The sequence below is a fragment of the Priestia sp. AB genome (assembly GCF_028369225.1).
GTDB classification, from domain to species: Bacteria; Bacillota; Bacilli; order Bacillales; family Bacillaceae_H; genus Priestia; species Priestia megaterium.
The window spans coordinates 57,165-114,835 of the sequence record NZ_JAQMYN010000007.1; the positions used below are offsets into that span (position 1 = coordinate 57,165).

The following is a 57,671-nucleotide window of genomic DNA, read 5'->3' on the forward strand; positions in this document are numbered from 1 at the left end:
ATTGTTCTAATTCAAGTAATCCTTTATCATCAAGTTTACCAGCTTGATGAGCTCCTACGCCTTCAAATACTGAAGAAAGAGAAATCTTACGACCGTCGCTCGTTACGCCAGCCTTCATTGGTCCGCCGCTAACAAAAACTGTCGGAATATTCAGACGCAATGAAGCCATTAACATCCCAGGCGTGATTTTATCACAGTTTGGAATACATACCATTCCATCAAACCAGTGAGCAGATACTACCGTTTCAACTGAGTCAGCAATGATTTCACGACTTGGTAATGAATAACGCATACCGATATGTCCCATCGCAATACCGTCATCTACACCGATAGTGTTCATTTCAAAAGGTACGCCACCAGCTTCGCGAATCGCATCTTTTACGATTTTACCAAACTCTTGTAAGTGAACATGACCTGGTACAATATCAATATATGAATTGACAACCGCAATAAACGGTTTGCCGAAATCCTCTTCTTTTACACCAGCTGCACGCAGTAGGCTGCGGTGCGGTGCTCTGTCGAATCCTTTTTTGATCATGTTACTTCTTAATTCTGCCACAATAATTCCCTCCGTATTCATCTAACCTATTAAAAACTAAATATTTTTAAATTGTTTAATAATTTTTAATATAAATACTAATTTAACAAATCACACAAAGGTTTGTAAAGGTTTATGACAAAATAATCATTTTTTATTTTAAAATAGTAAAATCACCTGCATAAATTAGTATAATATATACATATATCCCTTATTTTACAGGAAAGCAGAAGGTGGATGCTGAGCATGAAACAATCCTTTTACTACAGAGGTCATCAGGAAAAAGAAATATTTGCACAAAAATGGGATGTTGAAAACAATTCTGCAAAAGGCGTTGTCCAAGTAGCCCATGGGATGGCCGAACATATTGGACGCTACGAATACTTTGCTAATGTATTAACTCAACATGGCTACATCGTATATGGAAATGATCACCGCGGTCACGGTCAAACAGCTTTAAAAGATGAAGAAAAGCGTTTTTTTGCTGAAGAAAATGGTTTTGACACCGTAGTTTACGACATGATTGCTCTGACTAAGCACATTTCAACGGAACACTCCGGCTTACCAATCTTTCTTTTCGGTCACAGCATGGGTTCTTTTTTAACGAGAAGATATATTCAATTGAATACCGAGCACATTCATGGTGTGGTGCTCTCAGGTACTGGCAGCATTCCTTTCCTCTCACTTCAGGGCGGCATATTAGCTGCGACAATAGAGAAAAAAAGAAAAGGATTACGATCTGCTAGTCCATTGCTTGATAAACTTTCTTTTGGGCAGTACAACAAATCCTTTCATCCTGCTCGAACACCTTTTGATTGGTTAAGTCAAGATAATGAGGCTGTAGATTTATATGTAAATGACCCTTACTGCGGAGGAGTTTTCACAGCAGGATTTTTCTATGACTTATTAACAGGAATCAAACAAATCTCTAACTTAGCTAATATAAAGCTAGTCCCATCAAACCTGCCTGTTTATTTAATATCTGGAGAACATGATCCAGTAGGCAGATATACAAAAGGTGTACGCAAAGTATATAACGACTTTAAAAAAGCCGGATTACAGGACGTAAGCTACCGCTTTTTTACACAGTGCCGTCATGAGTTGCTTAATGAACTAAATAAGGATGAAGTGATAGAAGATATACTAAATTGGCTTGACGTGCAAATGAACAAAAAAACGGTTCGTGTTTAGACACGAACCGTTTTTTTTATTAAGCAAATACAGATGTTAATACAGGCACTACTTGTTTTTTACGTGATACAACGCCTTCTAAGACAGCTGTATTGTTTTCAAGCGTTACGTTGTATGCTTCTTCTACTTTCGAAGCAGCAGAACCTAATGCTAATGCAGTAGAGTTGCTGTTTAAAATATCTGTAACAACTAAAAGGAATAATTGTAATCCTTTTTCTTCGATTGTTTTAGTAATCGCTTCTTCCAATTCAACTTTGCGCACTAAAACGTCGTTTACGTCAATTGCATTCACTTGTGCAATTTCAACTTTGCTTGTGCCCATGCTGAATTCTTTAGCATCTAATGAAATTAATTGTGAAGCTGTTTTATCGCCTAAGTCAGCTCCAGCTTTTAGCATTGCTAATCCGTACTCTTCTGCATCTACGCCTGCAATTTCCGCTAATTCTTTAGCAGCTGCAACGTCTTGGTCTGTGCAAGTTGGTGATTTGAATAATAAAGAATCAGAAATGATAGCTGATAGCATAAGACCTGCGATGTTAGATTCGATTTCCACGCCGTTTTCTTTATACATCTTGTTTAAGATCGTTGCCGTACATCCAACTGGCTCTGCACGATAGTATAAAGGATCTGCTGTTTCAAAGTTAGCAATACGGTGATGATCAATTACTTCAAGCACACGAACTTGATCAATATCGTTTGCACTTTGCTGGCGTTCGTTGTGGTCCACTAAAATAACTTCATTTGTTTCCTTAGACACTTCATCAACGAAACGTGGTAGTTCAGCGTTGAACTTTTCAAGAGCAAATTGCGTTTCACCGTTAATATCGCCTAATCGAACTGGCTCAGCTTCTACACCTAATTTATTCTTTAAATCAGCGTATGCAATTGCAGAACAGATTGTATCTGTGTCAGGATTTTTATGTCCAAAAATTAACGTCTTTGCCATCTTAAATCTCTCTCCTTCTTACGTATGTAAATAGCATTCTTGCGTAAAGTTAGTTAATTCGTTCACGCAACATTGCCATTTTAACATAAACTTTTACATTATTTTAATTTTTTTGCGAAAAATGATGTTCATCCGCAGATATTTTGCCATTTTGTATCTTTTTCATAGTAAAAACACCTCTATTTCCGATATAAATAGAGGGTTTTATACGCTCATTATATAAAAGTTAGCGATAAAACACAAGCTCTCTCTCTATCACTTGATAGATAACTTAAACGCAGTATCTTGCCACTTTTGATAAAGAAAAAGTAGAACAGCAATAACCATCATTAGTACAAACAACAAAAAATGATTCATTTCCTTCAGTGTATAAATGTCTAGTTTTTCAAAGATAGAACTCATGACAAGTGCCTGAAATAAATCGAAAGCTGCATTGATAATCATAAACATCCAAAAGCCAGGATAGGTAAAATAAAAAATAAAAAGCGTGCCTATTATAAATATGCCAAAAGGAAAAGGGGTCATGTTAACAAAGAAAAAAAGAGTTTTATTCACTTCCCACCAGTTAAAGCGATCTGCAATTTGAAAAACCATCGTTAACAATACCACTCCGAATAGTGATACAGCCATATACCGCTTTACTCGCTCTTTATCAACTGCAAAAAGCAATAGCCAAGGACCAATAAAAAACACCCACATTACAATTTGCGCTATGAACATTCCGCCTTTCATTTCAAAAAAGAGAATATACATTATTCTGTCCTTATTTATGTAAAACAACCAAAAAAAGCGCCCTATATGAAGGGGTGCTTTTTTGGTTATCGTCGCGGTGTAAAGTTGAAATGTTCATTTACGATAGCTCCTAGCTCTTCAAGAAACTGCTGAGCAGTCATTTCCTCTACGCTTTGGGTATACCAAGCAAGCTGAGATTTTTTATGAACATTGTTGTAATATACATCTCTTGACCAATATGTTTTTGATCGGTATGTATAATTAAAGTGAATGGATAGTTCACTCCCGTCTGGACACTGCAACAACACGCGGTAATGTGGATTACGACGATTTTTATCTAAACTCATTTCTTTGATTTGCGCTAACATTATTCACCTCTAAAGCCATTACTTAATCATTTAAAGGTAAATGCCATACCACGCTATATCCTAGCTCTGCCATCAACTAGAAAATCATATATTTTCCAAAATTCTACACGATATAGGACAAAAGAGGAAGAGATAATTTATTGATGGACGTGTAAAGTTTCATATAAATCTTTTAGTTGCTCAGGGTATTGAGACCTTACGTAATAACCCGTAGGACGGTGCTCGATTAAATGAGAAGCAAACAAATAGCCGATGAGCACGTGCATTTGTTCATCTGAGGTTTCTTGGCTTAATTCTCTTTCGAGTCGTTCAGCTAAGTGTGAAGCCAGCTGTTTAATTTTTTCATCATGTGATAAAAAAAGCATTTTGTTCTCCCCCTTATAAAGAATAAGCTGCGAATTTCAATAAAGACAAAGTATTACTTTTATAAGGATAATTATACTTTTATTTTACAATAAAAGTATATAAATAGTTCTAAATATCCAAAAAATAAATTGTTTCTTTTGGACTATTTGGTAACAAACAAAAAAAGAAGCGGGAGCTGTCCCGCTTCTTTTACGTAAAAAGATATTCGATTACCGAAATTTATTCTACTTCCACTGCCCAGCCGAATGGATCTTCCACTGTACCATTTTGAATACCTGTTAGAGTGTCATACAGTTTTTGTGATACTTCTCCCGTGTTTCCATCGTTGATAACCATTTTCTCGTTATTCCAAAATAGTTCGCCAATTGGAGAAATAACCGCAGCTGTACCTGTTCCAAATGCCTCTTCTAGTTTGCCTGCGGAATAAGCTTGCTTAATTTCTTCCATAGAAATACGGCGCTCAGTTACAGGCATATCCCAGTGTTTTAGCAGCTCAATGATAGATTTACGCGTAATTCCTTCCAAAATGCTTCCGTTCACAGATGGCGTTACTACTTCTCCATCGATTTTGAAGAAAATATTCATGCTTCCTACTTCTTCAATGTATTTGCGTTCAACTCCGTCTAACCACAGTACTTGTGAATAGCCTTTTGAGTCAGAAAGCTGCTGAGCTTTTAAGCTTGAAGCATAGTTTCCGCCTGTTTTAGCCGTCCCTGTCCCTCCGGCTACAGCACGAACAAATTCGCTTTCAACCGCAATTTTTACAGGAGCAATCCCTTCTTTGTAATATGAACCAACTGGAGAAAGAATAATGATAAATTGATAGCGGTCAGATGGCGCTACTCCTAAGTAAGGCTCTGTTGCGATGACAAACGGTCGAATGTATAGTGATGTACCTTCAGCAGTAGGAATCCATTCGCGGTCAATTTTAATCAGCTGCTTTAACGCTTCTAGCGCTAAGTTTTCATCAACATGAGGAATACAAAGACGATCGTTTGATTTATTTAAACGTTTGAAGTTCTCATCTGGTCTAAATAATAATACTTGCTCTTTTTTTGTTACATATGCTTTTAGTCCTTCAAAAACAGACTGCCCATAATGAAAAATCATGGATGCCGGATCTAATGTAATAGGTTGATAAGGGACAATACGAGCATCGTGCCATCCTTGGCCTTCTGTATAATCCATAATGAACATATGGTCCGTAAAGACTTTCCCGAATTGCAATTGATCAGATTGGGGCTTTTCTTTTTTTGTTTGACTTAGTGTTACATCGATTGAATAAGTTGTCATAGTTGTTTCTCCTTGCTCTTTATATTTACGGGTTTTTCGCTTAAACCTCTATATAAGTTACATTGTACAACTTTAGGGAAGAGTGTCACAATAGTTAGAGACGAAAAATTCTAAAAATTTTATAAAAATTATAAAGAAATAGCACCTAATCGAATTAAGTGCTGAATTGAAAAGGTTTTCTTTCTAAAAAAACTATTTCTACATTTTATTTATAACTATTTATAAACCAATTTTCACTCGAAGCTTTTCATCTTGTATTGAAAATTGTTTGATTTTCCCTACTGGAATGACCTTCACTTTATCAATTTCATTGAGATTGATATGAATTTGTTTTTCTTCATACGTAGTAACAGGCGGCTTGTGAAAAATTCGATAGTTGATCCAATTTTGATTAAGAGGTTTCATTTCATGGATTTTGAATAGAAGCGTACGTTCTTTTGCCTCAAGAGGTTCTAGCACAATGGAAAATGGAATTCTCACCAGAAATTTTTTAATAATTCCATTCACGTGAATATAGGAGTCTTGAAATGAAATAGAGAATTGCTGAATTTGATCTTGCTTTGTCATTTGCTTTTGAAAAATTCGCATGAGCATAGAAGCGGATATAGGAACGGTTACCCCGCTTTCAGCCATCTTTTCTTTCATTTTTGCCTGCACATCATCACTAATTACATTGTTTAACTTTCTCTGTACCCAATCCTTCATGATGCACCTCCGCTATGAAGTTATCTTGCTGTTTCCTCTAACGCACGAATTGAAGCTGTTAAATGGTTTGACACGTCGGCAAGGCGATCTTTTGTCAGTTTATCTTCTCCAAGGTAGATAGGTTTTCCAAAGGAGATAACAATAGGAACCTTCGAAAATAGTTCTTTTACATTTGCGGGTCCTTTGTAAACCGCGGGTACAATAGGAACCTTTGCTATACTCGCTATAGTGACTGCTCCTCTTTTTAAGGGAACGTCTTCCTCTGTTCGCGTGCCGCTAGGAAAAATCCCGACGATATGTCCTTCTTTTGCTAATTTAATAGGTGTTTTAATGCTGCTGGGTCCCGGGTTGTTACGATCTACTGGGAATGCGTTGAGTTTTTTTAATACATTACTAGTGAGTATATGATTAAAAAGCTCCTTTTTTGCCATAAAATGAATTTGGTGAGGCAAAATAGCCGCACCAAGCGCTACAACGTCTACCCATCCCTTATGCGAACAAGCGATCACAAAACCTGTGTCTGTTGGTAAAGACTCTTTATTCCTTATGTAAAGCTTACCTCTTCTTTTTAATAAAAATTTACATACGTGAGCCGCAAGATTATACATAAACATTTCCTCTTCCCTCTATTATTTGAAAATATATACAAAAATTATATCACTTACTATTAAGAGTTGGTACCAAAAATTAATGTAACATCTTTTTACAAGATAGCTTACCTGCTTCTCTATATATTGTAAAAAAGTAGATATCGAATCCTTTGTTTTTAGTCAACTTAACTAATGACATCCCTTAAAAAACATTTTACTATTAATATATCATTATAAATGTAATATTTATTGACATTACATGTGATATAATTAAAGGAGGTTTTTAGGTGAATAACCAAAATCGACCGTTTCGGCTAGCTTCATTGGGATTACAGCACGTACTTGCTATGTATGCCGGTGCCATTCTCGTTCCGCTGATGGTGGGGCGCGCATTGAATTTAAATACCCATGACTTATCCTATCTTGTGGCCATTGATTTACTAACATGCGGACTAGCTACGCTGCTGCAGGCATGGACGAACAGGTGGTTTGGTATTGGTCTTCCTGTTGTACTCGGAAGCTCATTTGTAGCGGTGACTCCTATGATTGAAATTGGAACTCAATATGGAATTAGCGCTGTTTACGGAGCGATTATTGCCGGTGGTATTTTCATCGTACTGGCAGCAAGTTTTTTAGGCAAAATTATTAAATTTTTCCCTCCCGTTGTCACCGGAACGGTTGTGACGATGATTGGTTTATCGCTTGTACCATCCGCTGTCCGAAATATGGCAGGAGGGGTGGGAAGCAAAGATTTTGGTTCTCTTTCTAATCTTCTTCTTTCTTTTGGTGTTCTAGCGCTTATTTTAATTTTAAATCGATTTTTCAGCGGTTTTCTTCGTTCTCTTTCTGTGTTGATTGGAATTGTAGCCGGAACAATAGCCGCTGTATTAATGGGAAAAGTTGATTTCACTAATTTTAATGAAGCTTCTTGGCTGCACGTTCCCACTCCTTTTTATTTTGGGATGCCCACTTTTGAAATCGGCCCTATTTTAACAATGATTCTCGTATGCTTGGTCATTATTATTGAGTCTACAGGCGTATTTTTAGCGTTAGGAAAGCTGTGTGATCGGGAATTAACGGAAAAGGATTTTACAAAAGGCTACCGTGCCGAAGGAATCGCCATTGTTCTTGGAGGGCTATTTAATGCTTTCCCTTACAATACATTCGCTCAGAATGTAGGACTGGTTCAATTATCGAAAGTGAAAACAAAAAATGTAGTGGTAGTAGCCGGCTTCATTCTCGTATTACTGGGGCTTGTTCCGAAAATAGCTGCTTTTACAACCATTATTCCCACCCCTGTTTTAGGAGGAGCAATGGTTGTGTTGTTTGGTTTAGTTATTTCATCAGGCATCAAAATGCTAAGTGCTGTTGATTTGTCTAAACAAGAAAATTTGCTGATTATTGCGTGCTCTCTTTCACTCGGCCTTGGTGTAACGGTGGTACCTGATTTATTCGCTCAGCTCCCAAATGCTTTGCGCGTAATTGTAAGTGATGGAGTTATCATGGGAAGTTTGGCTGCCATTTTATTAAATCTCTTTTTTAACGCAGCAATTGAACGAAAAGTACCTTCTGTCTCTTTGGAGAAGACAGATTATTCAGAAATAAAATAAAGGTGGTGTAGTATGAATAACGTATCCGTGCAGTATGTAAATCAGCTTAGCAAGCAGCATTTTGTTTCACTAGTTGGTGATATATTTGAACATTCACCTTGGGTTGCAGAAGAGGCTTATTCTAAAGGCCCTTTCTCTTCCGTTGAACAACTTCACGGCATGATGAAAGAAATTGTAGCGCAAGCATCTGTAGAAAAACAGCTGAAGCTGCTGCAAGCTCATCCAAATCTAGGTGAAAATATTGCCATGACATCTGCTTCTACTGAAGAACAAACCAAAGCAGGCTTACAAAACTTAACGCAAGATGAGTATGAACAGTTTTCTTCTCTCAATGGAACGTATATGGAGAAGTTTCCTTTTCCTTTTATTTTGGCAGTACGAGGCAAACAAAAAGAAGATATCTACGAGGCAATGCAAAGTCGTTTACTAAATACCGAGCAAACAGAGTTTGATACAGCGTTAGAAGAAGTATATAAAATTGCTTTCTTTCGCTTAACTGATAAAATTACTGAAGATAAGGAGACAAAGAAACGAGCATGACTAAAATCACAACGCATATTTTAGATCTTACCCACGGATGTCCGGCTGCTTTTGTCAAAGTTGATTTTTATCATATTCAGTCGGAAAGTAAACGAATAAAAATTTCACAGGGTACTACAAATGAAGACGGGAGGTTAGTAACTCCGCTCTTCTCTTCTGAAGCGTTTGAATCAGGAGATTATGAACTTCTGTTTCATATCGGGGAATATTATAAAAAACAAGAGGTCCAAACAACAAATCCGCCCTTTTTAAATCAAGTTTCTGTTCGAGTCGGATTGTCTTCTGAACAAGAACATTATCACGTCCCTTTGCTTGTGTCACCGTGGGGATACCAAATTTATAGAGGAAGCTAAAAAAAGAAACGGCGTCTTTAAACGTCGTTTCTTTTTTAGTTGAGCAATTTAGACATATAGTACTCATCAATGAACAAACCGCCAATTCGCAGTGAATGTTTTTTTGTTCCTTCAATTTCAAATCCTACTTTGTCATATAAAGAAAGAGCCTTTTCATGCTGTATAGCGACTGTAAGTTCAAGACGATGAATATGGTGTTCTCTCGCCCATTCTTCAAGTGCACCGATTAAAGCTGTCCCAATCCCTTGATTTTGAAACGTCTTTCGAATACCTAATGTTAGAGAAGCGATGTGAGCGTTCCGGTTAGCTTCCCCCCCTGTTGCCGCTATATATCCCACAAGCATCTCGTTTTCTTCTGCTACAATAATCGTAGAGTTTGGCTGCTGCTTAAAGATTTCGATGTTTTTCTCCTGCTGATCTGTGCTCAGCTTTCGCTCTCCGCTTTCAAACAGCATAAACTTACTTTCTTCTTCAATCTGTTTAAGCAAATCTACAAAGTTTGCAGCATCATGTAATTCTAGTTCTCTAATTTGCATGCTGATCCCCCTTTTTGTGTGTCCCTTTTGTTTGTATATGTATTGGTTCACCATTATAAAATATAGCTTTACAGTTTCTTACGAAAAATACGACTTTTTAAGAAGCCGAAGTAGAACAAAAAACCTACTAATCTCCTTTTTTTTGAAATGCTTTTTTCCTCTGTATAATTTTAAATCACTTATCAACTTCTGTAAATTTTTTAGATTCCCTCTTTTAATTTCCAATTATCTTCCTTTTCTATGGGTTTGATTTTGATCTAAGTAGACCTTTTATAGAAAACATATGACTATTATCCTGTTTTTCATGAAGAAAGAAAGCAATAAATGTAATTTTACTTGTAATCGTTTAAAATAGAAAAAGTGGAAATTTTATGTACCTATCCTCCTTAATTATTGGTCTGTGAAAGGAATTTATTATGAAAGTACAACCCACAAAATGTGGTGTATATGTCTTAAGCGGTCTAGGAGCTGTTATGGTGTTCTTCTTACTTTTACTTAAGAACAGTGCTTTCTTTCTAGAGGAAGAATACGATCAAAACAAACCTGAAGCTGTGCTTGCGGTCAACGAACATACCTATTACCTTCACAAAGGTTCTATTAACTGGTCAAACGGCCGGTCAACAACAAAAAAAGAAATAAATGTATATGATTTATATACATACATATTGCAGCAAAAAAGTATCCCATTGAAGCAGCAACAATTGGTTAAGCTCCATTTTTCGAACTTAGACGGTGCTTATATTCGTAGTGTGAGTGTGCATATATGGAGAGATAACGGTGAAAAAACCAAGCTGTTTGTCAAAAATAATGAATTTAAGGTTCCTGAAAATCAAGGTTTGTACGTTGTTGATATTGCGATTAACTCTACAAGAGGAACAATGCAATATGCGGCAAATGTGCAAATACAGTAAGTTTTTATATATTTACGTTTGGTCGAGAAAATCGGATAAGAAAACTCTTGTTGCAAGCAGGAAACGATGTGTGGAATAAAAAAGAAGTATTAAAAACATAGTGAAAGCATTCAAATAACAACCCTTAACTTTTTCAGAAAATAATCCCACAAAAAAAGAGAGCGATAGCGCTCTCTTTTTTATAAAATGAAAAAGACGTCCACGCAGGACGTCTTTGATGCGTTTGTGGCGGGGACCGTGTGACCACATTCACACGTTTAGCTCGAAAGCATGTCCTTCGACTTACACAAATTAGCTCATCGCTTTATTAATATAACATCCGTCACAGAAAAAAGCAATCAATTTTTAAATAGTTTTTTTCTATTTATACATATTTCGCGAGAATCCACAAAATAATATGCATGCGTAGCTATAGTCTATTTTAACTCAAGTACGAATATACTAATAGACCAACCTATGCGCAGTTTTTGAAAAAGGATGTGAATAGCTTGTTTCAAATCACTGATTTCCCTGAATTTTCATGGTCATACTCCAGGCATAAAATGGTCACACAATGCAAACGAAAGTATGCATATCATTATTATGTCTCACATAACGGATGGCTTGACAGCGCTTCTGCTCAGTCTCAGAGCGCTTATCGTCTAAAAAAGGTTTCCACTTTATCTATGTACGCCGGACAAGCCGTTCGTCAAGTGATTACAGAGGCCATTTCTGACTATACCTCTACACAGATTGTCCCGGATGAACAGAACTTAACGGAGAAAGCGCAGCAGCTACTAAATAACGCACTGCGTGATTCTACTGACTATGGAGAGCTTTGGTATCATAAGCCTGCTCAGTATAAGATGCTTTTAGAATTCTATGAAAACGGCTATATTTCTAAAAAAGATCTTAAAGACATGCAAAAACGGGTACACATTTGTGTACATCACTTTTTACAAAGTAAATCGTTTGGCGACATCGTATCTTCACCTTTTTTAGAAGTGGAGCCTCATCAGTCATTTCGTTCTATAAATGTGTATGATCATAAAGTATATGCGCCTTTTCATTCTCTTTTTAAAAATCCAGTCACAGACGAATTTACGATTGTTGATTGGAAAACAAGTAAACAAACAAAAGATGATTTGTTTCAACTGGCGATATACGCCCTCTACGTGCTAGCCGAATATAATATTTCCGTTGATCAGATAAAAGTCCGAAACGAATACTTGCTTTCAGGCAGTGCGCGTACGTATCAGCTTACTCTTCATGAAATTGAAGCTATTCTTCAGCAAGTTGATACAAGTATTGATTATATGAAAAATTTTTTGGAAGACTCAGAGGTAAATCAGCCTCTTCCGCTTGAGCATTTCCCTCAAACAGATACGCCTGCCTCCTGTCACGGCTGTGCATTTAAAGAATTGTGCCAAACGGGATAAAAAACAGCTGAAGATGATCTATATTTTTTGCTAAACTTTTTTATTGTCAAAAGAACCTTTGCTAGCATATAATTTGCATTAAGGAAACATTTTATACTTCATATAAAAAAATTAGCTTGGGCTATTTATTGTTCATCAAAGAAAGGAGCACTAGACATGAAAGATCAAAACGGCAGTAAAGCATTATCGGCTATGCAGCTAAGTGCTCAAGACGTATTGTCGGGTAAAACAAAAGGAATTAAGCGATTATTGCCTTTCTTAGGGCCTGCTTTTATCGCAGCGGTTGCTTATATCGACCCAGGTAATTTTGCTACTAACATTGCAGCAGGCTCTCAATACGGATACATGCTGCTTTGGGTTGTATTAATTTCTAACTTAATGGCTGTCTTAATTCAATCGTTATCAGCTAAATTAGGGATTGCAACGGGCTTGAATTTACCCGAGATAGCACAGGAACACTTCCCGTCCTTCGTTTCTTTTGGACTTTGGATCCAAGGAGAATTGGTCATTATGGCGACGGATTTAGCAGAATTTATTGGGGCTGCTCTTGGAATTTATTTATTATTTCATATTCCTTTGTTCCCAGCTGCACTTATCGCAGCGGTAGGTTCTTTTGCTATTTTAGAGTTACAAAGACGAGGTGTTCGACTGCTAGAAGCAGCGATTGCGGCGATGGTTTTTATTGTGGTATTAGCTTTTGGGACTCAAATGTTTCTTGCGCATCCAGACGGCGCAAGTGTTGTCCACGGCTTATTTGTCCCTCAGTTTCACGGAACAGACAGCGTGCTGCTAGCTTCTGGGATTTTAGGTGCTACAGTTATGCCACACGCGATTTATTTGCACTCAGCTCTTACGCAGCGCCGCGTGGTAGGAACTACAGAATCGGAGAAAAAAGCGATTTTCCGCTTTGAATTTATTGATATTGTGATTGCTATGATTATCGCTGGTGCAATTAATGCAAGCATGCTGATTGTCGCAGCCGCTCTATTCTTTAAAAACGGACTAAACGTGCAAGATTTGGACGTGGCTTTTACACAATTTGAACATTTAATTGGTCCCTTTGCAGCTATTGCGTTCGGAGTTGGATTATTATCTTCAGGACTTTCAAGTTCTTCGGTCGGAACAATGTCTGGAGATGTCATCATGCAAGGATTTATTAAACGCAGAATTCCTTTATATCTTCGCCGGTTCATTACAATTATTCCGCCGCTTTTGATTATCGGGTTTGGTGTAAATCCAACAAGTGCACTAGTTGTCAGTCAAGTTATTTTATCGTTCGGAATTGCATTTGCGCTTGTTCCTCTTATCATGTTTACAAGCAACAAAAAAATCATGGGCGGGTTGGTTAATCATAAAGCAACAACTACTGTAGCTTGGGTGATAGCTGCATTAGTCATTTGTTTAAATATCTTTTTGATTTATCAAACGATAGCATAGTAAATAAATCAAACTTTCAAGAAAAAACAAAAAAGAGACCCTAAAAAGTTAGGTATAGTCTAACAATTGGGTCTCTTTTTTGTTATTTTTTATTATACGATAGTAAAAATGAAGTAGACGAGAGTTCCAATAATGGCCGACAGTACTAAGCAACCCAGTGGATATAAATAAGAGTAGTTTTTTTTACGGATTGAAAGAATACGATCAACAATAAAAATAAGAATGACGCCTATCATTCCGAATTCAAACATTAACAACCCAAAAATGGCGTGGAATATGAATGACATGATAAAATCAATTTTTTTACTACGGTCTTTTACAAACGCACTGACTAATAAATCAACGATCACCGTGCCTAAAGTCCCCATTATTAAAAAGAAGGGTGTAAAAAACAAAAGGTATAAAGGAAATAAATCAACGAAATGCGGACTGGTTTTTTTAATAGAAAAATTGGGAATTGACTCTTTTATACCTGGTATAAAACAAAAAAGCAAAGCGAAAAGAACCATAGCTATAATAGCCGCTGATAGCTTTCTATTTAAATGTATATTTATTTTTTTATTACTAAATTCAGTAGTTGTTTTTGTATTATTATGATTCATATGTCTTTAACGTGATGTACGCACCTTTTCCTTTCTCATAACTTTTTTATTTATATTTTATGTCTATCTTTTGTTACCAGCAGTTACAATGATACACGTTCTTTTTGAACTTGACTACACTAACGCGCTTTATGTCTATTCTCTTTTTCTTTTTGTGTCTATCATTTGCTCCGCTTCCCTTGTATATTCCTTCTTTTTATTCAAGGGTTGTAGTAAGTATCGTTTACTCTTTCTATGAGAAACAAGATGGTTTTATAAAAAACGCCTTCTTTTTCTATAAAACAAAAGACAGGCGTTTTTTTCTGTATGTAATTCATAATCTTGTTTGGCTTCTTCAAACCTAAACACATCCGCTCTATAACAAAAAAGAGACGATTTCCACCTCTTTTTTGTTTGTTCGTATTATGAATTTAGTTCATCTAAAATTGAATGCAGTTCACTTAAATGGGTAATTTCATAAGTAGGAATGACTTCATTTCGCTCTTTATCGTGACGATTAATCCATACAGATTTCATTCCAACGCGAGAAGAACCCAGTATATCTGTCATTAAATTATCTCCAACCATAATCGCTTCATCTTTCTTTAAATCCATAAGTGATAAAGCATGGTCGAAAATAGATGGATCAGGTTTACCGCGGCCAAATGCACCTGAAATCACAATCTCATCAAAATATGGAACTAGTTCTGATGTAATCTCCAATTTGGTATTTTGTAAGTCAGGTGAACCGTTTGTTAACAGCAGCAGCTTGTACTTTCCTTTTAATTGATCAAGCACTTCAAACGTTTCTTCGTATACAAACGGTGTTTTGCGGCGCTCTAATGGAAAACGCTCAGCTAGCTCTGCTCCAAAAGCATCATCGTGAATTCCTAGGGCACGAAGACCTCGAGTCCAAGCTTCTTTGCGATAAGTAGGAACAATATCTTTCATTTTGCGGAATTCATCATGATCGTCTAAAAAATTTCCCCATAATCCTTCAAATGGATTAATGCCAATCATTTGCGTAAACTCATAGGTTTCATACGAAGCATATAATTCTCTTGCTTCCTTACGCACCGCTTCTTCTAGTTCTTCAGGTTTTAAATTATATTTCTCACTTGCATATGTACATGTTGCAACGAATGCTTCTTTTACGCTTTTTTGGTCCCAAAGTAGCGTGTCATCTAAGTCGAAAAATACCGCTTTAATCATGGATGTGTGTACCCCCTACTGTTTTTGAAAAAGTTTAACTATTCTTACACTAGATTACAAGGATACACACAATAAGTCTAGTGTATTTGCAATTTATTCTGTAAATTTATTTTTATAAAGCGTCCTCTTTACAAACAAATTTACAGAAATAAAAACAGCTGATATAATCACAGCATGTATGTATGCAGGAGGTTTTATATGGAATCGTTAGAAGAAATGTTCGGCATTCCCACCGTTCGTACAAGTAAGCGCTTAAGCAGAGTAGTTGCCGCACGCTTGCGCCCTTTTGGGATTACACCAGAACAGTGGACCGTTTTAAAACGCGTATCAGAAGCTGAATATAGTACGCAGAAACAATTAGCTGAACGAGCGGATAAAGATCAAGCGACGCTGACTAAAATTTTAGATTTACTAGAAAAACAAAATTGGATTCAGCGTATCAGAAATCCAGAAGATCGCCGCTCGTTTTTTATTCAAATAACAGAAGATGGCCTGCGTTTAAAAACAGAAGTAACGCCCGCTGTAGAGCAGGTATTTTTCGAATTAACGTCCGAATTAAACGAGCAGCAGGTGAAAATTTATACCGAAACTTTACAAAAGCTTGAATACCGCGCCGAACAATTGCTTCAAGACACAGAAGACCTGCGTTAAATACCCAAAACCCCACAGCTAACATTCTGCGGGGTTTTACACGTAGTTGGCGATGCATAGCACTTCTTTGATTTTTGAAATCACTTGTTTGGTTTCATCTGTTAAAGAGGTGAATTTAAACGCGATGGATTCTGCATTTGGATTAATGAAGGGTTCTTTGTTCGTGTCTTTGCGGTAGTCTTCAATTTGTTCTAAACAATATTTTAAAATAAACGACAAGTTCGCACGTCGAAATCTCAAACTGACGGTAGAAGGCCATCTTTTTTGAAACTGATTGCTTCCCTCATACTGAATCGCTCCGATGTAGCGTTCTCCGGATAAAAAAGATTCTTTGCTTCGATATAGCTGAACGGTTTGGGCTGTTCCGCTCCAGTCAATATAAATACCTGCTGTTTCACAAACTTCGTATATGTAATGAAAAAGCTCCGTTACTTCTCCGAAATGGTAGTGAAGCGGATGTTTAGCCGTCATAGGTAGCTCCCTCCTTTATCGACTTTCTACCATTATATTGTAGGGAAAGTAACTTATTCATTTATACAACTTATTTCATACGCATAAGCAGTAAAAATGAAAATATATGTTTTTTAGTTTACATAAAAATATTATAAGTAATTAGCGATAACCCGATTTTCGAAACGCGTCGTATACCGTATCTTCTTGAAGTTTTTCAAGATAAACGTTCGTTGTAGCAATAGAAGAATGCCCTACTACTTGCTTCACAACCGCAAGCGGAACGTCATTAGCTAAACTGTTTGTAATAAAAGTATGACGAAACCAATGAGGAGAAATAGACGCGTTTCCTTTTACTTTATAAACAGCTGATTTAATCGTTCGATACAACGTTGTATAGGATAATCGCTTCTTTTCGCCGGTACGATAGTACTCTTTAATGGAGTAAAAAAGCGGATCGGTGTCAAAAGGACTTAGTTCAGTGCTTTCATTTAACGCTTGCCGGTAAGTGAAAAGCGTTTCTTTCACATCATCAAACACGGGAATCGTTCGTTCTTTTTTTCCTTTACCAATCACATCTACAACCAAATTTCCGCGGCGGTCTTCGCGGAAGCTTCCCCAATTTAAACTCAGCAGTTCACTTGAACGCATTCCACTCATATACAAAAGCATTCCCATTAAGCGATTGCGCGCTTTGAATTCCTTTTCATGCTGACGAATGCGCACGACTGATTCTAACGCATTTACAATCACCTGGGCTTCCCGGTCAGTTAGCTCTCGGTACTCGGTGCGATTTTGTTTTTCCTTGTCGCTGTAATGTCCTTTTGCAATAGATGGTTTTTCAATCCACGTCGTATACAGCGAAGGATAAAAATGAGTAGCGTGTCCAAACTCTAGCATTCTTCTAAAAAATTCTAGCTTTCTTGCAGCGGTGCGATTGGCATATTGATTCATCATTTCTTCATTAAATAATTTGACTTCCATAAATCCAATCGATTTTAATGTAATCTCTCGTTCGTAGAAAAAAGACAGAATCGTTTTCATGTCTTGATTGTAAGATCTGATCGTATGAGGAGAAAGTGATTTTTTGATAATCCGCATTGAAAAAAAGAGCTGAATAAACTCTTCATCTGAAACGCGCTTTAAATTCAAATTGTTATCTTCATCTAATAGCTCTGCCTCTTCCCACTGCTCTTTTAGCTGGCGAAACGAATTTTTCACAGGCGACAATTCAAATTCTTCCATTTTACCCCTCCTAATGATTAAAAACAAAGGTATCCCTTTCAAATGATCCAGAATGGAATATAAAGATTTTTTATCGATTCGCAATAAATACCATTAAAAGTTTTTAAAAACCTCTCAAAACACAATTTAGAAAGCCTGTTTTTAAAGACTTTAATAAAAAAATCCATTATGTGTAAAACAAATTCTATTTTCTGCTTATTTCTCTACTTTATCATATGAACGCTTGATAAGGAAAAGTTATCTTGCGTTAGTTAACTAAAGGATTTTGAATGTGTTAGACATCAATGTTTTAGGAACACTAATAGGAGTTTAAGTAATATTTGGAGGTACCGAATTTGGATAATCAGAAAAATAGATTGACGTCATCAGAAATTACAAGTTTATGGGCACAATACATCCAAGACACCATGTCTGTTTGTATTAGTAAATATGTGTTAGCAAAGGTTAAAGATTCTGAGGTTTATTCTCTTTTTGAATTTACTTTAGAACTGACTGAAAAACATTTGCACGTGCTTAGAGATATTTTTAAAGCTAAAAAATTAGATTTACCGATTGGCTTTACTGATAAAGATGTAAATCTAGATGCTCCTTCTTTGTTTACGGACACCTTTTGGTTAGTATATATACACGAAATGACCATGCATGGATTAGCTGGATATAGTATATCTTTTAGTGTTTCAGCACGCAAAGATATACGTGACCATTATTATCAATGCAATATTGATGCGATGGACCTTTATAATAAATCTATTGAAATTCTTATATCGAAAGGTATTTATCAACGATCTCCCTACTTTTCTAAAACAGAAAGAGGTCACTCGATTACAGAATGGGGATATGTTATGGACCTATTCGGAGATAAAAGACAGCTGAACCCAATGGAAGCTGGAAATATTTATCTTAACTTAAAAAAGAGTATCGCAGCTAAAGCGCTTGTGAATGGCTTCAAACAAGTAACGAAAGATAAAGATATCCATAGCTTTATGGAGTAATGTTTGCGCACAGCCAGTAAGAATATAAACATTTTTTCTTCCTTACTTCAACAAGAAAACCTGCAGTCTCCACGCTTGATGGATGCTGAAATTACAAATTCTGACGTAGCCCCTTTTTCTGATAAACTAATGGTATTTCATGCAGGATTTTTGTTTCATTTAGCTACTACATATTATGCTGCAGCTATGATAACTAGTATGAGAATAGACGTAGCCGGACATTGTGATGCTTCTATTTTAAGGGATTTAAAAATCATCTCTTCCTTTGGGCGAATAATGATCAAAAAAGGATGGATCGAAAAACTGCCAAGAGCAGATGATCGGAAAGAATTATCTTGATATCCTGCGAACTTATCTGTAAATAAAAAACATCACGCAGAGCGTGATGTTTTTTAAAGTGATTCAATTTTAGTCAGGTGCAGCTGTTTATTGCTGTAGGAAACGGTATAGGTTCGATAATACTCTTTTTCCTGACTTTGACCGTTCGTTGTAATTGAAATGACTTCTTTCGTTTGAATTGTATAGACCGCTTCGTTCTCTTCTTCACTCACAGATTCCACGTCTAATACCGAATAATCAACGAGTTCTTCTCGAATGTCTCTTTCGTACAGCATTTTCACAAGCTGCTTTTGATCATTCCACAAAACACTATCCCGCTGGATATAAGGCTGTACGTGTTCAAATTTATTCGTGTTAATGGACTGTGTTAAATCTCGTAAATAATGTTCAATGAAAATATCCGCTGTTTCTTGGTCAACTTTTTGGATGTTTTTTAAATTAAAATCTTTTTCTTCCGTCTCTTCTTTTTCTTTTTCACCTTCTTTAAAATCGTCGATTCGCTGAGAACTGTTTTTGCTGATAGCATACGTTTTATTATTCTCTTTGAAAACGAAGATTTCTTCCTTTTCGCCTTTTTCATTTGTGCGGGTAGATTCACCTTGATACGAAATATCACTAGAAGGATTAATTGACTTTACGTATTTGATATATTCATCGGCCGTAATGTTGAGGTATTTTTGATGATAGGTAACTTCATCCCATTCGTTTAATTTCCAGTGCTTATTAACGTATTTAAAATTCATGTAAATGGTCAGTCCGCCGCTTCCTTCTTTACTAATTGGCTCAATAGCCGAGACCGAAAATTGTCCAGCGTGATTGTTAATAAGTTCAAATCGAATAAGATGAGTTACATCAGGAAAAAAGCTCATATTGCATTCTTTACAGTAATAATTAGTAGAAATACTTTTTAGCTTTGTTGCAATTAAAGATGAAGTTGCGTATGGCGTTAACGCTTTTTTTAGCGTTTCATAATCAGCAGGGTTAGATTCATTTTCCCATTCGTACTCTTCGCCTAATTCTTTATAGGTACTTGAAATTTTGTTCATCGTCTCAACCGCAGTTTTTTCTGCTTTTTTTTCTGATACAAGATCAGGCGGAAGAGATGACTTAGCTTGATCTTTTGGGATCACTTCATCTGAGGAAGGTTCGGTTGGTTTGGATAACTTAACTGTTTCTTTTTCTTCACAGGCCGTCAAAACCATTAGCAGCAGTAGAACGAATGCAATCGTCCATTTTTTTTTATGCATAAGGTGTCCTCCTCAATGCCGAATTTAGTCTGTTTTTAAAATGATCTTTAATTCTCAAACGTATCGAGCACGTAATCACCGCTTGGAATTCCCCACTTTGCCTTTTTATTCTGATCTGTTTTAGCAAGTAATGAAATGGAATTTTCTTTGAGCGTAATGACAATGGTTCCTTTATTTCCTTGTCCATCATTTTCATATTCAATGGCTGCTTGGTTATTTTCAAAGCGAATATTTTTTTGTTCAACGGTTGACACGCGGATTTTGCTAGGTGGCTGGTACGAATTTATTTTAATCGTTGCTTCCGAGTTTGATGTAGCAAGAAATTGAATGATAGGAGATCCGTTATCATTGCCAGTGGTCCATTTTCCATCGTAGTCATGTAAATCTGTTGTTTGTGTAGTGGGAGTTTCAGTGCTTGCATTTGGTTTAGATGAAAAGTCAAATGGTTCTACACTCGATAACTTTAACGTATCGTTTTGATAAACGGCTGTATAAAGGCGGTCACAAATTTTAGCATAAGGATCTTTACCTGGCTGTTTTAATAAGCTTTCCTCGTGGGTTTGTATTTTGAACACATGGTTAGGTTCTTCATACCAATTGACAATATGAAACGTTTGCTTCTTCTGCTCGATGCCTTGGCGTGTGAAATTTTCAACAAGAAGATTTTGCTCTTTATAAAAAGAACTGTCCGCTTTCAAAAAAGCTTTTAAATCATCAAAAGAGTTTTGATCCACTGCTTTTCCAAACGCTGAAAAGTAATCAGTCATCCAGGCTGTAATAAATTTCCCGCTCATTGCTTCTTTATTTAAATCAATCGATTGAATGCTTTCTACCTGTGTTTTTGGTTCGTTTAGTACTTTTTTTGCATCTTTTTCTACTATCATTGTATTTCCGTCTTTTAATGTTTCTTCTTGCTGACAGGCTGATAACAGAATAGATGAAACAACCGTGATAATGATTGTATTACGTTTGTTCATCATAATTGCCCCTTCTTTATCTAATATAAATGTATGTATATTCTTCCAACAAACAGACCTAGTATATCATTCTACAAAAAAACGCTCAACCCTTTAATTTCACAAGAAAAACGGCTTGCCTTTACAGCGAGCCGTTTTCCTTCCTATTTAATGGATGCTTCTTGATATGAATTGGCTGCTTCTTTTTTGAGCTGTCTAGAGCCATAAAAGACATAGTAAATAATTGAAAGAAGGAAAATTCCAAGAATCACGTACATTAAAGGTAGAGAAACACCAAACAGCATTAAATTTGTTGTAAGAACACTGTATTTTATAATGCTGTATAAGCACAGAATCCCCAATACTAAGGCAACGCTTGGCACTACCGGGTAATTTACTTTAAAAGGACGAGACAGGTTAGGTTCTTTTTTGCGTAAAATAAAAAGAGAAACTAAACTGATGCAGTACATCATCATTGCTCCGAATACAGACAAGATAATAAGAGCATTGGCAAACGTGGCAGATCCAGCACAAATCACACCGATTGCTCCCGGAATCAACAAACCCCCGACAGGAACTCCTTTTTTATTCGTTTTAGCAAGAAATTTAGGAAAGTAACCATCTCGTGCAAGCGCGTAGGTTTGTCTTGAAAACCCCATGATGATTCCATTTAAACTAGCAATTAATCCGAATAATCCAATAATAGCAACAACCGTTGAAATGCCGTTTCCGTATACAGAAGACAGCGCCTGTGGAAGTGGATAATCAGCTAGCTTCCCGCTTCCTCCGCCAAGTCCTGCTGTTACAAATAGTGTAAACAACGTTGCGGTTGCTAGAGTAATAATCGCTCCAATAAATCCTTTAGGAATGTTTTTCTTAGGATTTTCCACTTCTTCCGCTGCCATTGCTCCTCCTTCTATTGCCAGATAAAACCAAACAGCGAATGGAATAGCTGCTAGTACCCCTGTTGGCCCGTTAATAAATGAATAATCATTAAAAATATTCGATGTTTGTACATGAGGCAAACCAGCTACATAAAAAATAGATAAACCAATTAGTGCAACAATGGTAGCTGTAAGCTCAATCACCGCTACTTCTTTTACCCCGATTAAATTTAATAAAACAAAGAAAATAAAGGCACCTACCGTTGCGTATACAGGGTTAACGGCTGGAATGAGAAAATGCAGGTATGCTCCTGTTGACACTGCAATAGCAGGAGGAGCAAAAATAAATTCAAGCAAGCAGGCAATTCCTGCGATATATCCCCCAAAAGGTCCAAGTGCTCTTCTTGCATAAGCTGAAGGTCCACCAGCTTGCGGGATAGATGTTGAAAGCTCTGCATAACTGAACATAAACGTTGTGTAAAACACAGTTACAATTAAGGTTGCAATTGCAAGCCCAATAATCCCGCCTTGTTCAAACCCGTAATTCCACCCAAAGTATTGTCCTGAAATAACCATGCCCACTGAAATAGCCCATAAATGAATAGGTTTTAATTGTTTTTGTAACGCCATATGTTCTCCTCCTTTTGATGTTTAGACAATAAGATGTACACCGCTTGTTTGCTGCTTAATCATTTTGTCAATCATGGTACCGATATGTGCGGCTGCCTCAATAGGAGGCGTCCCTCTTTTATGAATATTAGAAATGACCATACGATCAGACTCTTTTTTGCCTTTGCTAGGTTCATAGCACATGTAAGCACTCATTGATTCAGCACTGACCAGTCCAGGTCGCTCTCCAATCAATAGCACAAGTGCTTTTGGCTTTATGATCTCGCCAATTTCATCCATACACGCAACCCGTCCCCCTTTTACAAAAAATGAAGTCCCGATATGAAGTCCATATGAGTGCAGGGAGTCAATTAAAGCTGGATACACGTCACTTATGTTTTCTTCGATTGCCTTCGCACTCAGTCCATCTGAGACTACTACTTGTACATCAGGCTGCCGCACGCAGTTTTTAAAAATTTCTTTCTTAGCGTTATCTGCTAATAACCTTCCTTGATCCGGCCGTTTTAAATAATGTTCTTTTGACTCCACGCGTGTATTCACAGAGAAAAGGTTAAACTCGGCTAAAATATCTTCTGCAACTACTCCATATACAGAGTCTACGGCTGCAGCATGATCCGTGCGAAAAGATAAAACGTCTTTTGTTAGCGGCCTTGTTCCTGTACGTCCGACACCTATGCGGGCAGGGGTAAATTGTTTAAGTATTTCAAGCGGATCGCGATTTGACTTTGGTATCATAGTAAGCACCTTCCTTAAATCAAATTCATAAAAATAGTTGGGTCTCCGGCTCTAGATGTAAAGCGCCCGTTGTCCATAATACGCTGATCTTCAAGCCACTTTTGAAATAACGGCGTTGGGGTACGGCCTAACACATTACGTACTGTTGCGATGTCATGATAACTAAGAGACTGGTAGTTTAGCATGCAGTCATCAGCCATGGGCACTCCTATGACAAAGTTCACTCCAGCTGTTCCCAGAAGCATACTTAAATTATCCATATCATTTTGATCAGCATCCATGTGGTTGGTGTAACATACGTCTACTCCCATAGGCAGGCCGTGCATTTTACCCATGAAATGATCTTCTAACCCAGCTCGTAGAACTTGTTTGCTGTTATATAAGTATTCAGGTCCAATAAATCCAACAACTGTATTAACTAAGAAAGGCTTATAGTGACGAGCTAAGCCGTAGCATCTAGCTTCGAGCGTTACTTGATCAATGTTATAGTGAGCTTCTGCTGACAGTTCAGAACCTTGTCCTGTTTCAAAATACCAGCGGTTTGGACCTTTTGCCGTTCCTTTTTCATGAATTAGCGCTGTCGCTTCATCGAGCATAGACAGTGAAATTCCAAATGAACCATTACCAGCTTCTGTACCTGCTAAACTTTGAAAAATCAAGTCTGCTGATGCTCCTTTTTCAATTGCTCTCATTTGACTCGTTACGTGTGATAATACACAGTTTTGAGTAGGAATTGACCATTCGTTGATTATATTTTTTGTTTCATTTAAAAGTGCGTAAATATTATCCGTTGTATCAATAACAGGGTTAATTCCGATAACCGCATCTCCAATTCCATAGCTTAACGCTTCGTATAGAGATGCTCTCATTCCCTTTAAGTTATCTGAAGGATGATTAGGCTGAGCTCTAGAAGCCAATACTCCTTTTTGGCCGATAGTCGTTTGACAAGTAGTTTGCACTTCTATCTTGGCAGCTCCTTGAATTAAATCTAAATTGGACATAATTTTAGTAGCTGCCGCAATCATTTCGCTGCTTAATCCTTTGCTAAGTCCAAGAAGGTCTTCTCCGCTATGCTGATCGGATAAAATGTATTCTCTTAAATCCCCTACTGTCCAATTTTTAATAATGTCGTAAACAGATGAATCAATCTGACTTTCAATTAATGCCGAGATGTTGTCTTCATCAGCGCTGAGCAGCGGGTAGTTTCTGATATCAGCAAGTGTGATATCAGCTAGAACTTGCTTTGCTGCCATTCGTTCTTTCATTGACTCGGCGCTAACTCCTGCGAGCTGATCTCCAGAACGCTCTTCGTTTGCTTTGGCCATGATTTCTTTTAAGCTATAAAATGAAAATGTTTCTCCTAACATTCGTGTAGTTTTAAACATCGTTTCCTCCTTGTGTGTTCAGCTGATTATGATGAAAAAGCGAGCGTTTTAACGGAAACGGAGATCGCTTCTCCAGCTACTGGTAACCCTAGATCGATGTAATCTCCGTGTGTAAAATCAATTTGATCTAAACAAATAATTTCTAACTCTTTCCTCTGTTTAGCTAGTGCTTGTCCTAAAGCTTTTGCAATATCTTGTTCGCATAGAACAACGAGGCACTTAGCTCCCTTAAAACAAACAATAAATTCATCGCTTATTATTTTTGCTAATTCTTGAAGCATCTTATAGCTGCAGTAAGGAAAATGAGATAAAGCAATAGCAGCAAGGGGATCTTCTGCACTGAAAATAGTTGAAGCCTGCATACATACCGCTCGTGCTCTTTCTTGAAACAGCTGCGGATTCCACGTCTCTTCTTGCTGAACCGGTATCTTTATAATCGGAATATTTTTTAGCGGCAGCCGCTTCGACCCAATGTATACGGTTGATCCGCTAACTTCTGTATTTTGCATACCAGCACCAATTACAGTAGCGCGCGTTGTCTCAGAGGCTTGAGATACTTGGATGGATTGAAAATGATACGCTAGAAGCGGACCAACGTCTCCGTGTATGGCCACTTCCTTCACTGTTATTGGCTTTTGCTTCTCCATCATTGCTCCTACTCCTCCTGAAACCATGATCGTTTCAGGATGTATAGAAGATCTTGTATGAGGAGAAACGAGCAGCGAGGAATTTTGATTCAGCGCTTTTACATAATTCACGGTTTCTTCAGCTAGTAATTGACAGATAGACGAGAGCTTTTCAAATGCTGCTTTTTCACCTTCTTGCAGTGTTAAAGAATTATTTTTCAAAAATTCAGTTAAATGAGACGAAACGTAGGTAACAAGACCGTCTTCATTTAGTCGAATTAATCTCCCGCCTACATGCAGTGTAAATGTTTCTATCACTTTTCCATTTTGACATAAAGCGATGTTAGCAGTACCTCCTCCTACATCAATATTGGCAATTACTGCATTTGTTTCAGCAGAACGTTCTATTGCTCCTGAGCCTTTTGCTGCTAATATTCCCTCTAATTCAGCGCCGGCTGTTGCAACAACAAAATCCCCAGCATGTTCGGCTAGATAGTGAACGATACTTTCTGCATTTTGCTTTCTGGCCGTTTCTCCTGTGATGATCACAGCACCTGCCTCCACTTGATCTAATGAGATTCCTGCGTTCTTATACTCTTGTTCTAGTAGTACCGTTAATCTTTGAACATCAATTTCAACATCGTTTAGCATAGGGGTGGTATAGATAGAACTTGCATACGTTACGCGACGATCAATAATTTGACAGCCTGGCAGCGTAAACTGATTTTGTTGATTTGCTATTAACAGCTTGCTTACAATCAGCTTTGTTGTGCTTGTTCCGATATCTAAACCTATGCTCGTTATCCATTTCTGTAGCATGCTATCAATCCCTTATCACGTTTGAATATGGTGATTATCATAAAACAGTTTTTTGAATATTTCACTAACTATGTTATCAAACCTGACACACTTTTGTGTAAACAAAGGTGACAAATGACAAAAAAGACTAAATCTTGGTAGATTTAGTCTTTTTTATTATGAGTGTGATTTAGTTACAATCATTCTTGATGCGGATGGAATTAATAGTGAAAGAATGACTAAGCAGGCTATTAGTGATCCTACCATTGAAATCCCGTTCATTGAAAAAGAATACCATAGAGCGGACATGCCCTTTGGCGCATACGATCCCCAGAAAATAATACCCGCAATAAAGTGCCAGACATACCGTGCGAAGCTGCCGATAACAAGGGATAAAACAATCAAAACAAAAGCTTTTGATCTGTTATTGTTAGCTAAATTTGTTTTAATAGATTGCGAAAAAATACCTCCAAAACCTATAAAAGCAAAAGCCACAATATATTCAATAAACGTTTGTAGCGCTGTTAAAATATAAGCCGTTCCTGTTGCCAACTGCAACAGCCCCCATAATAGACCAGATAGAGCTCCGCCTTTTACTCCCCAGCGAAAGCACATAATAAAAATGGGCACCATGGAGAACGAAATACTCACAGCCGTTGCAATCTTAATGGAAGGCAAAAGATCAAGTAGAAGTGCTAATGCTGCAAAAATAGCTATTTCAATTTTAGCCTGTAAAGGTAATGCTTTATTCACGTTTCTCACTCCTGTTTTTGAATCATTCATATCAAAATCATTCATATCAAACGGTTTACACAGGAGTAAGCAAATATATGCTACTATTCCCACATTCCTACGCTAGCGTTAACTAACAGGTTCGAAGGGTCTGAACAATTTGTTCACTCTCAGCACGGCGGCTCCCCCTGTGGTACGTTCGGATATTTATGTAGTATTATGACAACATTCATTATACCATATGTAACAAAATAGATTCGAGAGATTTCAAAGATGTTTCTATTTTCTGAATCTATTTTTTATAATGACAATCGTTTTAGTATTTGGTATACTTCTTTTATGTCAAATGAATATAAAAAACCCTCATCCTAATCGATGAGGTAGAGGTCGCAGTTTTTAATAGTAAAGCAACGGAAATGCAGAGAACATTGAGGATGTTGCTTGAAAGGAAAAATTGCCGAAGTTTAGATCACTTCTCGGTTGATTTAAGCTGGGGCTGTCTCCGAACAGGAACAGAACTGTCACATCATGCGAGTGGTGTGAAGAGCTATCTTCACGGAAGGTTGACGCGGTTTTCAGATTTAAAAGCGCGCACATATACTGCGGGCTTTTTTTATGTTATCCCGTCTCTTTCCGTACATTCGAAAGGAGTATTTATCTATGCAAGAGCAGCAAGAATTAAAACGTGGGTTGAAATCTCGCCACTTAACGATGATTTCATTAGGAGGAGCCATCGGAACCGGCTTATTCCTAGCAAGTGGTGGAGCAATTCACACAGCAGGACCTGGGGGAGCGCTTTTAGCTTACGCTATCATTGGTGTCATGGTTTACTTTTTGATGACCAGCCTAGCGGAGCTCGCAGCTTATATGCCTGAAGCTGGTTCGTTTAGTACGTATGCGTCTCGGTTTGTAGATCCATCCTTTGGTTTCGCTCTCGGCTGGAACTATTGGTATAACTGGGCTATTACGATTGCAGCTGAATTATCTGCTGGAGCCCTTATTATGAAATTTTGGTTCCCAAACTCTTCTTCTATTTTATGGAGTGCCCTGTTTTTATTAATTATGTTTGGGCTTAACTACCTTTCTGTAAAAGGATTTGGTGAATCTGAATTTTGGTTTTCGTTAATTAAAGTAGTAACGGTTATCATCTTTTTAGTTATTGGCATTATGATGATTTTTGGTATCTTTAACAATGAAGCACCAGGGTTTAAAAACTTCACGCTTGGTGATGGACCCATTCACGGTGGATTCTTTACTGTCTTAGGTATTTTTATGGCTGCTGGTTTTTCATTTCAAGGAACAGAGTTGCTTGGAGTCGCAGCTGGAGAAAGTGAAGATCCGGAAAAAACGGTTCCTCGCGCAGTTAAACAAGTCTTCTGGCGCATCTTGTTATTTTATATTTTAGCTATTTTTGTTATCGGGATGCTTATTCCATACACAGCCGATTCATTAGCAAGTGATGATGTGCGAGTAAGTCCATTTACTTTAATATTCGAACGAGCAGGTCTGGCGTTTGCAGCATCAGCTATCAATGCCGTTATTTTAACAGCCGTTTTATCTGCTGGTAACTCAGGTATGTATGCTTCTACGCGTATGCTGTGGAACTTAGCGAAAGATGGAAAAGCACCAAGGTTCTTAGCAAAAGTAAATAAACGAGGCGTTCCGGTGAATGCTTTAATTGCAACGGCACTTGTCGGTACACTTGCATTTGGCGCTTCATTTTTTGGAGACGGTGCGGTATACACGTGGTTACTTAACGCTTCTGGTATGTCTGGTTTTATTGCTTGGTTAGGAATTGCCATCAGCCACTATCGTTTTAGAAGAGCATTTGTTGCCCAAGGTCATGATTTGAATGAACTTCCATATCATGCAAAACTTTTCCCGTTTGGTCCTATCTTTGCCTTTATTTTATGTGCTGTTGTTATTTTAGGTCAAAACTATTCGGCGTTTATGGGTGATTCGATTGACTGGTACGGTGTACTTGTTTCTTATATCGGACTTCCTTTATTCTTAATTGTTTGGTTAGGATACAAATGGACGAAAAAGTCAAAACTTATTCCGTTAAAAGAATGCCAAGTAACAGTGAAAAAATACGAATAAAAAAAGCTCTCTATTCTTTTGAATAGAGAGCTTTTTTTATGTGATCTGATCAGCAAAATGAAGAGATATATAGGCGGGCTGATTTTTCATAACAAGCATATAACCTTTGAGGGGACGATTACAGTAATCAGCAGCTTCTATATAATAAATACGCTGAACTAACCTGCTTAAATGGGTTACAAAAGATGGAAGTTGATGAGTAGGAATGCTTTGGATGTAGTCTATGATTTCTTGTTTAGTTTGAAGGCCCGAATGGGTACATTCTAACAGATGAAAAAGCGGATCTGCTGCTATAGTAGATAGTTCAGAATTGTGTTTGATTCTATTCAGCTGGATATGCAGTTCTTTTTTGGACCATCTTTTTGGAATAGCTCTTATATGCTGATATTGAAAATGTGTATTCATGATAGCTAACACCTTTCGTATTAAAATAATAAAATGACTTATTATTTTAATAACCTTTACACATTAAACTAAAACGTTACAATGTGTAAAGGTGTCATACATCTTATAAAATAAGCTGATAAAAAAGCACATCTTGCCACTGATCGAATTTCCAGCCTACTTCTTTAAATTCTCCGCAAAATGTAAAATTAAATTGCTTATGCATTTTGACACTGATATCATTCCCTTTTGTAATTCCTGAAATGACAACGTGATGGTTGAGTTCTTTAGCCAATTCCAAAATCCGCTTCATAAGCTGTTTTCCAATACCATGCCCCTGTTGATTTTTATCAATATAAATCGATAGCTCTACCGTTTGAATGTACGCTTCTTTATCTCGATAAGAAGAAAGCGAAGCATAGCCTGCTACTACCCCGTCTCTTTCCGCGACAATAAGCGGAAAGAGTTCATTGCTAATATGATTATCAAACCAGCTCCTTCTTTGCTCTACTGTTACAGGCGTTAAATCAAAAGTAGCAGCACTTGCTTGAACAGACTGGTTATAAATTTCAACAAGCATAGGTAAATCTTCTTCTTTAGCATAACGAATGATCATATGTACAAACTCCTTATAGTATAGAATTATCTTTATTTTACTTCTTTTAAGAAACATAATCTACATAAAAAACCGATGTGCGCATGCACATCAGTTATGATTTTGAGCATATTGAAAGGTTTGAAGAACTTGAAGTGTCTCTTTTGTAGAAACGACCGTTGCAAACTCCCCATGCAAAGAAGACAATGCGAATGTATGTACATCTTCTGCAGGAAGCCTTGTTTTTCCATCGTAGGACATACCATCAAAGCAAGCTGTTGCATCGTTTACAACGTACGTCCTGTACCCTAGATTTTCAGCCATGCGGGCAGTCGTAGAGACGCAGTGATTAGTAGTTAATCCTATTAAGATAAGCGTATCATAGCCATTTGCTTTTAAATAACTGTCTAGCTCTGTTCCAATGAAGCAGCTGTTCACGTGTTTGCGAATTAAGTATTCGTCTTCTTGTGGACCAAACCCTTCTTTGAACTGAAATCCCTTCGAACTTGGGTGTAAAGGAGAATCTGGATTTTCCGATGCATGCTGTACGTGAATGACAGGATAATTTTGGCGCCTCCATGCTTGCAGTAGCGTCAGCATATGTTTTTCTGCATCTAGGTTGTTTCTTTCCCCCCACTGTGGTGAATAAAATCCTTCTTGTACATCGATAAGCAGCAGAACTGGCCGGGAACGTAGCATAAGCATCATCTTCTTTCATCTTTATTTTAAAATGGAAATAACGTATGTGCACCCATCAGGACCGGCTTTTGAGGAATGAACCGTTTGTTTCGGTAAATGTATTCGATCTCCTGCCTGACATAGAACCGTATCATGTTCAACTGTAAAGTAAATAGATCCTTCAAGTATATGAAGAATTTCATCAGTTGGATGGGTATGAGATGGGTGCGTTTGAAAAGCAATATCGTGCTGTACTTCAACGTATCCAGTATACGCCGGAAGCAGTTCTTTAATTACTTCTTCAAACTTTCCGCCAACTCCTTTTTTAATAGAGGCTTTTTTTACGTCCATGCTGCTCACTCCTTTTTAATTTAAACGGACACTGTCCGGTAGTATAGTTGTTATCATCATGTAAAAAATATTGCTTCCACTCTCGGTTTTCCTGCCGTCCATACCATCCTAACTCAGGGTGAGCAGATACGTCATCATATGTTTTTAACCGATCGCGGACCACCTTTTGTATGTGCCGCCCTATTTTTGAATCTCCTGTCATACCTTCAAACACCCACCGAGGTTGAAATGTAATCATAAATCCTCTGCTCTTACGGCTTTTACGTAAAGAATGAGCAGGCGTATTACAGACGACAAAAATAGGTTCTCCGTGAAAGCAAAATTCCCATAATGCATCTTTTGGGTCTTTTGGAATGTCTTGCGGCCATTTCTTTTGATCAATTTGATGAAGAAACGTCAGCGTATCCCAAAACATCGTTTCGTACTCTTCCATTGAACGTTCTTTATGTTCAGGCTTAAAGAATAACACAAAGGATGTATAGCGACCTATGGTCTTGAACGTATCTATGTATTCTCTAAGTGCCAACGCTGCATTCCTAATATCTTGGTAGTTATAAGGAGTAGTCACAAATGAAAACCGCAGTAAATCTTTTTTAAAGCCTTCTACCCCTAATATACAAGGAAATGGATTTTCTTCTGATAATATATCGCTTCGGAAATATTGAAAAGCATCTTTTCCCCAAAATGGGACATGCGTTGACTCTAAAATCTCATTGGCTCGAAAAAGCATTTTTGATGCCATTAAAACCCTCCTTATGGAACTCAACGTTACATGTGTATTAAAGAAAAGAAAGTTTATGAGCATTTTTAACTAAATGCCGCTTCTAAATTATAAAACTCTAATCTATATATATATAAGCTACTATTGGACAAGTTAGAAAGGAGGCTGTGTTTGTGGAGTGGTTTTTGATTGCTATAAAACAAATAATTCTAGGTATTAGTCTCGCAGCACCGGTAGGTCCAATTAATATAGAGATGATTAAAAAAGGGCTGACAAAAGGATTTTGGGCTTCTTGGCTAGTTGGTTTGGGAGGCATGACGGCCGATATTTTATTTATGCTCCTCATTTTAATAGGGTTAACGCCTTTTGTTCAGATGCATGCTGTTACTGTTTCCCTGTATGCAACTGGCTTTGTCATGCTTACGTTTGTTGGCTTTCAAAGTATGAAACAAGCTGTTTCTCGTTCCTTTTCAATAGATGTAAATAAACCCTCTATTAAAAGAGATAAGTCGTTTTTTACAGGTTTCTTCATTGCTCTTATGAACCCTTTAAATATTGTATTTTGGTTTGGTGTATTTGGGTCAAGCTTAAGCGAAAGCCTCCAAAGTCAAACGTGGCTATCAGTCTTTTTTCACAGTTTCTTTATTATCTCTGGAATCCTTCTTTGGAATTTAAATATTGCCAGCAGCATTCATTTTACAAGAAAATTTATCACGCCTAAACTTCTTCGCTTCATTACGTTAGGTGCAGGTTTTTTACTTTTTTTATTTGGCTGCCAATTCGGTTTTAAATGTATATCCTTACTTATAGGCTGAGCTTTGAGCGATGAGTTCAATAAGAGTGTCATTTACTTTCTCACGTTCATCATAAAAAAGACCGTGTCCACTATTTTCAAATGGAAGAAGTGTAGAAAATGAAATATGACGATTCATAACTTTTGCAAGATCAAATGGACAAATTTGATCTTTTTTTCCGTGTAATATATATGTCTCAGCAAAAATTTGACTCAAATCTTCCCGTAAGTCTTCGTCTCGTAAAGACACCGCAGTTTTAATCGTTCCATGACCGGATGCCTCTAAACCTAAATCTTGAAACCACCCTTTAAAAGCTGAGCTGGTAGGCTGATTAAAAAACTTTTTGCCAAACTCTTCAAGCATGTTAGGGCGATCTCTATACGTATTTTGAATAATTGTATTTACTTCTTCAGAAGGAAGTCCATATGGAAAATCAGTTTTTTGAATAAAGCTTGGAGCCGCTGCTCCTAATAAAATTAACTTCTTCACGCCATATCCTAAATGTCTGCTCATATATCGAATGGCAATGGCTCCCCCCATAGAAAAGCCTACGAGCGTATAATTTTTCAGCTCCAGTCTTTCTACTAACATGCGAATATCATCTGCTAATTGATTATAAGAATAGCCGGCGAAAGGCGCATCTGACTTTCCGAATCCGCGAAGATCAGGAGCGATACATCGAATACCGCGGGCCGGCAACGTTGTAAATTGGTATTCGTACATTTTAGCGTTAACAGGCCACCCGTGAAGGAAAAGAACGGGTTCCCCTTTTCCAATATCCCGTACAAAAAGTTTAGTCTTAGGAGTTACGTGAATAAAATAGTTCATCTATAACACCTCCTAGTAGTTCTTATATATATATGTGCAGGACAATTGGAACATTCAAAAGTTTCTTAGAGGCTTGTGTAGGAGGTATATAATGTTTATCTGTTATAAGGAGTAGGTAAAATTTTTATGTTGTTTATTTAGAACATAGTTTATTTAAAAGATATCAGACAAAAAAAGTAGTAAAGCTTTAAAACTTTACTACTTTTTTTGTTATTTTTCTTCCAGCCACACATCAACTAAATTGCCAGCTTCGCTTTGGTCCAATACGAATGAACCGTTGCTGTATCGGTCGCTAGCTCGCATTGTAGATGGATCAACTTGCTCGATCTGACCTTTAGATGATTCCACTATCATGTAATGTTCTTTAGAGATTACTTTTACTTTTGCAATTTGATGCGGATTAGATTTCAGTTCTCGGACCATCACTAGCCCTCGTTTTGCTCGTGCTGATTCTTCAAACTCAGTAATTTTTGTCTTTTTCACAGCTCCTCGCTGCGTGGCGATAAATAATTCCGTTGATAGAGCTTCATCTTCATCGAAGACAACGCCGCTTACAACATAATCCTCGTCTTTTAAGTTAATTCCTTTTACACCAGAAGCGCGAGTTCCTACAATATTGATTTCTTCTTCCCGGAAACGCAGTCCATAGCCAGAGCGAGTGGCAATAAACACTTGTTTTTTACCATCCGTTTGATATACATCGACTACTTCATCATCGCCTTTTAAATTAACGGCGACAAGAGCTTTGGAGTAGCGCTGTGCTTTATATTGAAGTAATTCGGATTTTTTGACCATACCATTTTTCGTAAAGAAAAGCAGATACTGATTTTCTTTAAATTCTTTTACCGGTATCGCCCGTACAATTTGCTCTTCTTTATCAATTGGAACAATGTTCATGATATGCTGCCCCATGTCTTTCCACCTGATATCAGGAAGTTCGTGCACTGGCATATATAAATAGTTCCCTTTGTTTGTGAAGATGAGCAGTGTTTCGGTTGTATTAATTTCATATTTCGCTAAAATTCGGTCCGTATCTTTCATACCGAAGTCTTGCCCGTTAGACGCGGCGTAAGAACGAAGACTTGTTCGTTTTACGTATCCGTCTTTTGTGACTGTTACCATCACTTCTTCAGATGGAACCATCACTTCTAGATTAATCTTAATTTCTTCGATTTCTGCTTCAATTTTTGAGCGGCGTTCTGTACTGTATTGCTTTTTTACACGGCGTAATTCTTTTTTGATTACATTAAAAAGTTTTTTCTCGCTATGTAAGATTTCTTCTAACTCGTTAATTTTAGCACCTAGCTCTTCAGCTTCCGCCTGTAGAGCTGTAATGTCCGTGTTTGTCAAGCGGTATAATTGAAGCGACACAATCGCTTCTGCTTGAGGTTCTGTAAATTCATATTTAGCAATTAAATTATTTTTAGCATCGCGCTTATCTTTAGAAGCTCTAATAGTTGCAATAACTTCATCTAAAATCGACAGCGCTTTAATCAATCCTGCTACAATATGTTCGCGTTCACGTGCTTTTTGCAGTTCGTATTTAGAACGATTTGTTACCACTTCTCTTTGATGATCAATATAAGCATCAAGAATGTTAGGTAAACTCATAAGCTTTGGTCGCTTTTTAGCAATAGCAACCATGTTAAAATTATACGGTACTTGCAGATCTGTATTTTTATAAAGGAAGTGAAGTACTCCTTGAGCATTTGCATCTTTTTTTAGTTCTACTACGATACGCAGGCCGGTACGATCCGTTTCATCGCGAACTTCAGCAATGCCTTCCACTTTTTTATCTAAACGAAGCTCATCCATTTTCTTAACAAGGTTGGCTTTATTTACTTCAAATGGAATTTCCGTAATAACAATTTGCTGTTTTCCGCCGCGAATGGACTCCACTTCCGTTTTTCCGCGAATAATAATTTTCCCTTTACCTGTCTCGTAGGCTTTCTTAATTCCGTCTACACCTTGAATGATTCCCCCCGTAGGAAAATCAGGACCTTGAATAGCCGTCATCAACTCTTCAATTGTACACGTTGGTTTATCAATTCGCATGATCGTTGCGTCAATTACTTCACCTAAATGATGGGGAGGAAGTTCCGTAGCATAACCAGCTGAAATACCCGTGGATCCATTCACTAGCAAGTTAGGAAACATAGCCGGTAACACAGTTGGTTCGCTGCTTGTATCATCGAAGTTAGACACAAACTCAACCGTTTGTTTGTCAATATCTCGTAGAAGTTCTGCAGCAATCGATGAAAGGCGCGCTTCTGTATAACGCATTGCTGCTGGGGGATCTCCATCAATACTTCCGTTGTTTCCGTGCATTTCGATTAATACATTTCTAACTTTCCATTCTTGACTCATTCGAACCATGGCATCATATACAGATGAATCACCATGAGGGTGATAGTTACCAATTACGTTTCCTACAGTTTTAGCTGACTTGCGAAACCCTTTTTCTGCTGTATTTCCATCTACGTGCATTGCATATAAAATACGGCGCTGAACGGGTTTTAACCCGTCTCTTGCATCCGGCAATGCGCGCTCTTGAATAATATATTTACTGTATCGACCAAAACGGTCGCCTAGTACATCCTCAAGAGGTAAATCTAAAAAGCGTTCTGTTTGTGTCATTGTACGTCCTCCTCTGCGACCGTTAATACATTTTCATTATCTAAAATATTTGGATCTTCTTCTAATCCAAACGCTACGTTGCTTTCAATCCATTTTCTGCGAGGTTCTACTTTATCGCCCATCAAAGTGGTCACACGACGATCAGCGCGGGCAGCATCATCAATACGAACACGAATCAGCGTACGCGTCTCTGGGTTCATTGTTGTTTCCCAAAGCTGATCTGCGTTCATTTCACCGAGACCTTTGTAGCGCTGAATCATATAGCCTCTTCCTACCTTGTCAATTGCACCTTGCAATTCTTCGTCACTCCATGAATATTCAACCACTTCTTTTTTACCTGACCCTTTACTTACTTTGTAGAGCGGTGGAAGAGCAATAAATACTTTTCCTGCTTCCACAAGCGGTTTCATATAGCGGTAGAAAAACGTTAGCAGAAGCACTTGAATATGAGCGCCATCCGTATCCGCATCGGTCATGATGACTATTTTATCGTAGTTAATATCATCGATGGTGAAATCTGCTCCTACTCCTCCGCCTATCGCGTGGATGATCGTACTAATTTCTTCGTTTTTAAAAATATCTTGAAGCTTGGCTTTTTCGGTATTGATAACCTTCCCTCGCAGTGGCAGCACAGCTTGAAAGCGGCGATCCCTTCCTTGTTTTGCTGAACCTCCAGCGGAATCCCCTTCGACTAAGTACAGTTCGTTTCGCTGAGGATTTCTTGATTGCGCAGGCGTTAACTTTCCGCTTAAAACGGTTTCTTGACGCTTTCGTTTCTTCCCGTTTCTTGCATCTTCTCTTGCCTTTCGTGCTGCTTCACGCGCTTGAGCAGCTTTGATTGCTTTTTTTACAAGAAGAGAGCTTACGTCCGGGTTTTCTTCTAAGAAATAGGCAAGTTTTTCAGAAATAACTGAATCTACGGACGAACGAGCTTCACTTGTACCTAACTTTCCTTTTGTTTGTCCTTCAAACTGAAGCAACTCTTCAGGTATTCTAACGGAAACGATGGCTCCCAAGCCTTCTCGTATATCCGTTCCTTCTAAGTTTTTGTCTTTTTCTTTTAGCAGGCTTACTTTACGGGCGTATTCATTAAATGCACGCGTCATAGCGCTTTTTGCACCGGACTCATGCGTTCCGCCATCCTTGGTACGAACATTATTAACGAATGATAAAATGGTTTCAGAATAACCATCATTAAATTGAAAGGCAAATTCAACTTCAATATTATGATGAATCCCTTCAAAAAAGACGACTGGATGAAGTGAATCTTTTTCTTCATTTAAATATGAAACGAAGGCTTGAATACCCGTTTCATAATGAAAGATATCGTGACGATCATGTCTTTTATCGATTAACTCTATTTTGAATCCTTTTAACAGGAAAGCCGATTCGCGGAGCCGTTCACACAGCGTATCATAATTATACACAGTTGTTGAAAAGATCGTGGCATCCGGTTTGAAATGAATCGTTGTTCCCGTTTTTTTCGTTTTCCCTATTTTTTCTAGCGTCGTAACCGGCTTTCCTCCATTTTCAAAACGCTGTTCATAAATAAATCCATCTCTATGAATGGTTACCGTCAACCATTCAGACAGCGCATTTACAACAGATGCACCTACTCCGTGTAAGCCTCCGCTTGTTTTATATCCACCCTGTCCGAATTTACCTCCTGCATGCAAGATGGTTAAAATAACTTCAGGCGTTGGTTTTCCTAGTTTATGCATGCCCGTTGGCATACCTCGACCTTTATCTTGTACAGAAATTGAATTATCTTTGTGAATGGTTACAATAATTTCTTCTCCGTAGCCTGCTAGAGCTTCATCGACAGAGTTGTCGACGATTTCATATACTAAATGATGCAGACCTCGTGTATCCGTACTTCCAATATACATACCAGGACGTTTACGAACGGCATCTAATCCTTCTAGTACTTGAATTGCGTCTTCATTATAATTAAATTGTTGTTTCCGAGCCATTCATACTACCCCTTTCATCACAACGAACATTACTACATTATGTATGAAACACAAACGTTTGCGCTTCGTGTCTAAGAATAAATGATCATGTATCCTATCTTTTAATTTTATAGTGTTCGCACTAACAGAACGTATGTTTCTATTTTTGCGTACTTACAAGATTTTAGCACAAATTTCCGTATTATAAAAGCAATATCTTGTGTATTCATGGATTATAAGCATTATAAAGCTAGCTGTCTAACGTCTATTGTAGCGGAAACGCTCTTACTATTTCAACGCATGGTGAAACCCATGCAAGCAGTGTGCATGGGTTGGTTGTTCTGCTTATAGATCTTACTTTGTTAAAGCATGCTCAACTTTTATACAACGATCCATAACTACAGTATACCCTTTTTTAGCGAGCAGGTCATATGCTTCTTCATTAATTAAACCAGATTGTGCCCAAAATACGTCTGCGTCTACTTCTAAAAACTCTTCTGCAACTTCAAGCAAATGCTCAGAGCGGCGAAATACATTAACGATATCAATATGTCCTTCAATTTCTTTTAATGAAGATACGGCTTTTACGCCAAGCGCTGAGTTTATTGTCGGGTTCACCGGAATAATCTCGTAACCTTGCTGCTGCATGGCTTCTGAAACCATATAAGATGTTCGATGAGGGTTATCTGATAAACCTACTACAGCAATGCGCTTGCTTTTTTTTAATATTTTACCAAGCTCTTGGCGGGAAGGAATTTTAATGGACATGTCTATTACCTCTCTTAGCTATATAATATGTACTGAACAACATTCGCGATTTACAGTTGATTTCCTGCATATAGTACCCGTTTTCTCTATTTTTGTAAACGTCTTCTTTTTTTAAAATAATTGTCTCTCACCCAAAACTAGCTATGTTTTTTTAAGTATCTCATGGTAAAATAGAAACGATATAGAAATAAAGGAGCTTTCAAACATGAATTATTTATTACCTATTCTTGCCTATATCTTGGGCTCTATTCCTTTTGGACTAGTTGTTGGAAAACTAGGATACGGCATCGATATACGAGAGCATGGAAGCGGCAATTTAGGCGGCACCAACTCCTTTCGTACATTGGGTGTAAAAGCCGGAATTATCGTTACGCTGGGAGACATTCTAAAAGGAACCCTAGCAGCTTCTTTACCGCTTTTATTTAATACGAATCAAAACATTCTCTTCATTGGTTTATTTGCTGTCATTGGTCATATTTTTCCTGTTTTCGCGAAATTTAAAGGCGGGAAAGCTGTTGCCACGTCCGCCGGAGTGATTTTATGTTATGAACCTCTTTTATTTGTTTTCGTACTATTATGTTTTTTTATCTGCTTATACATAACGAAGTATGTATCACTGTCATCAATGGTTACCGGGGTATTAACCTTTATCTACACGCTATTTAAGCAAGACTACATGCTTATTATGATTATTGGTTTAATTGTAGCCTTTGTCATTTACAGACACCGCGCAAACATTACCCGAATTCTCAACAAAACAGAACCGAAAGTCACATTTTTGTCAGGCAAAAAGAAATAAGAGGAGCTTCCTCTTATTTCTTTTTTTACAACCACTTTGTAAGCGAATACATTTCTTATTTATTAGTTATACTGATACTAAAATAAGGAGGTGAATGATGTGAAGAAAAAATGCCCTATTTGCAAACGAAATAAGAAAATGGATTCACAGCTAGAAGGAAGCCGCTACTGCGTTCACTGCTGGGAAACCATTGGAAAACAATATGATTTCAAATGAAAGAATGAAACGATTTAATATAGAAATGAAGCCTTCACCTCTATATTAAATCGTTTTATTTTATTTTATCACATTCCTTCCTAGCTGGATTCGTATATATTGGTAATTTATCTACCTTTCTACTATAATAAATGTATCCGCAGTATTGGAAGGAGCATAATTAATGAAATTAACAGTAACAGAAGCAGCAGCTACGTGGTACAAAGATGAAATGATGCTAGAAGGAAACGAAACAATTCGCTTTTTTGTTCGCTACGGCGGATGCAGCAACGTTCAAAAAGGTTTTTCTTTAGGTGTAAACACAGATTCTCCTAAAAACGTTGGCGTTGAAACAAAAGTTGACGGTTTAACATTCTTCGTAGAAGATGAAGACCTTTGGTACTTTGACGGTCATGATTTGACCGTAAATTATAATGAAGAAACAAAAGAACCTGACTTTCATTACGAAGCGTAAGAAAAAAAGCATCGATTTATCGATGCTTTTTATTCTTGCGCTTAACCTTGCTTTTTGGCATCTTCATAGGCTTTATGCCATTCCGGATAATTACGGCGAATCGAAATAGGCTTAAAGTTTTCTTTTTTCACACATACGTGTGACGATGTTCCTGTTAACGCAAGTTCTTCATTTGAATTGAAAATTTCGTAGCCGTACACAACGCGTAGACCGTCATAGTTCTCAACCCAAGTATGTACTACAGCTGTCTCGCCATAATGAAGCGGCTTTTTATATGAAGCCTGTATATCAATAACTGGCGACAGCACACCGTCTCTTTCCATTTGTGCATAGCTAAAACCTAAATCACTAATAAACTGCGTTCGACCTATTTCCATCCATACTAAATAGTTAGCATGATACACAACGCCCATCTGATCGGTTTCTGCATAGCGCACTTCGATTTCTTTCTTCGACACTAGCATGATTCTACCTCCTCTTGCACTGTTCCTGTTTTATCTTACCATATAAGGAGAATATACTCCTACTAGTTTGGTTGTAACTCAATATGTTGTAAGACTAAGCGCATTTTGAATGCGATATATCAGTGTTTCCAGCCGCGTCATTTTATTTTCATACTTTTTATAAGGAAGTGTATATGTGTAGTCGTTATTTGTCCATAAACGGTCAAAATAAGCGTTTAGTTCGGTCATAACCTTTTTGTTAGAAGGCCCTGATACTTTAATATCCGTTTCTAAATTCAAGTCATCTAAATTTCGTTTTGTGAAATTTGCTGCTCCTGCAATAATAGTTGCATTTTTTTTATTTCGAATAAATAAAGTTTTGGGATGATATTGCTCTTTTCCCGTATGATACCAGCGAACTTTAATATCGCCTTTAGATTTTTTCACAAGTTCTGCTGCTACTGGACGGTTAGGCAGTCCGAACTTTTTTCTTCCAAACGCATTCTCATTAGGATCTGAAATTAATCGTACGTTTGCGCCTTGTTTGGAAGCTTTCAAAAGCGCCTTTATTACGTCTCGATCTCCAAGATAAAACATGCCAAGCCATACATCGTCACCTTTTTTAGCATGACGTAAATCATGCAATACGTGCTTATAGATTTTGCCTTCTGTTAACAGCTGAACATAGAGGTCTCCCTTTTCTTTTTCTTTCTTCTTATACCGAGGTAACTTTCCTCCATAAGAAAAATCTGACACCGCTTGTTCACTTTTCACCACATCTCCAATGATATTCCCTTTTACTTCAAAGGCCATGTTAGAATTATAAAAACTTGCATCATGAGGATTGGCAGAGGAGATAATAACGCTTTGATCTGTTGCTACTACTTTTCTGTGATTAGCTTTTACATTTAACAACTTTAAATAAGCACGGACCGTCGCTTTAGGCGCATTGGTACCAAACGGATTTGTTATCCATCCGTTTCCTTTTTCACCAAACCACTGAACAAAAGTTCTCCACACTGAAGAATACAGTGGAATGGAGTCTCTGAGCTTAGATAAATTGGTTTGCACCACTTTGATTCCGTTTAGCCGCATTGAATCTAACCACTTTGAATCATGTGAGCCGTAGGTCGTATTGATTTCATCTGTAATAAAGACGATTTCGATAGTAGGATGTTTTCGTTTCTTTTCAATCAGCTTACTTGCAAGCGTATCACTAAGGTGAGGAAACGTTTCGCCTTGGTTATAGTAGCCGTTAAATAGAAACATATCCATAATAATAAAAGCTTTTGCATCATCAATCGCATTCGTAACTGCTTGAAAAATGTGTTGTTCAGAAACAGATGTCTGCTGGTCTTGATACGTTAGGTCTGATAAGAGAAATACATCTTCTACTTTGTGCGGCTTACTTTCGTATGAAACTCCTTTAGGCAAAGGCTTATGCGTTTGATAAGAGCCCACAATAATCAAGACGACAAGTAAACTGACCAAAACCCTTACTACTTTCTTTTTCACGTGCTTTTTCACCTACATAAACCTCTTTGCTAGTTTGTATTATTATTGACCTTATTAAAAAAATATAGAAAGAAAGCAGCTAAAACCGTTTATTTTTAGCTGCTTATTGTCGTTGCTTTATTTATTAAATCGTACCTTCGTAACCATTTTGACGAGCTTCTGACTCATCTTTTATTTCGCTGCGCATTGCTTCGATACTTACTTCGCGATTGTGGTTTTTTTGCTGAATGCGCTGACGTTCTTCTTCATTGCTGCATGCAGCAGCTTCTTCTGCTTCTTCAATGTTTTTCATTGTATTTTGCACCATTGTTTGTAATTTTTCAACGTTATCACTGCGATCGTCTGGATTCGGTTTATTCCATGCCATTGTATCTTCCTCCTCAAAATAACTTTGTTACAATTGTAGTATGCCGGATTTGTTCATCTCTATAAGTGGAAAAAAATGATTTTAGTTTACATAATATAATTATAATTAAGTTAAAATATGTATATAAAACATACATAATATGGTAATATATACATACAAAGGGGGAATCGCTATGACCAAACGAATGATAACATTACTAAGCGTCATCTTTATTGCAGTGCTTGCCGTATTTTTTATGTCACAAACCTCATTGGCAGCAAAATTGACAGCAAGTGCCTTTATGAAGCCTCATCATTACTCAAAACATGAAGAAAAAATGTTAGCTGTGACAAACCTGGACTACAAAAGCAATATCATCGCATACGATGTGAAAGCTCCTAGTGACGCAAAAGAAGCTTATGTAAAAGCTACTTATTACGAAAAGGGAAAAGCAAAAGAACCTTTATTTTCAGGAGGGTTGACTGTTTCAAAAGAATTTGATATGTTTGCTATTACATATAAAATCGATGATGATGCGCATAAAGTTATGTTTAATATAGGCAGCAACGATACAAACCTAGGAATAGAAGCAGAAAAGCCAAAAAAAATGAACGGCTATTCCTTTACTGGATTAGAGAAAAAACAAACGGTAAAAATGAATAAAACATATCCAGTTGCTGCTTTATTTGGTGACGATGGCAGTGGCATACGAGTTGCTCCGCTTTCAACCGACGATGAAGAAGTCGTTAAAGAGCTTATTTCGAGCAATCCTTACGTTTATTTATTCACGGTAGAATTCAAATAATAAAAAGTCGCTGAATTCAGCGACTTTTTATTCATTCACCTTTGGTTTGAATAACTTGAGGATGCTTGCCGGATTTATCTTGCATTTGTTTTCCGTTATTTCCACCAGCTTCTCTCGGTTGAGTGCCGATGTGATTCGGAACAAAAGGTTTGCTTTGTTTTTTAGGATTTCCCATGCTTATCCCCTCCTCACCGTTACTCTAACCAACTTACTTTAAAGTTATTCAGCTCTTTCAAGCATACGATCTTCTAACCGCTTTTCAATTTCCATTTCAATGCGTTCAATTTCTGACTGATCTTTTAACAGCTGCGTTTTATTTTCTTGCACTAACTCTTCAAATGAACGTTTGCGTAATTTTCTCATGATCACAACACCTACTTTATGTAATTTTTATGAAAAATCTGAAAAATCTAAAGAAACTGATATCATATAACTATCTATATTGTAACCAATTTGTCAGATAAGTAAACATACTTTTTTGAAAAGTTGTAAGAAAGTTTGACATGTTTACTGACCTATCTATATATACGATGATAAAGTAAATAAGTTTCATGTTTAATAAAACAAGCAGCAAATTTAATTCGCTGCTTGTTGAGCAAAGTTTTCTATTTGTTTAAGCGTCATTGGACCATTCACTCGTTGAACAATTTTCCCTTCTTCATCTATAAAGTAAGATGTCGGAATGGTGGAGACTCGATATTTTTTACTTCCTACACTATCTTGGTCGTCCAATAATACACGAAACGTAAACTGTTTTTCTTTAAGAAACTTAGATACTGACTGTTTACTGCCTTCCGACGAAGTTAAATTAACCGCAAGCAGCTGTACATCGTTTCCATATTTCTCGTAAAACGCTTGCATATCGGGCATTTCTTTTTGACACGGCGGACACCATGTTGCCCAAAAGTTTAAAATAACTTTTTTTCCTTTAAAGTCCGATAATTGAACGGATTTCCCGCTCGTATCTGACAGTGTAAACGGAGGCGCTGTATCTTTTGGTTCCAACCCATAAGCTTGACCCGAAGCCTGACGAGCACTATCGCCTTTTTTGATATTTAAATCCTTATATTCGCTTAAGTTAGAATTATCGGATGCTTCATTTGGAGAAAGCCCTTGCCAAAGTGCGTAGCTAAGAAAGCCTGCTAGAAGCAAGACCGCAATTATTTTTTTAACCATATGATCGGCTCCTTTATTTCTTCTAAAAAGTGATAATCTATGTACTAATAGATATGTGCAATATCTACTAAAATAATCCTTTTATAGGGCATTTTCTTTTATAATATAGCATATTTCCCTCTCACTTTTTGTCGAAAACGGTGCGTTTGCATAAAAAAAGAGCGGCTCACGAGAACCGCTCTTTTTCTTTATAACTTACGCATGTGTTTTAGATTGTAATTTATCACGAAGCACCATTTGAAGGATACCACCGTGGCGATAGTAATCAATTTCAACTTCACTATCGAAACGAACCAGTACTTCAAATTCTTTTTTGTTTCCAGCTTCATCAGTTGCGGTTACTTTTATAAAATCACGTGGTTTTACTGTTTCATCAACTGCTACTGCAATTGTTTCTTTTCCAGTTAAACCTAATGTATCCGCGCTTTCACCATCTTTAAATTGAAGAGGTAAAACACCCATTAATACTAGGTTTGAACGGTGAATACGCTCGAAGCTTTCAGCGATTACTGTTTTAATACCTAAAAGATTTGTGCCTTTTGCTGCCCAGTCACGAGAACTTCCCATGCCGTAATCTTTGCCTGCAAGTACAACAAGACCTGTACCTTGCTCTTTGTATTTCATACAAGCATCATAAATGCTCATTACGTCATTTGTTGGCCAGTATGTTGTCCAGCCGCCTTCTGTACCAGGAGCTACTTGGTTTTTAATTCGGATGTTTGCAAACGTACCGCGCATCATTACTTCATGGTTACCGCGACGAGAACCATATGAGTTAAAGTCTTTTGGCTCTACACCGTTTTCTTGAAGGTAAAGACCTGCAGGTGATGTTTTTGCAATTGAACCCGCTGGTGAAATGTGATCCGTTGTCACTGAGTCACCAAATTTCGCTACTACGCGAAGATCATTTAATGCTTCTACTTCGCCTGGCTCTTCTGATAACCCTTCAAAGAAAGGTGGGTTTTGAATGTACGTTGAATCATTCTCCCACGTATAAAGCGCATCTTCGCTTGTTTTAATTTCATTCCAGCGCTCGTTATCATCGAATACGCGCTCATACTCGTTACGGAATAATTCAGGCGTTACGGTACGGCTAACAACTTCTTTAATTTCATCTTGAGAAGGCCAGATGTCGCTAAAGAATACTTCATTGCCGTCTGTATCAATGCCGATTGGATCTTTTTGTAAATCTACATCTACTGTTCCAGCCAGTGCATATGCTACAACAAGCGGCGGAGAAGCAAGGTAGTTACCTTTTACTAATGGATGAATACGTCCTTCAAAGTTACGGTTTCCTGAAAGAACAGACGTTACAAGCAAGTCGCTATCTGCAATCGCTGCTTCAATTTCAGCTTCTAATGGACCAGAGTTACCGATACAAGTCGTACAGCCATAACCTACGATGTTAAAGCCGATTTTATCTAAGTATGGAAGCAGCCCTGAATTTTGCAGGTAAGCCGTTACTACTTTTGAACCTGGTGCTAAAGAAGTTTTCACGTAAGCTGGAACATCCAATCCTTTTTCTACCGCTTTTTTCGCAACTAAACCAGCTGCTACTAATACGTAAGGATTTGATGTGTTCGTACAGCTTGTGATAGCCGCAATGGCAATAGCACCTGTTTTCATTGTTGTTTCTGAACCGTCTGCAAGCTTAAACGTAATTTCTTTATCCACGTCTTTAGCATCAAGTCCGAAGCTTTGGTTGCTAACAGGAGCTGTTAAAGCCTTCTTGAATTCTGTTTGCATTTGAGAAAGTGGAATTAAATCTTGCGGACGCTTTGGACCAGAAAGATTTGCTTCAATCTCAGCAAGGTTAATCTCAACAACGTCAGTGAAAATTGGATCTTCACTTTCTGGTGTGAAGAACAAACCATTTGCTTTTGTATATTGTTCGACAACCTGAATGTCTTTTTCATCTCTTCCTGTTAAACGCATGTATGCTAATGCTTCTGCGTCAACTGGGAAGAATCCACATGTTGCACCGTATTCAGGAGCCATATTAGCGATTGTTGCGCGGTCAGCTAATGGAAGTTCTGCTACGCCAGGACCGAAGAATTCCACGAATTTTCCGACTACTCCTTTTTGACGAAGCACTTGCGTAACTTTTAACGCTAAGTCTGTAGCTGTAGTGCCGTTTGGTAATTCACCAACAAGTTTAACGCCGATTACTTCAGGAACTGGGAAATAAGAAGGTTGGCCAAGCATACCTGCTTCCGCTTCAATACCGCCAACACCCCATCCTAAAACACCGATACCATTAATCATCGTTGTATGAGAGTCAGTACCTACTAGAGAATCAGGGAAAGCTACAAATTCACCATCTTCTTCAACAGCATGAACAACGTTTGCTAAATATTCTAAATTTACTTGGTGCACGATGCCTGTAGCTGGCGGAACTGCACGATAGTTATTAAATGATTTTTGAGCCCAGCTTAAGAAATTATAGCGCTCTGTATTACGTTGAAACTCGAGGTCCATATTAATTCGTAATGAGTCAGCTGTACCTGCTTTATCAACTTGTACGGAGTGGTCGACAACGAGGTCTACTGGAATTTCTGGATTGATTTTGTCAGGATCTCCTCCTAAATCAGCCATTGCTTTACGAAGTGACGCTAAGTCTACAACCGCTGGAACTCCAGTGAAATCTTGAAGAATAACACGAGATGGTTTGAAAGGAACATCGATATCTTTAATATCTTTTGTTCCCCATTTTGCAAGGTTTTCGACGTGTTCTTTTGTAATAACACGGCCATCTACCTGACGAAGAACAGATTCTAATAATACTTTAATTGAATACGGCAGCTTAGATACGTTACCTAAACCTGCTTCCTCTAAAGCTTGTAAGCGGTAATAATTATATGTGCTGCCATTAAGATCGAATGACGAACGAGCGTTGAAAACGTCTTTTTTAGTCATTGCTTTTACCCCCTTAAAATTCTATGTATAAAGGATTTACTTACCCCATCCTCTATTCCCTTCACCATCTATCTTAATATAATATTATACATAAGTAAATAAAAAGAATGTTATTAATTAACATAAGTTTCACTTATAACCTTTTTCATCTTCCTTTTATTTTTCTAATAATTCATATTTCATTGATTTTTACGCATGCTAGAAACGGAGGTGATTCAACATGGCTAAACGCAAGTCAAACCACGTCATTCCTGGAGCTAACGCGGCTAGCGCTCAAGGAAAAGGAGCGGGTTATAATGAAGAATTTTCAAATGAACCATTAACGGAACAACAGAAACAAAATAATAAAAAACGCAAAAAAAATCAATAAAACAATCTCTTATTGGATATACTAATCACTAGTTAGAAAAGCAAAATCGTTTAACTCCATGAAATCTAACGAGAAGGCGTCATTATATATGACGCTTTTTTTCTGTTCCCATTTCCTGTTTTTGTTAAACCTATTTTTAGAAAGGGGAATTTTTCATCGGATAAATTCCCTGTCACTATCCTACCCTAATAAATGAAAGGGAGGTTTTAACTATGAACAAAAATAGCAGCAAAGACATCAGAAGAAATGCGCCAAAAAGCAATTCTGGACAGCCAGAACCGCTAAGCGGATCTCATAAAGTAAAAAACCGTAAGCATTCTCGCCAAAAACATAATAGCGGACATGATATGTAAAAAAGCGGCAAGCTCTCTACAGAGCTTGCTTTTTTATGCGTAGAAAAGACAGCTAGTACTTCAAGCTTATTCTTTGCGCAGGAGTTCACTAAGTACATAAACGCGCATATGATAGTAAAGTGAAACACTTTAAATATTGGAGGAACGCAGAAATGAAAAACAAGCGTCTGCCAGCAGACCAAATGTTTGTAAAAGGCTTTCAAGAGTTGTTAGAAGTCATGCTTTCAAATCCCTTTATGAGTTATTTAGATTATGATTCCGTTCGTATAGATTTATTTGAAACAGAACAATCATTTATTGTCGAAGCTGAATTATTAGGGTATCACCCTAAGGATATTATCGTTCAGATACAAGCTGACCACTTACAGCTGACAGCCAAAAAATACTGCATTAGAGAATTTCATGATGAAAAGCAAGGAACGCTTGCAAGAGAACAAATGGAAGAAAGCGTTGAACGTACAATCGACTTTCCATTTCCATTGATGAATAAAAAAATTACCGCTATATTTAGTAACGAAATCCTTGAAATTACGATTTCTAAACATGAGACAAATGAATCTAATCAGCAAATAGTCCCTATCGATTTCCAATAAAGCTGCAGATGTTGTCTCTGCAGTTTTATTGGAACTATTTAATTGTTTATTTAGCACATAGTTTTTTAAGAATATTCTTCTTTTCAAAACAATGGGATATCTAATTTATTTTACGGCACACTACTAAAAAAGAGTAAAAGGAGAACGTTTATGCTTCATACTGCTTGGAAAGGTAAAATCAGCTTTGGATTAATTGATATCCCCATTAAACTGCACGGAGCAATTGAAGAAAAAGATGTAAAGCTGCGCACGCTACACTCCGTTTGCTATACACCTATTCATCAAGAAAAACATTGCCAAACGTGTGGACGAGAAGTAGAATCCGATGAACTGGTTAAAGGATACGAAACCGCGACCGGTCAGTTTGTTGTACTTTCACAACAGGAAATTGACAGTGTCAAAGAACCCTTTGCAGCAAACAAAGCTGTTGAATTGTTACACTTTGTATCGTTAGATGACATTGATCCCCTGTTTTTTGATAAGCCCTACTATATTTCTCCTGGGGAAACAAGCCTAAAAGCTTATTATACTTTATTAAATGCACTTGAAATAACGAATAAAGTCGGTATTGCGAATGTATTTTTATATTCCAAACAGCAAATGGCAATTATTCGTTCCGTGGGCGGATCTCTTGTTCTTCACACGATGCATTTTGAAGAAGAGCTTCGTTCAGTCACAGATGTGCCTAACTTATCCAGTACTTCTTCCATTAATGAAAGTGATACACAAGTGACGGTGGAATTAATTGATAAGCTATCTACTTCTTTTAATCCGTCTATTTACAAAAACAACTACCGAGATGCCTTACAAAACGTCATTCAACAAAAAATAAATCAAGGCGAAGTTACAAAAGGCAGCGGAAGCGAAGAACGAGATATTCGACATTTAATGGAAATGTTAAAAGTGAGCATAGATCCTTCTACTTTACACCCGACAAAATCAACAGCAGAGAAAAAAACTTCATCCTTAAAAAAGAAAGCATAAAAAAGCTAACGAATTTCTTCGTTAGCTTTCATTTGCAACAGAAGTCTTAGGAACAATAGTTCCATATGACGCCGGGATTTTTAAATATTGCGTTACTTGATTATTTTCTACAAAGACAATAAAGTTATCTTTTTTATCTTTTCCAATACCTTTTGCTTTTGCTTCAGACCACGTGAAGCCCAGCTTTTCATTTACCTCACTGCGAGTCGTTTCCGGTCCAAAAACATATACTTTATCCCATCTAAAATCACATAATTCATTAAAATCAAGGATGGAAGCTTCTTCTTTACTTTGATTTGTTTTTTTAATTTCATTAATTACAGTTTGCTGAAGTTGCGCTTGGTTGCGTTCGCTGTATACCCTGTCAATAAAAAAAGTTGCCAATAGCGCTACTAACGTGAATAGTAGAATCTTTTTCACTTCGTTGTCCTCCTGAAACGTTCTCTGCACATGATACGACTTCTTTTCGATACGGTTTTATTCTCTACTATTCTAGAAAATTCAACAGGAAAATACAACTAAAATCTCGAAATGTCATCAAAACATAAAAAACTTAACACTATGCCAACGCATAAAAAAAGACTTGTTCACTTTCTATCTATTCACCTACTCAGCGCTGAAAAAATGTGGTTCTACCGTACAAATAGCTTCAATAAATTCTTCTACTAACCCTTCTTCTCCCGGCAAAAAAGGCAGCGCACCAACTCCAACACGTTCAATACTTTTATAAAAATGATGCTGCTTATAGCTCTCTGCTTTCCCTGGAAACAGCACAATCGCTGTTTGTACCGGTTTTATTCCATTTTCCTCTACAATAGCGTCTCGGTAACGATGCATGGTATTAATATCTTCTTCTCTAGGTGAAGGCGTATCGTGATTTGGTTTGATACGATACTTAGCATCAAAAAGATATACACTTTTTTTCTCCCCTTGCTTTACTTCAAGCAGTAAGTCAGGCTTTTGAATAACGGTATGAGTATGATGGTATGCTTTCTGATACCATAGCGTGACTTCTGCTTTCCCCACTTGAAAACGATGATAAGACGGCTGCATCCTAACGTTCAACCCTTGTTCTGTCGTTGTCATGATGTTTTGTTCTATCCGCTTGCCGTAAGTTTGCAACTTCTTTAAAAGACTAACATACGTCCAGTATTCATAGAGAGTTGCGATATCTTTTAATGAAAGGTGGTAAAACTCTCCGTTAAGAGCCAATCCTCGCGTTAAGAACATAAAGTATCTGCTTGCTTCCCGGTAGCGGGGTGCCGTACGCAGTGTAGAAGGAAGAGTTGAAGCTTGTAGGGTCTTCACCCGTTGCCAAAACGCATTATTTAACAGTCTTTTTAATTCGGCATGATTAGTTTCTAGAGCCGATACGGCTTCTTTTTTTACATATCTATCTTCTATCAATTTGTCAATTAGTGCAGTTAGCTTATGATACAGCTGCGTCATCATCCATTTTACACTTTGATTTTCCAGATTATCATAGGTAGACACGTGCCTGGTGCCAATCGCTTTTGTGGGTACTACTTTTATATTTCGATTAATTTTAATCCCCCTGCTTGAAGATGCAAGATAGGTAGGGTGGGTTCGGACAAATGATATAGCACGGCTATCTTGTTTTTTTATTTGATCGCCTCTCATGAGCTCATGTTCAACTTTTACCGATTGAAACGGCTGATTTTCAATCTGACGCACAGAATGAAGAAAGGGTTTCATATAGTGAGACAGAACATGATAAAATTCCGTCCATGTTGCTTGCTTAGACCAAACAGATTTTGCTTCAATATATGTTTTACGAAGCATATCGTATGCCAAATCATGAATATATCCGTTCACTTCATCAACCATGTGTACATAGTCTGTCTTGTAGCTCATCTTTGAAGGGAAAATTTCAAGAGTAAAGGAGAGCTCTTTTTCTCTTTCGCTGTAAACATGAAACGTAGAATACCCTACTTCATTTTGAAAGCTTATATTTCCCGTCAAAATGTAGGGAAATCCTACGCTTTGAAAGCTTTGTTCAACTGCTTTTGAATCGTGGTTAACAAACAGGCTTGTTTCATTTTTAGAAACAACTGTAATTTGATAGGTTTCATTTTCAAAAAATAAAGGCTCCAGCGGCGGTTTTGAAGTCATCATGCCTTTTGTTTGATTTAATACTTTTACATGTGTAATTCCTTTTCCTGTACAAGAAAAAAACATCACTTCTTCTGCAGATTTTATTTTTTTCTTATTTTTCCCTTTTATAACCACCGTACACGTGTCAGTTTCAATTTCAACGTACGGTATTAATCCAAAATGACGTGTATCCGTATACTTCAAAACGTCTCATCATCTCCATTATTTTGCGTGCGCTTTTAGGAAATCTCATTCCATCTGCATTTACGACAGCTGTCTCAAATTCATCATCTAACAGCGTATTTGTACAGTAATAATAAAGGTTTTTTAATAAATCAAATGTGTACCCATCGCTTCCTGAAATACGAGGCAAAACTTTTTGCAAAACCTGAAAATCAAACGCCTGATCAAATGTAAACATTCCGCTTTTCACCGCGTAAATTAAATAAAAGCATATTTCGTCGCGTACGCGGTAACCTATTTGCAAATCGACTTCTATAAGCATCTCGTTGACGGTTAGCAGTTCATTTGTTACTTCGTGAATGAGCTCAGCATGTTCAACATACGCATCTTTTAAGTGAACATATTGACTTTGAATTTCTACATTTTGAATGCCGTGCTGAGACGGATCTCTATCATCTAAAAAATCAAAAGAATCTAGTTGAATCTTATTTAACTCAATGGTGTTGGTACGATCTAACAACTTTTGACTAAACCCATGAGTTGTTTCATCCATATTAATTGTACCGATAATGAGAAGATTAGATGGCAAATAAATATCTCGGAACATCTTATGTCCCGGGAATAACGGAGCCGTTTTGATTTTCTCTTTTGACCAGCTCCTGCTTTCCATCACGCTTAAAATGTCGCTAAAATAATGTTCAACTCGAGCTAAGTTCATTTCATCCAATATGGCAACATATGTGTAAGCTGGATGCTGAATGGCTTGCTGCATAATCGACAGAAACGATCCTCTGCGAAAATCTCCTCTTAAATCAATATATCCTAATAAATCTGAACTATCGTGCCAATCGGGTCGAACCGGAATGAGCACTTGTCTTCCATTTTCAATCGTGGCACCGATACTATCTGCTAAGAGCTGAGCAAGCTTTGTTTTTCCTGTCCCGCTCATTCCGGATAAAACAATAAACGGTTTAGTCTTTAAAGCAAAGTAGGCGTTGGCTATATCATGTCGTTCATATGTAAACCCAGATTTCCTAATATACTCATGAATATGGACGATGGCGTCTTTGTCTCCCATCATCTCTTTGCTCATTCCGTATGTTTTTATATACTGTTCATGCATACTTAGCAGTAAATGCAAGTCCTCTTGCAGCTGATCATTGCTAGGTAAGTCTGCTATATTGTAAGGAAGGTAAAGAGCTACTCTATCCTCAAAGCTTTTCGCTTCCATGCTTGTACCAATGACAATATGATTATCTTTCAATACGCGGGCATGTTCAGGAGTAAAGAATCGAATGTCTTTCAGATCTGTTCCTTCTTCTGAGTCTCCTCTCATCATGACTAAGTAAATACGCTGACCGTCTTCACTGAATAAATACGCGACCATCACGTCACTCTCTATATTCTTATTCGCAAGGGTCACGTAAGGAAATGTTTCAGCGTGGTGTCCCGATATACGCATTTCTTCTCGATTTATATGCTCCAATCGATAAAGAGAAATCGGAAGCCTGCGTGTAAGCATATTTTCTATTTCATGTTTTACAAGTACGTCTCCACCCATTTGTTTATAATGTTCCGCTACATACAGCAGCCGCTCGCGCAAACTCATCGAATTCTCTCCTTTCTGCCTTCACTGCAGTTTGTAAAAATAAAAAGCATCGTCAGCTGACCACGCAAAAGGTTCATTTCTTTTATTATAGACGCTTTCTTCGTATAGTAAGCTATTTTATAACGTTAGGAAACACTACATTATTCTTTTCTCTATATACATGTTTATGTTCATTTTAATGAAACATGACAGAAAAGAAAAGCGTTAGGGGCTTAATGAATGAAGGGGCAATGATATGAACAGAAAAATAAGCAGCTTGTGTGCCCAAGGATAAAACACCCATTATGCTACATGATTATTTAACGTCTGATGCTTTTGGCTGAGTAAAGAAAAAGATAAAAATAATAAGCGGCAGGGCGATAAGAAAAATACTCGTCTCTGAAGGTCTTACTGTAGGTATATCTGTTAATGACATTTTAATCAGTCCTTTGTAAATTTTTCAACTAAGTCAGGATTTACATAAAAATGTTTTGATACCGTACGATGAAAAAACTGAGAGGATTGATTCAGTTCACTTAATGCAGGTTCTGTTTTGGGAACGCCAAAAATAGGCCCGCTTACGTTAATGGTAAATCTTCCAGAAGAAATAAAGGCGCCCGACACATTAATCTGGTTATTAAGCAGCAAAGCCGCAAGAAACACATCAATCATATCAATAATAATATTAATTCCCACATTTCCGTCTTTTCCTTCGATGCGACTGGTTCCTGTAATAGGTCCGCCTACTGAAACACGAAAAGCTCCGGGTGTCACAAATACTCCTATAATTGTTATTTGGCCAGTTAATAATAATATGGCCGTTACTACATCCAGATCTCGTTGAATGGCAAAGATAAGTTCCCTTTCTTTGTCAAAGCCGCTTTTCCATTCCACATTCTCCACACCCTTAGCACATACTATTCTAAACACGTGTAAGTGTTATTCTAATTCTGCTTTTTCTTTTCTCACTCGCGCTCCGAAAAGTGTAAAACAGATTTTACTGCGTCTTCAATTTCTTTATATCCTGTACATCTGCATATATTGGAAGCTAACCACTCCTTTATAATATCGTCACTTCCTGAAGGATGGCGTTTGGAAAGCAAATGAGCATTCATAATAAAACCCGATGTACAATAACCGCACTGAAAAGCAAAGTGTTCAATAAAAGCTTTTTGCATAGGTGAACTCTTCAGTCCTTCTATAGTCATTATTTCTTTCTCTTCTGCTTCTGCCGCTAACATGAGGCAGGATTTCATTGGCCGCTGATTTATCCCTACTGTACAAGCTCCGCAGTCTCCATTTAAACAGCCTGGTTTTGCTCCGGTAAGGCCCAGCTTTTCTCTTAATACGTAAAGCAGCGTATCTGCTGTTCGGATATCAACCATTTTTTCTTCTCCATTAACCTTTAGCTTAACTGTTATTCTATACCGTTCATCTCTTAGCACATTACGTTCCTCCCAGCTCTTTGAAAATATCAAACAATAAATTTTTAATCACAAATTTGCGATATCGATCCGATCCTTCTCCATCATTTAAAATTGGAGCCGGTATATAATCAAGAGCAGTTTGAATTCGAGCTTCTAATGGCGTTTCTTCATGATTTAGCACTTCTTCTATTTCTTCTGAGCGAAAAGGAAATGAACATACCCCGCTGAAAGCTACTCGAATGTTTTCTTCTGTTTTTAAAGCCGCTACTGTAACTAGTGGATATCCTGTATCCCACTGCTGGCGCTCCTTTATACTCATATACGGCAGGTCAGCATACTTTGTTTCAACAAACACCTGAACAAGCAGCTCTCCTTTTTTCAGCTGCAAACGCCGCTGAAAAAGATCGTGAATCGAATAAACATTTGTTCCAGTGGGACCTGCCACTGCGAGTTGACTATCCGTTAAAAGCAGCGGCAACACGGCTTCTCGATAAAAGATATGCCCACAAATATTTCCTCCTAACGTTATTTTATTTCGAGCCGTGTGATCAGCCACTTCGCTAGCAGACTTACTTAATAAAGGAAACAAATTTTTATCTTCCAGTTCAGTTAACGTTACTCCTGCACCAAAAATCATCCAGTCTTCATCAGCTTCTGTTTTTTGAAACTCGGGTATATTCTTTATATCAATAACAGCATGGGTAACAAACAAACCCAACCTGCCCAATGTCAGGATTTCAGTGCCTCCAGCATAATAACGCGGCCGTTTGCCTTGATTCTCTAACTCTTGAAATAAGGTAACTGCTTCTGAAACGGTAGCAGGTTTGTGATATTCAAAGTCAAATGAAATCATTTTCATTCCCTTCTTTCATTCTCCAAATTAATTCTGGAATAAGCGGAAGTTGGTTTAATTCTGTTTCTGCTGCCACCGTTAAGCTGTTTCCTAAAGAAGCCGGCATACCAAGCAGCCCGTGTTCTCCGACTCCTCTAGCTCCGTAGGCCGCATCCAATTGAGGCGTATGAACAAAATCTACTACGTACTCCGGATGCTCTCCGTAGCGAAGAGGACGATATTTCCGAAGCTGAGGGTTTAAAATACGGCCATTTGAATCAAACCAAAATGTTTCTCTGCCTGCAAACGATAGTCCCATACTCATCGCACCCATAACTTGCCCTCTTGCCATTTTCTCGTTTAACACGGTTCCTATGTCAATAACAGAGACAGCTTTTACAATACGATATCTATACGTTCTAGGGTTATATTCCACTTCAACTCCTTCAGCTGCTACTGTCCATTCAGGACCGGGACGCCCAGCTCCCGTTTCTTTATCCAAGTAGGTCATCCCTCTTAAAATATAATTGCCCCTCCCTATGATTTGCCCTCCAATTGCATTTCCGTTCGGATATTTATAGCCATACACAATTTCTTTAAAGGCCAAGGAGGTTTCAGGCTCATCCCGTAAAAAAACTTTCTCATTTTTTATTTCAATATCTCCTTCAGAAGCTCGGAATATATGAGAAGCTATCTTTTTTAATTGGTTAATCACATCTTCAGCGGCTTTTAAAACCGCTCTTCCTGCCATAAAAGTTCCTCGGCTAGCCACCGTTTTCCAATGTTCAGGAGTGGTTTGAGTATCTACTTCCATTCGCACATGAATACGTTCCATGCGCATCTGAAGTTTTTCAGCCAAGATTTGCGCGAGCACAGTTTTTGTTCCCGTGCCTAATTCAATAACGCCAGACATTAAATTTACGCTTCCATCCGGATTGAATGTTAGAATAACACCTGAACCCGCGTCTGTTTCAATAGTCGAGGTTTTCCAGACGCAGCTAATCCCTTTGGCGGTAATAAGGCCGTTTTCATGAACTGTTCTCTGCCCTTCCTCCCATTTCATTAGCTGCTTTAAGCGCCGAATACATTCCGGTAAGTTACCAACGCTGCTAGAAGTCAAACGGACTTGTGTAGGCGTAGTATCACCTGGTAAAATAGCGTTTTTTTCTCTAAATTCCAAAGGATCTATACCTGCTTTTTTAGCAAGGATGTCCATCGTACGCTCAAATGCAAATAATAGTTCAGAGTGGCTGAATCCTCGAAAAGGGGAAGCGTAAGGGTGATTTGTATATACACATAATGAATCACAGAAGATATGTTCAAGACGATAAGGCCCCGTACAGTCAGCTGCTGCAGCCTTACTTAAATCCGTTCCTTTATCTGCATAAGCACCGCTGTCAAACAAATATAGAATGTCAGCAGCCTGCAAAAGTCCCTCTTTAGAACAACCTAGCTTGATTTTGGCATCTAGACCGATATGAGCAGGCGAAGTAAGCATATCTTCTTCTCTTGTATTCAATATTTTAACCAGCCTTCCACCCACAGCTTTTGAAGCTAGATAAGCAAGCAGCTCCAGCTGGACAGCTGCTTTTCCTCCGTACCCTCCTCCTACTAGCGGTGTTTCAACGATCACTTTTCCCACTTCAATTTCAAAGTACTCACTGATTAATTTTTTGACCATAAAAGGAGCTTGAGAAGAAGTGATAATTTTAACTAATCCATTTGGAAGGATTTCAGCAGCGGCGCTTCTT

At 37.6% G+C, this 57,671-nt stretch carries 62 protein-coding genes and 2 riboswitches (2 of these 64 cut by a window edge); of the genes, 19 read left to right on the plus strand and 43 right to left on the minus strand.

Annotated elements, in window-relative coordinates; all coding sequences use genetic code 11:
- Positions 1-559: the beginning of a dihydroxy-acid dehydratase gene (ilvD, locus tag POF52_RS20495; RefSeq protein WP_013083330.1), read on the minus strand. It extends 1,118 nt beyond the left edge of the window; only the first 559 of its 1,677 coding nucleotides appear in the window; its start codon is at positions 557-559; its stop codon lies beyond the left edge, outside the window.
- A 225-nt stretch (positions 560-784) separates the two neighbouring features.
- Between ilvD and POF52_RS20500 the strand changes: the two genes are divergently transcribed.
- Positions 785-1,729 carry an alpha/beta hydrolase gene (locus POF52_RS20500; RefSeq protein ID WP_271994469.1) on the plus strand — a complete coding sequence of 315 codons (945 nt, stop codon included), beginning with the start codon at positions 785-787 and terminating at the stop codon, positions 1,727-1,729.
- A 19-nt stretch (positions 1,730-1,748) separates the two neighbouring features.
- On the opposite strand, the gene POF52_RS20505 is transcribed toward POF52_RS20500, so the two are convergent.
- From POF52_RS20505 to POF52_RS20535, 7 genes are all read right to left on the minus strand, one after another.
- Positions 1,749-2,675 carry a manganese-dependent inorganic pyrophosphatase gene (locus POF52_RS20505; RefSeq protein ID WP_013083332.1) on the minus strand — a complete coding sequence of 309 codons (927 nt, stop codon included), beginning with the start codon at positions 2,673-2,675 and terminating at the stop codon, positions 1,749-1,751.
- Positions 2,676-2,930: 255 nt separating this feature from the next.
- On the minus strand, positions 2,931-3,428 hold the full coding sequence (locus tag POF52_RS20510) for a hypothetical protein (protein ID WP_271994472.1): 498 nt from the start codon (positions 3,426-3,428) through the stop codon (positions 2,931-2,933).
- 65 nt (positions 3,429-3,493) lie between these two features.
- Positions 3,494-3,775: a hypothetical protein gene (locus POF52_RS20515; protein ID WP_271994474.1), complete on the minus strand. Its 282-nt coding sequence runs from the start codon at positions 3,773-3,775 to the stop codon at positions 3,494-3,496.
- A 137-nt stretch (positions 3,776-3,912) separates the two neighbouring features.
- Positions 3,913-4,140 (minus strand): hypothetical protein, encoded by a 228-nt coding sequence (locus tag POF52_RS20520; RefSeq protein WP_029321985.1) that lies wholly within the window; start codon positions 4,138-4,140, stop codon positions 3,913-3,915.
- A gap of 220 nt (positions 4,141-4,360) precedes the next feature.
- On the minus strand, positions 4,361-5,434 hold the full coding sequence (locus POF52_RS20525; protein ID WP_271994477.1) for a branched-chain amino acid aminotransferase: 1,074 nt from the start codon (positions 5,432-5,434) through the stop codon (positions 4,361-4,363).
- Between the two features lie 219 nt (positions 5,435-5,653).
- Positions 5,654-6,139, minus strand: a complete 486-nt coding sequence (locus POF52_RS20530; protein WP_057273249.1) for a hypothetical protein — start codon at positions 6,137-6,139, stop codon at positions 5,654-5,656.
- A gap of 20 nt (positions 6,140-6,159) precedes the next feature.
- Positions 6,160-6,747, minus strand: coding sequence for a lysophospholipid acyltransferase family protein (locus tag POF52_RS20535; protein WP_098804737.1), 588 nt, complete (start codon positions 6,745-6,747; stop codon positions 6,160-6,162).
- 269 nt (positions 6,748-7,016) lie between these two features.
- Between POF52_RS20535 and POF52_RS20540 the strand changes: the two genes are divergently transcribed.
- The 3 genes from POF52_RS20540 to uraH are packed head-to-tail and all read left to right on the plus strand — an operon-like array spanning position 7,017 to position 9,232.
- Positions 7,017-8,339 carry a nucleobase:cation symporter-2 family protein gene (locus POF52_RS20540; protein ID WP_271994481.1) on the plus strand — a complete coding sequence of 441 codons (1,323 nt, stop codon included), beginning with the start codon at positions 7,017-7,019 and terminating at the stop codon, positions 8,337-8,339.
- A gap of 12 nt (positions 8,340-8,351) precedes the next feature.
- The gene (uraD, locus tag POF52_RS20545; RefSeq protein ID WP_271994483.1) at positions 8,352-8,879 is read left to right on the plus strand and encodes a 2-oxo-4-hydroxy-4-carboxy-5-ureidoimidazoline decarboxylase; all 528 of its coding nucleotides are present in this window, start codon (positions 8,352-8,354) and stop codon (positions 8,877-8,879) included.
- Positions 8,876-9,232, plus strand: a complete 357-nt coding sequence (gene uraH / locus POF52_RS20550) for a hydroxyisourate hydrolase (RefSeq protein WP_211078977.1) — start codon at positions 8,876-8,878, stop codon at positions 9,230-9,232. The genes uraD and uraH overlap by 4 nt, the downstream gene beginning before the upstream one ends.
- 35 nt (positions 9,233-9,267) lie before the next feature.
- On the opposite strand, the gene POF52_RS20555 is transcribed toward uraH, so the two are convergent.
- Positions 9,268-9,768 (minus strand): GNAT family N-acetyltransferase, encoded by a 501-nt coding sequence (locus POF52_RS20555; protein WP_013083340.1) that lies wholly within the window; start codon positions 9,766-9,768, stop codon positions 9,268-9,270.
- Positions 9,769-10,184: 416 nt separating this feature from the next.
- Between POF52_RS20555 and POF52_RS20560 the strand changes: the two genes are divergently transcribed.
- The 3 genes from POF52_RS20560 to POF52_RS20570 all read left to right on the plus strand — a co-directional run bounded on the left by POF52_RS20560 (position 10,185) and on the right by POF52_RS20570 (position 13,534).
- Positions 10,185-10,679, plus strand: coding sequence for a hypothetical protein (locus POF52_RS20560; protein WP_271994489.1), 495 nt, complete (start codon positions 10,185-10,187; stop codon positions 10,677-10,679).
- A gap of 479 nt (positions 10,680-11,158) precedes the next feature.
- On the plus strand, positions 11,159-12,097 hold the full coding sequence (locus tag POF52_RS20565) for a PD-(D/E)XK nuclease family protein (RefSeq protein ID WP_271994824.1): 939 nt from the start codon (positions 11,159-11,161) through the stop codon (positions 12,095-12,097).
- A 156-nt stretch (positions 12,098-12,253) separates the two neighbouring features.
- A complete protein-coding gene (locus POF52_RS20570; RefSeq protein WP_013057219.1) occupies positions 12,254-13,534 on the plus strand; it encodes an Nramp family divalent metal transporter in 1,281 nt (426 codons plus the stop codon).
- Between the two features lie 92 nt (positions 13,535-13,626).
- Here the strand turns inward: POF52_RS20570 and POF52_RS20575 are convergent, their stop codons facing one another.
- Positions 13,627-13,884, minus strand: coding sequence for a hypothetical protein (locus POF52_RS20575; protein WP_230586552.1), 258 nt, complete (start codon positions 13,882-13,884; stop codon positions 13,627-13,629).
- 654 nt (positions 13,885-14,538) lie between these two features.
- Positions 14,539-15,327: an HAD family hydrolase gene (locus tag POF52_RS20580; protein ID WP_271994493.1), complete on the minus strand. Its 789-nt coding sequence runs from the start codon at positions 15,325-15,327 to the stop codon at positions 14,539-14,541.
- Positions 15,328-15,525: 198 nt separating this feature from the next.
- On the opposite strand from POF52_RS20580, the gene POF52_RS20585 reads away from it, so the two are divergent.
- On the plus strand, positions 15,526-15,978 hold the full coding sequence (locus POF52_RS20585) for a MarR family winged helix-turn-helix transcriptional regulator (RefSeq protein WP_013083345.1): 453 nt from the start codon (positions 15,526-15,528) through the stop codon (positions 15,976-15,978).
- 36 nt (positions 15,979-16,014) lie between these two features.
- Here the strand turns inward: POF52_RS20585 and POF52_RS20590 are convergent, their stop codons facing one another.
- Together POF52_RS20590 and POF52_RS20595 are read right to left on the minus strand one after the other, a co-directional pair.
- The gene (locus POF52_RS20590; RefSeq protein ID WP_013083346.1) at positions 16,015-16,449 is read right to left on the minus strand and encodes a hypothetical protein; all 435 of its coding nucleotides are present in this window, start codon (positions 16,447-16,449) and stop codon (positions 16,015-16,017) included.
- 141 nt (positions 16,450-16,590) lie between these two features.
- A complete protein-coding gene (locus POF52_RS20595) occupies positions 16,591-17,673 on the minus strand; it encodes a tyrosine-type recombinase/integrase (protein WP_271994498.1) in 1,083 nt (360 codons plus the stop codon).
- Between the two features lie 335 nt (positions 17,674-18,008).
- Here POF52_RS20595 and POF52_RS20600 point away from each other — a divergent pair, with 335 nt between their 5' ends.
- A complete protein-coding gene (locus POF52_RS20600; protein WP_271994500.1) occupies positions 18,009-18,665 on the plus strand; it encodes a DUF3231 family protein in 657 nt (218 codons plus the stop codon).
- 3 nt (positions 18,666-18,668) lie between these two features.
- Positions 18,669-19,004: a DUF3231 family protein gene (locus POF52_RS20605; RefSeq protein ID WP_271994502.1), complete on the plus strand. Its 336-nt coding sequence runs from the start codon at positions 18,669-18,671 to the stop codon at positions 19,002-19,004.
- A 53-nt stretch (positions 19,005-19,057) separates the two neighbouring features.
- On the opposite strand, the gene POF52_RS20610 is transcribed toward POF52_RS20605, so the two are convergent.
- The 7 genes from POF52_RS20610 to thiT all read right to left on the minus strand — a co-directional run bounded on the left by POF52_RS20610 (position 19,058) and on the right by thiT (position 27,063).
- Positions 19,058-20,251, minus strand: coding sequence for a TcaA NTF2-like domain-containing protein (locus tag POF52_RS20610; protein ID WP_176585437.1), 1,194 nt, complete (start codon positions 20,249-20,251; stop codon positions 19,058-19,060).
- A gap of 47 nt (positions 20,252-20,298) precedes the next feature.
- Complete coding sequence (locus tag POF52_RS20615) at positions 20,299-21,231, minus strand: TcaA NTF2-like domain-containing protein (protein ID WP_271994504.1); 933 nt, start codon at positions 21,229-21,231, stop codon at positions 20,299-20,301.
- Between the two features lie 140 nt (positions 21,232-21,371).
- Entirely contained in the window at positions 21,372-22,721 is a 1,350-nt protein-coding gene (gene eat, locus POF52_RS20620) for an ethanolamine permease (protein ID WP_271994507.1), read from the minus strand.
- A 21-nt stretch (positions 22,722-22,742) separates the two neighbouring features.
- Positions 22,743-23,456: an ethanolamine ammonia-lyase subunit EutC gene (gene eutC, locus POF52_RS20625; protein ID WP_271994509.1), complete on the minus strand. Its 714-nt coding sequence runs from the start codon at positions 23,454-23,456 to the stop codon at positions 22,743-22,745.
- A 14-nt stretch (positions 23,457-23,470) separates the two neighbouring features.
- A complete protein-coding gene (locus POF52_RS20630; RefSeq protein WP_271994511.1) occupies positions 23,471-24,841 on the minus strand; it encodes an ethanolamine ammonia-lyase subunit EutB in 1,371 nt (456 codons plus the stop codon).
- Between the two features lie 26 nt (positions 24,842-24,867).
- Positions 24,868-26,286 carry an ethanolamine ammonia-lyase reactivating factor EutA gene (locus tag POF52_RS20635; protein WP_271994513.1) on the minus strand — a complete coding sequence of 473 codons (1,419 nt, stop codon included), beginning with the start codon at positions 26,284-26,286 and terminating at the stop codon, positions 24,868-24,870.
- Positions 26,287-26,442: 156 nt separating this feature from the next.
- Complete coding sequence (thiT, locus tag POF52_RS20640) at positions 26,443-27,063, minus strand: energy-coupled thiamine transporter ThiT (protein ID WP_416433875.1); 621 nt, start codon at positions 27,061-27,063, stop codon at positions 26,443-26,445.
- A 32-nt stretch (positions 27,064-27,095) separates the two neighbouring features.
- Positions 27,096-27,196, minus strand: a riboswitch (TPP riboswitch).
- A gap of 174 nt (positions 27,197-27,370) precedes the next feature.
- Positions 27,371-27,555: riboswitch (Lysine riboswitch) on the plus strand.
- Positions 27,556-27,657: 102 nt separating this feature from the next.
- Between thiT and POF52_RS20645 the strand changes: the two genes are divergently transcribed.
- A complete protein-coding gene (locus POF52_RS20645) occupies positions 27,658-29,097 on the plus strand; it encodes an amino acid permease (protein WP_075421643.1) in 1,440 nt (479 codons plus the stop codon).
- A gap of 36 nt (positions 29,098-29,133) precedes the next feature.
- Here POF52_RS20645 and POF52_RS20650 read toward each other — a convergent pair whose 3' ends face one another.
- The 5 genes from POF52_RS20650 to POF52_RS20670 all read right to left on the minus strand — a co-directional run bounded on the left by POF52_RS20650 (position 29,134) and on the right by POF52_RS20670 (position 31,847).
- Entirely contained in the window at positions 29,134-29,502 is a 369-nt protein-coding gene (locus tag POF52_RS20650; protein ID WP_016764304.1) for a hypothetical protein, read from the minus strand.
- A 103-nt stretch (positions 29,503-29,605) separates the two neighbouring features.
- Positions 29,606-30,097, minus strand: coding sequence for a GNAT family N-acetyltransferase (locus tag POF52_RS20655; RefSeq protein WP_016764305.1), 492 nt, complete (start codon positions 30,095-30,097; stop codon positions 29,606-29,608).
- 90 nt (positions 30,098-30,187) lie between these two features.
- Positions 30,188-30,775: a cysteine hydrolase family protein gene (locus tag POF52_RS20660; protein WP_271994826.1), complete on the minus strand. Its 588-nt coding sequence runs from the start codon at positions 30,773-30,775 to the stop codon at positions 30,188-30,190.
- A gap of 21 nt (positions 30,776-30,796) precedes the next feature.
- Positions 30,797-31,105, minus strand: coding sequence for a cupin domain-containing protein (locus tag POF52_RS20665; RefSeq protein WP_034651653.1), 309 nt, complete (start codon positions 31,103-31,105; stop codon positions 30,797-30,799).
- The gene (locus POF52_RS20670; protein WP_271994518.1) at positions 31,080-31,847 is read right to left on the minus strand and encodes a YqcI/YcgG family protein; all 768 of its coding nucleotides are present in this window, start codon (positions 31,845-31,847) and stop codon (positions 31,080-31,082) included. Before POF52_RS20670 ends, POF52_RS20665 begins: the two co-directional genes overlap by 26 nt.
- Before the next feature lie 152 nt (positions 31,848-31,999).
- Between POF52_RS20670 and POF52_RS20675 the strand changes: the two genes are divergently transcribed.
- Positions 32,000-32,641: a LysE family transporter gene (locus POF52_RS20675; RefSeq protein WP_271994520.1), complete on the plus strand. Its 642-nt coding sequence runs from the start codon at positions 32,000-32,002 to the stop codon at positions 32,639-32,641.
- Here POF52_RS20675 and POF52_RS20680 read toward each other — a convergent pair.
- The 4 genes from POF52_RS20680 to POF52_RS20695 all read right to left on the minus strand — a co-directional run bounded on the left by POF52_RS20680 (position 32,627) and on the right by POF52_RS20695 (position 38,805).
- Positions 32,627-33,448 (minus strand): alpha/beta fold hydrolase, encoded by an 822-nt coding sequence (locus POF52_RS20680; RefSeq protein ID WP_271994522.1) that lies wholly within the window; start codon positions 33,446-33,448, stop codon positions 32,627-32,629. The two genes, POF52_RS20675 and POF52_RS20680, sit on opposite strands and share 15 nt — an antisense overlap.
- Positions 33,449-33,658: 210 nt before the next feature.
- The gene (gene parC, locus POF52_RS20685; protein ID WP_271994524.1) at positions 33,659-36,085 is read right to left on the minus strand and encodes a DNA topoisomerase IV subunit A; all 2,427 of its coding nucleotides are present in this window, start codon (positions 36,083-36,085) and stop codon (positions 33,659-33,661) included.
- On the minus strand, positions 36,082-38,058 hold the full coding sequence (gene parE, locus POF52_RS20690; RefSeq protein WP_043982827.1) for a DNA topoisomerase IV subunit B: 1,977 nt from the start codon (positions 38,056-38,058) through the stop codon (positions 36,082-36,084). Before parE ends, parC begins: the two co-directional genes overlap by 4 nt.
- A gap of 333 nt (positions 38,059-38,391) precedes the next feature.
- Positions 38,392-38,805, minus strand: a complete 414-nt coding sequence (locus POF52_RS20695; protein WP_013057242.1) for a CoA-binding protein — start codon at positions 38,803-38,805, stop codon at positions 38,392-38,394.
- Positions 38,806-39,010: 205 nt separating this feature from the next.
- On the opposite strand from POF52_RS20695, the gene plsY reads away from it, so the two are divergent.
- Together plsY and POF52_RS20705 are read left to right on the plus strand one after the other, a co-directional pair.
- Positions 39,011-39,604 carry a glycerol-3-phosphate 1-O-acyltransferase PlsY gene (gene plsY, locus POF52_RS20700; protein ID WP_043982828.1) on the plus strand — a complete coding sequence of 198 codons (594 nt, stop codon included), beginning with the start codon at positions 39,011-39,013 and terminating at the stop codon, positions 39,602-39,604.
- A gap of 379 nt (positions 39,605-39,983) precedes the next feature.
- A complete protein-coding gene (locus POF52_RS20705; RefSeq protein ID WP_013057245.1) occupies positions 39,984-40,274 on the plus strand; it encodes a HesB/YadR/YfhF family protein in 291 nt (96 codons plus the stop codon).
- A 41-nt stretch (positions 40,275-40,315) separates the two neighbouring features.
- Here the strand turns inward: POF52_RS20705 and POF52_RS20710 are convergent, their stop codons facing one another.
- The 3 genes from POF52_RS20710 to tlp form a co-directional block, all read right to left on the minus strand.
- Positions 40,316-40,738, minus strand: coding sequence for an acyl-CoA thioesterase (locus POF52_RS20710; RefSeq protein ID WP_028408348.1), 423 nt, complete (start codon positions 40,736-40,738; stop codon positions 40,316-40,318).
- A 78-nt stretch (positions 40,739-40,816) separates the two neighbouring features.
- Complete coding sequence (locus tag POF52_RS20715) at positions 40,817-42,244, minus strand: phospholipase D family protein (protein WP_442956656.1); 1,428 nt, start codon at positions 42,242-42,244, stop codon at positions 40,817-40,819.
- A gap of 112 nt (positions 42,245-42,356) precedes the next feature.
- A complete protein-coding gene (gene tlp, locus POF52_RS20720; RefSeq protein ID WP_013083367.1) occupies positions 42,357-42,599 on the minus strand; it encodes a small acid-soluble spore protein Tlp in 243 nt (80 codons plus the stop codon).
- 172 nt (positions 42,600-42,771) lie between these two features.
- Between tlp and POF52_RS20725 the strand changes: the two genes are divergently transcribed.
- The gene (locus POF52_RS20725) at positions 42,772-43,383 is read left to right on the plus strand and encodes a hypothetical protein (protein WP_176585422.1); all 612 of its coding nucleotides are present in this window, start codon (positions 42,772-42,774) and stop codon (positions 43,381-43,383) included.
- Between the two features lie 31 nt (positions 43,384-43,414).
- Here the strand turns inward: POF52_RS20725 and POF52_RS20730 are convergent, their stop codons facing one another.
- The 4 genes from POF52_RS20730 to acnA form a co-directional block, all read right to left on the minus strand.
- Positions 43,415-43,558, minus strand: coding sequence for an acid-soluble spore protein N (locus tag POF52_RS20730; protein ID WP_043982832.1), 144 nt, complete (start codon positions 43,556-43,558; stop codon positions 43,415-43,417).
- 44 nt (positions 43,559-43,602) lie between these two features.
- The gene (locus POF52_RS20735) at positions 43,603-43,746 is read right to left on the minus strand and encodes an FbpB family small basic protein (RefSeq protein WP_013057252.1); all 144 of its coding nucleotides are present in this window, start codon (positions 43,744-43,746) and stop codon (positions 43,603-43,605) included.
- A 213-nt stretch (positions 43,747-43,959) separates the two neighbouring features.
- Complete coding sequence (locus POF52_RS20740; RefSeq protein ID WP_271994539.1) at positions 43,960-44,559, minus strand: TlpA family protein disulfide reductase; 600 nt, start codon at positions 44,557-44,559, stop codon at positions 43,960-43,962.
- Between the two features lie 195 nt (positions 44,560-44,754).
- Positions 44,755-47,475, minus strand: a complete 2,721-nt coding sequence (acnA, locus tag POF52_RS20745) for an aconitate hydratase AcnA (RefSeq protein ID WP_271994541.1) — start codon at positions 47,473-47,475, stop codon at positions 44,755-44,757.
- 220 nt (positions 47,476-47,695) lie between these two features.
- Between acnA and sspO the strand changes: the two genes are divergently transcribed.
- The 4 genes from sspO (at position 47,696) to ku (ending at position 49,775) form a co-directional block, all read left to right on the plus strand.
- Positions 47,696-47,845, plus strand: coding sequence for a small acid-soluble spore protein O (gene sspO, locus POF52_RS20750; protein ID WP_013083371.1), 150 nt, complete (start codon positions 47,696-47,698; stop codon positions 47,843-47,845).
- 212 nt (positions 47,846-48,057) lie between these two features.
- Positions 48,058-48,198, plus strand: a complete 141-nt coding sequence (locus tag POF52_RS20755) for a small acid-soluble spore protein P (protein WP_013057256.1) — start codon at positions 48,058-48,060, stop codon at positions 48,196-48,198.
- A 152-nt stretch (positions 48,199-48,350) separates the two neighbouring features.
- Positions 48,351-48,791, plus strand: coding sequence for an Hsp20/alpha crystallin family protein (locus POF52_RS20760; protein WP_271994544.1), 441 nt, complete (start codon positions 48,351-48,353; stop codon positions 48,789-48,791).
- Between the two features lie 150 nt (positions 48,792-48,941).
- Complete coding sequence (gene ku / locus POF52_RS20765; protein ID WP_013083373.1) at positions 48,942-49,775, plus strand: non-homologous end joining protein Ku; 834 nt, start codon at positions 48,942-48,944, stop codon at positions 49,773-49,775.
- 21 nt (positions 49,776-49,796) lie between these two features.
- On the opposite strand, the gene POF52_RS20770 is transcribed toward ku, so the two are convergent.
- The 7 genes from POF52_RS20770 to POF52_RS20800 form a co-directional block, all read right to left on the minus strand.
- Positions 49,797-50,195 carry a hypothetical protein gene (locus POF52_RS20770; RefSeq protein WP_013057259.1) on the minus strand — a complete coding sequence of 133 codons (399 nt, stop codon included), beginning with the start codon at positions 50,193-50,195 and terminating at the stop codon, positions 49,797-49,799.
- 186 nt (positions 50,196-50,381) lie between these two features.
- Positions 50,382-52,094: a DUF2357 domain-containing protein gene (locus POF52_RS20775; RefSeq protein WP_271994547.1), complete on the minus strand. Its 1,713-nt coding sequence runs from the start codon at positions 52,092-52,094 to the stop codon at positions 50,382-50,384.
- On the minus strand, positions 52,048-53,682 hold the full coding sequence (locus POF52_RS20780) for an MrcB family domain-containing protein (RefSeq protein WP_271994549.1): 1,635 nt from the start codon (positions 53,680-53,682) through the stop codon (positions 52,048-52,050). The genes POF52_RS20775 and POF52_RS20780 overlap by 47 nt, the downstream gene beginning before the upstream one ends.
- Before the next feature lie 420 nt (positions 53,683-54,102).
- Positions 54,103-54,555, minus strand: a complete 453-nt coding sequence (locus POF52_RS20785; RefSeq protein WP_029322049.1) for a hypothetical protein — start codon at positions 54,553-54,555, stop codon at positions 54,103-54,105.
- Between the two features lie 71 nt (positions 54,556-54,626).
- Complete coding sequence (locus POF52_RS20790; protein WP_013057264.1) at positions 54,627-55,106, minus strand: (2Fe-2S)-binding protein; 480 nt, start codon at positions 55,104-55,106, stop codon at positions 54,627-54,629.
- A 1-nt stretch (position 55,107) separates the two neighbouring features.
- On the minus strand, positions 55,108-55,941 hold the full coding sequence (locus POF52_RS20795; protein WP_176585415.1) for an FAD binding domain-containing protein: 834 nt from the start codon (positions 55,939-55,941) through the stop codon (positions 55,108-55,110).
- A protein-coding gene (locus tag POF52_RS20800) for a xanthine dehydrogenase family protein molybdopterin-binding subunit (RefSeq protein ID WP_271994553.1) crosses the window boundary here: on the minus strand, positions 55,928-57,671 show its 3' portion. Its footprint extends 587 nt past the window's final position; the window shows 1,744 of its 2,331 coding nt (coding positions 588-2,331); its start codon lies beyond the right edge, outside the window — the gene reads right to left on this strand; the stop codon is at positions 55,928-55,930. Before POF52_RS20800 ends, POF52_RS20795 begins: the two co-directional genes overlap by 14 nt.

Bases quoted from the DNA above. Each gene is read 5' to 3' on its own strand.
- acnA (WP_271994541.1), bottom strand. From the start codon at position 47,475: ATGACTAAAAAAGACGTTTTCAACGCTCGTTCGTCATTCGATCTTAAT.
- POF52_RS20595 (WP_271994498.1), bottom strand. From the start codon at position 17,673: ATGGAAGAATTTGAATTGTCGCCTGTGAAAAATTCGTTTCGCCAGCTA.
- POF52_RS20590 (WP_013083346.1), bottom strand. From the start codon at position 16,449: ATGACGGCTAAACATCCGCTTCACTACCATTTCGGAGAAGTAACGGAG.
- plsY (WP_043982828.1), top strand. From the start codon at position 39,011: ATGAATTATTTATTACCTATTCTTGCCTATATCTTGGGCTCTATTCCT.
- POF52_RS20635 (WP_271994513.1), bottom strand. From the start codon at position 26,286: ATGCTACAGAAATGGATAACGAGCATAGGTTTAGATATCGGAACAAGC.
- POF52_RS20760 (WP_271994544.1), top strand. From the start codon at position 48,351: ATGAAAAACAAGCGTCTGCCAGCAGACCAAATGTTTGTAAAAGGCTTT.
- parC (WP_271994524.1), bottom strand. From the start codon at position 36,085: ATGACACAAACAGAACGCTTTTTAGATTTACCTCTTGAGGATGTACTA.
- POF52_RS20680 (WP_271994522.1), bottom strand. From the start codon at position 33,448: ATGAACTATTTTATTCACGTAACTCCTAAGACTAAACTTTTTGTACGG.
- POF52_RS20560 (WP_271994489.1), top strand. From the start codon at position 10,185: ATGAAAGTACAACCCACAAAATGTGGTGTATATGTCTTAAGCGGTCTA.
- eutC (WP_271994509.1), bottom strand. From the start codon at position 23,456: ATGATACCAAAGTCAAATCGCGATCCGCTTGAAATACTTAAACAATTT.
- POF52_RS20730 (WP_043982832.1), bottom strand. From the start codon at position 43,558: ATGGGAAATCCTAAAAAACAAAGCAAACCTTTTGTTCCGAATCACATC.
- POF52_RS20585 (WP_013083345.1), top strand. From the start codon at position 15,526: ATGGAATCGTTAGAAGAAATGTTCGGCATTCCCACCGTTCGTACAAGT.
- POF52_RS20515 (WP_271994474.1), bottom strand. From the start codon at position 3,775: ATGTTAGCGCAAATCAAAGAAATGAGTTTAGATAAAAATCGTCGTAAT.
- POF52_RS20735 (WP_013057252.1), bottom strand. From the start codon at position 43,746: ATGAGAAAATTACGCAAACGTTCATTTGAAGAGTTAGTGCAAGAAAAT.
- thiT (WP_416433875.1), bottom strand. From the start codon at position 27,063: ATGAATGATTTTGATATGAATGATTCAAAAACAGGAGTGAGAAACGTG.
- POF52_RS20665 (WP_034651653.1), bottom strand. From the start codon at position 31,105: ATGGACGTAAAAAAAGCCTCTATTAAAAAAGGAGTTGGCGGAAAGTTT.
- uraH (WP_211078977.1), top strand. From the start codon at position 8,876: ATGACTAAAATCACAACGCATATTTTAGATCTTACCCACGGATGTCCG.
- POF52_RS20500 (WP_271994469.1), top strand. From the start codon at position 785: ATGAAACAATCCTTTTACTACAGAGGTCATCAGGAAAAAGAAATATTT.
- POF52_RS20610 (WP_176585437.1), bottom strand. From the start codon at position 20,251: ATGCATAAAAAAAAATGGACGATTGCATTCGTTCTACTGCTGCTAATG.
- POF52_RS20780 (WP_271994549.1), bottom strand. From the start codon at position 53,682: ATGAGTTTGCGCGAGCGGCTGCTGTATGTAGCGGAACATTATAAACAA.
- POF52_RS20580 (WP_271994493.1), bottom strand. From the start codon at position 15,327: ATGATTAAAGCGGTATTTTTCGACTTAGATGACACGCTACTTTGGGAC.
- POF52_RS20695 (WP_013057242.1), bottom strand. From the start codon at position 38,805: ATGTCCATTAAAATTCCTTCCCGCCAAGAGCTTGGTAAAATATTAAAA.
- POF52_RS20525 (WP_271994477.1), bottom strand. From the start codon at position 5,434: ATGACAACTTATTCAATCGATGTAACACTAAGTCAAACAAAAAAAGAA.
- POF52_RS20630 (WP_271994511.1), bottom strand. From the start codon at position 24,841: ATGTTTAAAACTACACGAATGTTAGGAGAAACATTTTCATTTTATAGC.
- POF52_RS20705 (WP_013057245.1), top strand. From the start codon at position 39,984: ATGAAATTAACAGTAACAGAAGCAGCAGCTACGTGGTACAAAGATGAA.
- POF52_RS20660 (WP_271994826.1), bottom strand. From the start codon at position 30,775: ATGCTACGTTCCCGGCCAGTTCTGCTGCTTATCGATGTACAAGAAGGA.
- POF52_RS20505 (WP_013083332.1), bottom strand. From the start codon at position 2,675: ATGGCAAAGACGTTAATTTTTGGACATAAAAATCCTGACACAGATACA.
- POF52_RS20755 (WP_013057256.1), top strand. From the start codon at position 48,058: ATGAACAAAAATAGCAGCAAAGACATCAGAAGAAATGCGCCAAAAAGC.
- sspO (WP_013083371.1), top strand. From the start codon at position 47,696: ATGGCTAAACGCAAGTCAAACCACGTCATTCCTGGAGCTAACGCGGCT.
- tlp (WP_013083367.1), bottom strand. From the start codon at position 42,599: ATGGCATGGAATAAACCGAATCCAGACGATCGCAGTGATAACGTTGAA.
- POF52_RS20650 (WP_016764304.1), bottom strand. From the start codon at position 29,502: ATGAATACACATTTTCAATATCAGCATATAAGAGCTATTCCAAAAAGA.
- POF52_RS20555 (WP_013083340.1), bottom strand. From the start codon at position 9,768: ATGCAAATTAGAGAACTAGAATTACATGATGCTGCAAACTTTGTAGAT.
- POF52_RS20670 (WP_271994518.1), bottom strand. From the start codon at position 31,847: ATGGCATCAAAAATGCTTTTTCGAGCCAATGAGATTTTAGAGTCAACG.
- POF52_RS20795 (WP_176585415.1), bottom strand. From the start codon at position 55,941: ATGATTTCATTTGACTTTGAATATCACAAACCTGCTACCGTTTCAGAA.
- POF52_RS20570 (WP_013057219.1), top strand. From the start codon at position 12,254: ATGAAAGATCAAAACGGCAGTAAAGCATTATCGGCTATGCAGCTAAGT.
- POF52_RS20615 (WP_271994504.1), bottom strand. From the start codon at position 21,231: ATGATGAACAAACGTAATACAATCATTATCACGGTTGTTTCATCTATT.
- POF52_RS20710 (WP_028408348.1), bottom strand. From the start codon at position 40,738: ATGCTAGTGTCGAAGAAAGAAATCGAAGTGCGCTATGCAGAAACCGAT.
- POF52_RS20725 (WP_176585422.1), top strand. From the start codon at position 42,772: ATGACCAAACGAATGATAACATTACTAAGCGTCATCTTTATTGCAGTG.
- POF52_RS20510 (WP_271994472.1), bottom strand. From the start codon at position 3,428: ATGTATATTCTCTTTTTTGAAATGAAAGGCGGAATGTTCATAGCGCAA.
- ku (WP_013083373.1), top strand. From the start codon at position 48,942: ATGCTTCATACTGCTTGGAAAGGTAAAATCAGCTTTGGATTAATTGAT.
- POF52_RS20645 (WP_075421643.1), top strand. From the start codon at position 27,658: ATGCAAGAGCAGCAAGAATTAAAACGTGGGTTGAAATCTCGCCACTTA.
- uraD (WP_271994483.1), top strand. From the start codon at position 8,352: ATGAATAACGTATCCGTGCAGTATGTAAATCAGCTTAGCAAGCAGCAT.
- POF52_RS20530 (WP_057273249.1), bottom strand. From the start codon at position 6,139: ATGAAGGATTGGGTACAGAGAAAGTTAAACAATGTAATTAGTGATGAT.
- POF52_RS20655 (WP_016764305.1), bottom strand. From the start codon at position 30,097: ATGATCATTCGTTATGCTAAAGAAGAAGATTTACCTATGCTTGTTGAA.
- eat (WP_271994507.1), bottom strand. From the start codon at position 22,721: ATGGCGTTACAAAAACAATTAAAACCTATTCATTTATGGGCTATTTCA.
- POF52_RS20520 (WP_029321985.1), bottom strand. From the start codon at position 4,140: ATGCTTTTTTTATCACATGATGAAAAAATTAAACAGCTGGCTTCACAC.
- POF52_RS20740 (WP_271994539.1), bottom strand. From the start codon at position 44,559: ATGGTTAAAAAAATAATTGCGGTCTTGCTTCTAGCAGGCTTTCTTAGC.
- POF52_RS20535 (WP_098804737.1), bottom strand. From the start codon at position 6,747: ATGTATAATCTTGCGGCTCACGTATGTAAATTTTTATTAAAAAGAAGA.
- parE (WP_043982827.1), bottom strand. From the start codon at position 38,058: ATGGCTCGGAAACAACAATTTAATTATAATGAAGACGCAATTCAAGTA.